This window comes from Bradyrhizobium sp. LTSP857, assembly GCF_000938285.1.
Classification (GTDB): Bacteria; Pseudomonadota; Alphaproteobacteria; order Rhizobiales; family Xanthobacteraceae; genus Bradyrhizobium.
In genome coordinates, this window is record NZ_JYMS01000027.1 from 146,952 (window position 1) to 203,145 (window position 56,194).

Genomic DNA, 56,194 nt, shown 5'->3' on the forward strand with positions numbered 1-56,194 from the left:
CCGCGGCGTACTGGATTCCCCGCCGGAGCCTGTCATCGGGCTCGCCGAAGGCGAGACCCGGTGGCGGGGAATGACAGCGGAATATGAGGCCCCGCTATTGCTCCGCCCCATCCACCCCGCGCTTCAGCACGGTGCGGGCGGCTTCGCGATGCTCTGTCGTGATGTGGCTGGCGACCATGCGAAGGGCGGTGGCGAGCACGGCGGCGTCATCGGTGAAGCCGAGGATCGGCATCATGTCGGGGATGAAGTCGAACGGCAGGATGAAATAGGCGATGGCGCCGAGCAGCGACGCCTGGACATGGCGCGGCGTCTGCCGGTCGAACGCACAGTAATAGGCGGCGAGCAGATCTTCCGCGAACGGCAGATGCGCGGCGACGCGCTTCAGCTTGCGCCAGAAGCGGCGGCGCACGCTTTCACGATCTTCCGCGAGCCGATCGGCCGGCTCGAAGCCGACGCTGTGTTCGGCAGCCATATTCGAAAACTCCCGTTCCGCCCGGCGCGGCCGATCGCCGCATCCGATGACGATCACAAGATGGGGATGCTGGTGGTCCCTGCAAGACGTCAGCCCTGCGTCAGCTTGGCAATGGCGTTCATCGTCCTGGCGAGTTCGATATCGAGCCCCGTGACTCCACCGGCGTCATGGGTTGCCAGCACCACCTCCACCGTCTTGTAGACGTTGCGCCATTCGGGGTGGTGATCCATCTTTTCGGCGACCAGCGCCGCGCGGGTCATGAAGCCGAAAGCCTCGTTGAAATCCTTGAAGACGAAGGTCTTCCCGATGGCCTCCCTGCCCGGCACCTCGGTCCAGCCCAGGATACCGCCCAGCGCCTGCTTGCGCGCGTCCGCCGATAACCGCTCTGCCATGATCGTCTCCGTCCTTCAGGGGAACTTTACCCTAACACCGTGCTGACGCCCGGGTTCATACGGGATTTCGTCGATCCGCTAACCATGACGGAGATGTAACCCCGCGCGACAAGAAATTTGCTACACTTGCGGGCGTAAATCGCCGGCCAAGATGAAACTGAGCCTGAAGCGCCTGTTTGGGAGATCGATGACCGGGGGATTGGACCTGGCCGAAACGCCCTCTCCGCCTTCGCCGCGATCCGCGGCGCGGAAGACCGCGCTCGTGTCTCTGGCGCTCGTCCTTGCAATCATCGGTGCGCTTGTCGGCGGCTATTATTTCGCAATGCGACCGGTGACACTGAAGGTCGCGGTCGGTCCGGCCAACAGCGATGACATCAAAGTGGTGCAGGCGCTGACGCAAGCCTTTGCGCAGAGCAAAGGCTATGTGCGGCTGCGTCCGATCCAGACCGACGGCGCCACCGCCAGCGCCGATCTGCTCGCCGAGGGCAAGGCCGATCTCGCCATCGTGCGCGGCGACCTCGACGTGCCCAAGAACGCGCAAGCGGTTGCGACGCTGCGCAAGAACGTCGTGGTGCTGTGGAGCGTGCCCGGCAAGGGCAAGAAGAAGGGCGCCAAGATCACCAAGATCGCGCAGCTCGCCGGCCATCGCGTCGGCGTGGTCGGCCGCACGCCGGCCAACGTCAATTTGCTCAAGGTGATCCTCCAGCAATACGGCGTCGATCCCGCGAAGGTCGAGATCGTGCAATTCCCGGCAAGCGAGGTGGCCGAGGCGATCCGCACCCAGAAGGTCGACGCCTATCTCGCGGCAGGCCCCGTCAACAGCAAGATCACTTCGGATGCGATCGCCGCCTCCGCCAAGGACGGCGGCACGCCGTCCTTCCTCGCCATCGATTCCGCGGATGCGATCGCACAGAACCATCCGGTCTATGAAGCGTCCGAGATTCCCGCGGGCACCTACGGCGGCTCGCCCGATCGTCCCGAGGACGAGGTCAAGACGATCAGCTTCTCGCACCACATCGTGGCCCGCAAAGGCCTGTCGGATACCACCGTCGCGGCGTTCACGCGGCAGCTCTTCGCCGTACGCCAGCAATTGGTGGCGGAATTCCCGATGGCCGCGAAGATCGAAACGCCCGACACCGACAAGGATGCCGTGATCCCCGTGCATCCCGGTGCCGCCGCCTTCGTCGACGGCGAGGAAAAGACCTTCCTCGACAAATACAGCGATTACATCTGGTGGACCCTGATGGCGCTCTCGGCCACGGGCTCGATCGGCGCGTGGTTTGCGGGCTATCTCAAGAAGGACGAGCGCGACAACAACAGCCATCTGCGCGAACGCCTGCTCGACATGATCGCGACGGCACGCAAGAGCGAGACGACCGAGGAGCTCGACCAGATGCAGGCCGAGGCCGACGAGATCCTGCGCGACACGCTGCGCTGCTATGATCACGGTGCCATCGAGGAAGGCGCGCTGACCGCCTTCAACATCGTGCTCGACCAGTTCCATACTGCGGTTGCCGATCGCAAGGCCGTGCTGTTCAGCATGCCGCAGAATTTGCAACGCGCCGGCGCGCAATTCCGGGCCGCCAGCAACGCGTAAACGCTTGCGCGCGTTATCGCTGCGTCACATTGTCTCAATATAGCTTCGGACTCCATCGTGGCGGCCTCCCGGGCGGGCCGTTTCACGCGAGATCGAGGCTGTCTCCATGAAGATCAAATTCTCCCGCCGCCGTTTTCTCACCACCAGCGCCGGCGCGCTGGGCGCGATCGCGATGCCTCATCTGTCGCGCGCGGCCGACCGGCCGGCGGTGACCCATGGCGTACAGTCCGGCGACGTCACCGTCGATGGCGGCGTGGTCTGGGCGCGTGCGGATCGGCCCGCGCAGATGCTGGTCGAGGTGGCGACGACGGAATCCTTCAAGGACGCCCGCGCGCTGCCGCCGATCGCAGCGCTCCCCGAGAGCGACTTCACCGCGAAGATGCTGATCGAGAATCTTCCCAGCGGACAGGACATCTTCTACCGCGTCCGCTTCCGCGATCTCTCCCACACTGCGGTCGAAGGCGAGCCGGTGGTCGGCCGCTTCCGCACCGCGCCGGCCGACCGCCGCGACGTCAGCTTCGTCTGGGGCGGCGATGTCGCCGGCCAAGGCTGGGGCATCAATCCCGACGACGGCGGCATGGTCGCCTTCTCGGCGATGCGCAAGCACCGTCCGGATTTCCTGCTGCATTCCGGCGACACCATCTATGCCGACGGCACGATTGCGTCCGAGGTGAAGCTCCCCGACGGCAAGGTCTGGAAGAACGTCACCATTCCCGAGAAGGCCAAGGTCGCCGAGACGCTCGACGAATATCGCGCCGCGCACAAATACAATTTCACCGACGACAATGTCCGCGCCTTCAATGCCGAGGTGCCGATCTTCGTGCAGTGGGACGATCACGAGGTAACCAACAACTGGTCGCTGTCGAAGGACCTGCCGGCGACCTACAAGGTGCGCGACGTCTCGCTGCTCGCGGCCCGCGCGGGCCGGGCCTTCCACGAGATGTATCCGATGCGCGAGAGCATCGTCGAACCGGGCCGGGTCTATCGCCAGATCTCCTACGGCCCGCATCTCGACGTATTCGTGCTCGACGAGCGCAGCTATCGCGGCCCGAACGGCGCCAATCTCGAGACGGAATACGGCCCGGCCAGCTACTTCCTCGGGCCGGATCAAATGGCGTGGCTCAAGCGTGGCCTGCTCAACTCGCGCGCGACCTGGAAGGTGATCGCCTCCGACATGCCGCTCAGCCTCGTTGTGCCGGATACGCCGCAGGGCGGCTCAGAGGCTTTCGCACAAGGAGACGGGCCGGTGCGCGGCCGCGAATTCGAGATCGCCGACATCCTGCGCTTCATCAAGATGGCGCCGATCCGCAACACGGTGTGGCTGACGGCTGACGTGCACTACACCGCCGCGCATTATTACGATCCGAACAAGGCGCAGTTCCAGGATTTTGATCCGTTCTGGGAGTTCGTCTCAGGCCCGCTGCACGCCGGCACGTTCGGTCCGAACGATCTCGACAACACTTTTGGGCCGGACGTGCGCTTCATCAAGGCGCCGGGCAAAGACAACCAGAACCTGCCGCCATCGGCCGGCATGCAATTCTTCGGTCACGTCAAGATCGACGGAGCCTCCGGCCAGATGATTGTGACGCTACGCGACCGCGCCGATGTTGCGCTGTGGTCGACCACGCTCGATCCGAAATTCGCCTGAGGACGACGGCGACGGCGCGCCGTCAGCTGCCGCGCGCCCGCAACGCCGCCTCCAGCGCATCGCTGGAGCAAGGCTTTTGCAGGCGCGGTCGCGCTGCGAATTGCGGCGGAATGCTCGTCTCCGCGCCGTAACCGGTCACGAACACAAACGGAATCTTCAGAACGACGAGACGGTCGGCGATCGCAAAGCTCTTCTCGCGGATCAGCTCGACGTCGAGCAGCGCGAAATCGGGCGCACGCTTCGTGATCGCCTCCAGCGCCTGCGCGACCGACCCCACGGTGCGCACACTCGTCACGCCAAACCCGAGCAGGCGGTCCTCGAAATCGATCGCGATGATCGGATCGTCCTCGACGATCAGGACATCGGCAGGACAGTCTGAGCCGTCGGAAAGAGCGGGTGCCATCATCGCATCTTGGAACATGAGGTTTCTCGGATCAGGACTGCCGCGACACGATGCCTGTGCCCAGCGCATCGGAGGGTTCCCGGAACGAAACCCACCACATCGCCGTTCTCTGGTCTGTCCACTTGTGCACACAGGGATCGGACGGAACTCGCTAATGTGAGAGGAGGATGGGAGCTCACCATGGACGCGCGCACCGCCAAGGCAACCGAGGTCAACACCCGGCCGACGAACAACCTGCTGCGGCGCCTGAACCAGGCGGACTACGCGCTGCTCGCGCCGCACATCACCGTCGATGACGCTGACGCGAACGAGCTGCTTTATAATCCCGGAGACGATGTCCAGGTCGTCCACTTCCCCTGTGGACCGGCGCTTGCGACGTTTCTCGTTCCCAACGAGGACGGACGCGACGTCGAGACCATCCTGGTCGGTCGCGAAGGTGCCGTGGGCGGCATCGTCAGCGAAGGATACTTGCCGGCCTACACCCGCATCGTCGTCAAATTCGGCGGCCCATTTGCGCGCATCCACGTCGGCAAGCTGGAAGCCGCCAAGCTGCGCTCGACGTCGTTGCGCCATGTCTTCGCCCGCTACGCGGACTGTATGCTGGCGCAAATCTTCCAATCGACCGCCTGCAACGCCATCCACTCGATCGAGCAGCGCACGGCCAAATGGATCTTGGCGGCGATGGAGCGGACGGGCGACGAGAACAGCGTGCCGCTGACGCATGAGCAGCTTGCGACATTGCTCGGCGTCGGCCGCAGCTATGCGAGCCGCGTGCTCCAGTCGTTCAAGGCGGAAGGCGTGCTCGACACGCGACGAGGGTCGATCCTGGTCCGCAACCGCGACGGCCTGCGCCTGCGCGCCTGCCTCTGCAACGACGCCGTGAAGATGCATTTCGAGGAGGTGCTGCGCGGGGTCTACCCGACCGAGGAGGCGGGTCGCAGCTCGGCCCAGGGCTGACCGGCGGGCTGATTGGGCGGCCATTTGTGGGCCATGGGCCAGAAAAGGCCCGGGACCCTCCGTAAGCCCCGGGGATTCCCGGACAAAATTCAGTCAACCAATCCCGAAAGAACGCATTGTTTTTTGGCGTTTTTTGCCTATATTGCGCTGCAAACGCGCAGGATGCCCGGTCGAGCTGGCCGGGCTTCCTTTTTGGGCGTAATAGGCCCCCGTTTTCCACGTTTCCAGCGTTGTCCGAGAAGAGGTCCCGGCTTGACCGGCGAGATCGCGCTTAACCCATTGTCTGACCGCAAAGAAGCTCACTCATGAACCTTCGCAACATCGCCATCATCGCCCACGTCGACCACGGCAAGACCACGCTCGTCGACCGCCTCCTCCAGCAATCCGGCACCTATCGCGAGAACCAGAAGGTGACCGAGCGCGCCATGGACTCCAACGATCTGGAGCGCGAGCGCGGCATCACCATCCTGGCCAAGGCGGCCTCGGTGCAGTGGAAGGACACGCGCATCAACATCGTCGACACCCCCGGCCACGCCGATTTCGGCGGTGAGGTCGAGCGCATCCTCAACATGGTGGACGGTGCGCTGGTGCTGGTGGACGCCGCCGAAGGCCCGCTGCCGCAGACCAAATTCGTGGTCTCCAAGGCGCTCAAGGTCGGTCTGAAGCCGATCGTCGTCATCAACAAGGTTGACCGTCCCGACGCGCGAGCGACCGAAGTCATCAACGAGGTGTTCGACCTGTTCGCGGCGCTCGACGCCAGCGAGGAACAGCTCGACTTCCCGATCCTCTACGGGTCGGCCAAGCAAGGCTGGATGGCCGAGAGCCCGGATGGGTCGCACGAAGCTGGCATGCAGCCGCTGTTCGACTTGATCGTGCGCCATGTCGCGCCGCCGACCGTCGAGGAAGGCCCGTTCCGCATGATCGGCACCATTCTCGAAGCCAACCCCTATCTCGGCCGCATCATCACCGGCCGCATCACCTCAGGCTCCATCAAGCCGAACCAGGCCGTGAAGGTCTTGGGCGCCGACGGCAAGATGATCGAGCAGGGCCGCATTACCAAGATCCTCGCCTTCCGCGGTATCGAGCGCACCCCGCTCGAAGAAGCCGACGCAGGCGATATCGTCGCGATCGCGGGCCTGACCAAGGGCACCGTCGCCGACACCTTCTGCGATCCGTCGGTCGAGATCCCGCTCGTGGCGCAGCCGATCGACCCGCCGACCGTGTCGATGTCCTTCATCGTCAACAACTCGCCGCTCGCCGGCACCGAAGGCGACAAGGTGACCAGCCGCATGATCCGCGACCGCCTGCTGCGCGAGTCCGAAGGCAACGTCGCGCTGCGCGTCGTCGAAGCCTCCGACAAGGACGCGATGGAAGTCTCGGGCCGCGGCGAATTGCAGCTCGCGATCCTGATCGAGACCATGCGCCGCGAGGGCTTCGAGCTTTCGGTGTCGCGTCCGCGCGTCGTGCTGCAGAAGGACGAGGCCACCGGCGCCACCCTGGAGCCGATTGAAGAAGTCGTGATCGACGTCGACGAGGAGCATTCCGGCGTCGTCGTGCAGAAGATGAGCGAGCGCAAGTCCGAGCTGGTCGAGATGAAGCCGTCCGGCGGCAACCGCCTGCGCCTGGTGTTCTACGCGCCGACCCGCGGCCTGATCGGCTATCAGGGCGAACTGCTCACCGACACCCGCGGCACCGCGATCATGAACCGTCTGTTCCACGGCTACGCGCCCTACAAGGGCGAGATCCAGGGCCGCCGCAACGGCGTGCTTATCTCCAATGACCAGGGCGAAGCGGTGGCTTACGCCATGTTCAAGCTGGAAGATCGCGGTCCGATGATGATCGAGCCGGGCTGGAAGGTCTACAAGGGCATGATCGTTGGCGAGCATACCCGCGAGAACGACCTCGAGATCAACATTCTCAAGGGCAAGCAGCTCACCAACATCCGAACCACCTCGAAGGACGAAGCGGTGCGCCTGACGCCGCCGATCCGGATGACCCTGGAAAAGGCGCTGGCCTATATCGAGGACGACGAGTTGGTCGAGATCACGCCGAAGTCGATCCGTCTGCGCAAGCGGCACCTCGACGCCAACGAGCGCAAGCGCGCCGAAAAATCCAAGGAAGCGGTGGCGTAACTCGGTCCACGCCGTAGTGCCGTAGGGTGGGCAAAGCGCAGCGTGCCCACCACTTGAGATCCCGGTCAGCAACGGTGGGCACGGCGCAAGAGCGCCTTTGCCCACCCTACGAAGTCGGATCACCCGCTCCGGTGCGCAGTTGCGCATAAGGCGGGTGATGACGGCTATGCTTGCGGCCGCTTCAGCACGCTCAGCGAACGTGCTAGATCCCGCAGATGAGTTCCCTTCCCTCCTCCGTCGATGTTGCGATCATCGGCGCCGGTGCAGCCGGCCTCGGCGCAGCCCACACGCTGTCCGGCTCCGGCCTCTCCGTGATCGTGCTGGAGGCACGCAATCGCCTCGGCGGCCGCGCCTGGACCGTGCAGGCCTCGCCTGAGGTCACCTTCGACGTCGGCTGCGGCTGGCTGCACTCGGCCGACAAGAACTCCTTCGTCACGATCGCCAGACAGCTCGATTTCGAGGTCAACAAGGATTTGCCGCCCTGGCGCGAGCGCGCCTTCGGCACCGCGTTTCCGCAAAGCGAGCGCGACGATTTCATGCGCGCGATGGACGCGTTCTACGAGCGTCTTTGGGAGGCCGCGCAGAAGGGCAAGGACGAACCCGCGAGCCGCAGCCTCGAGCCCGGCAATCGCTGGAATCCCATGATCGACGCCGTCTCGACCTACATCAACGGCTGCGAACTCAAGGACATGTCGACGCTCGACTGGGACGCTTACGAGGACACCAACGCCAACTGGCGCATCCGCCGCGGCTATGGCGCGCTGGTCGCTGCCTATGGCGAAGACTGTCCAGTGGCCTTGAACTGCAACGTGACGCTGGTCGACCATTCCGGCCAACGCATCCGTCTCGAGACATCGCAGGGCACGCTGACCGCCGACAAGGTGATCGTCACCGTGCCGACCAATCTGATCGCCGATGAAGCGATCCGCTTCTCACCAGCGTTGCCGGCGAAGGTCGATGCGGCAGCCGGCCTGCCGCTCGGCGTCGACGACAAGGTGACGCTGGCGCTCGACGGTGCCGAAGCCTTCCCGAAGGAAGGCAATCTGCGCGGCGCCACCATGCGCACCGAGATGGGCACCTACCACATCCGCCCGTTCGGCCAGCCCTGCATCGAAGGCTTTTTTGGCGGCACCTTCGCGCGCGAGCTGGAAGACGCGGGCGAGGGCGCGATCGCCGCGCAAAGCATCGACGAAATTGCGGGCTTTCTCGGCAACGACATCAGACGCAAGCTGAAGCCGCTGTGCGAGTCGCGGTGGGGCCACGATCCCTTCGCGAGAGGCTCCTATTCGCACGCGCTGCCGGGACACGCCGGCGACCGCGCGGTGCTGGCCGCGCCGGTGGAGGGGCGGCTGTTCTTTGCGGGTGAAGCAACGTCACCGAATTTCTTCACGACGGCGCACGGAGCGCGGGATAGCGGCGAGCGGGCCGCGCAGGAAGTGCTGGCCACTCTCGGGAAGCCATAGCCGCAACCTCCGTCTTTGCGAGCGCTGCGAAGCAATCCAGACCGTCACCGCGAAAAGATTCTGGATTGCTTCGCTACGCTCGCAATCGAGTTACTCGATCACGCGTGCTCGCAAATCCGCATCCGGCACGAAGCACGCGTCATACTTGCCAAAGATGCGATAACGGTTGTGTGCGATGAGACTGTACACCGCATTCCGCAGCGGCTTCGGCACAGCAAACAGCACGCGTGTCCAACTCCATCCCGGCAGGTTCGACAACACGGTCAGCGCAGCGTCTGACTTCATAAACGCCTCGCCGCCGTGAACCACCGCATTGGTGTCGGGATCATCGGGGTCGATGCCGAACGTTTGCGCGAGCTTCGTTCCATAGTCCGATTGAATCGGCGTGAACCGAAACCGCTTCGCCGTGTCACGCTGCGCGACGAACCGCACCCAGCGCGAGCAGAAGATGCAGACGCCGTCGAACAGGATCACGTCGTCATCGGGCCATTTGGGCATCAGCGATTATCCAGCATCAGAAGCGCGACCAGCATCAGCACGATCGCTGGCCCGGTCTTCACCAGCGCGCCGAGCGGTTCGATCCATAGATCGGGCGTCAGGATCGCCGCACCCGCCATATAGCCGAGCGAGGCAATTATGCCAGCGACGAGCCCGATCGCAGCGGTGCGGCGGAAGGCGATCAGGACGCCGATGCTCATGTCCACCAGGCTGGTGCCGATGGTGATGGGATCGACCAATGCAGCCGGAAAGCCGTGCGCGCTCAAGATGCCGGCGGCGGCGCGGTAGGAGACGAACAGCGCGATGAAGCCGGAGACGACCCAGAACGCGACCAGGCTCGCGAAGATCAGCGCCTTGATCAGGAACAACCGTGCGAACCATTTGTCCTGGATGGTCGCGGGATGACGCCCGATCGTCTCCGCCAGCGTCTTCGGCGCAATGCCGGTGGCGGCGATCCACATCGAGGGATCGCCGGTGACGCCACGGCGCAGCTCGGCGATCGCGGTGGTGCGCATCGGCGGCATCCAGCCGAGATAGTTGGCGAAATCGCCGATTCGCGCGCCGAGATCGAGCATGAAGGTCGGCATCGCGATGCGCGGCCAACCTGCGGTGCCGAACGCGAAGCGAAACTGCTTGATGACACCGGCCATGGTAACCGGCTCGGACTGCATCAAGTCCCAGCTCACGGCTTTCACGGAGCCGTCGTCGGTATCACGCGCAGCGAGCCAGGCGATGGTGGCGGCGATGTCCTCGACCGCGACGGGCTGAAACGGCGTCGCCATTTCCTTGTCCGGCAGGTCGAGCGGAAAAGCAGCAAGCGCGCGCAACATGGCGCTGCCGCCGTAGGCTGAGGGCGCGACCACGAAGCCGGGCCGCAGGATGGCGTGGGGAATGCTGGATGCCGCGATAAGACGCTCGGCCTCGCGCTTGGTCATGGCGAACGCGGTGCGATCGGCCTCAGCGGCCCTGGGGATCGAGATGTGCACCAGCCGGATCGCACGGCCGCTGCCGGCGATGGCCTGAAGCAAGCGGGCGACAAAATCGCGATGAACCGCATTGGTATCGCTGCCGGGGCCGTCCTGGAGCACGCCGAGGCAATTCACGACGACGTCCACCGCATGTTCGCTCAGAAGGCGCGTCATCGCGGCCGCATCGAGGGAGAGGATCGGCAGCTCGATATCGAGCGCGCTCATCCTCTGCGCCGGCGACAATTTTCGCGCGACGCCGACGACACGAAAGCCTCGCGTGCGCAAATCGTCGGTGACGAAGCGGCCGATCAGGCCGGAGGCGCCGAGCACCAAAATGGTTCGCGGGTCCATCGCTTCCCTCACAACGGTTTTGCGATCATCAGCCAGAGGATCAGCATGGTCGCGCCGAAGCCAGGGAAGCCGAACGCGAACCAGCGGCGATACAGCACGAAATAGCGCTCCGGCAGAGCCACGCGCTGCTCGGCGGCCTTGCGCGCGAGATCGCGCATCTCGATCTGCATGAAGACGACAGGGATCCAGAACAGGCCGGCGATGGCGTAGAGCACGAGCGAGGCGAGCAGCCAGCGCTCGGTGATATCAGTGGCCGAAAGCATCATCAGCAGGCCGCCCGTAACCGGTTGGAGGATCACGGCCGAGAGCGTGAAGATCGCATCCGCGATCACCACCACCGAGGCGGTGCGCGCGATGAACGCCGCATCCTGCGTACGATGCGCCATCAGCATGAAGAAGGCGATACCGGTTCCGGTGCCGAGGATGACGATGGCGCCGAGCACATGGAGATACTTGATCAGGAAATACAGCGTCATGGTTTCTTCGCCGTGACCGGCGTCAGCGCGCGATCAAGCTCGTTGCTGGCGGCTCTGACGCCGGCCTCGGTCTCGACCATCCAATGGCCCTCGCTGCCTACGGCCGGCAATGTGCGAAAATCGACCTTTCCACGGCCGCCACGAAACCCATCGGCCAAACTTCGCGAGAACGGCGGCGCAAAATAGCTGTCATTGCTGGCAACAAGCCATGTGACGGGAATGCGCGCCGCCTTGCCGAATTCGGCTGCGGCCGCAGTGAGCGTATGCGGCGCACAGATCCGGTTCGCTTCGTCGTTGGCGTGGCCACCGCGCCCTGGTGCGAGTGCGATGATCGCGGCGATCACCTTCGGATCGGCATTCGCAAGTGCCAGTGCGCCCCAGCCGCCGGCGGAATGGCCGAGCACGATCGCCGCATCCTTGCGAATGAAATCCTGCTTCAGCAAATAGTCGAGCGCGAGCGAAATCTCCTCTGCGGTTGCGCGGCCGGAATGCGCGTAGTCCGCCTCGTCGCAGCCGCCCTGGTCCTCGACATAGCGGCCGCCGGTCGCGCCATGGCCGAGCCGTTCCGGCACCAGCACAGCAAAACCGCGCGCAACGAGAAACGCTGCGAGCGCGCGGTATTCCGGTTGCGGCATTTGCGCACGACGTAAGCCGTTCTGCGTCGAGGCATGTGCGATCACCGCGAGCCGAAACGGACCTGTGCCAACGGGACGAAACAGCAATGCACGCGCGGCAATATCGGTATCCGGTGACGGCACACGCCATTGCTGCCGGCGGAACGGCTCGCCTTCCTCACCCGATGACCCAAACGTGACCTGAGCGCACAGAGGCGGCGCCGTCAGCAGGAACAGCAGAGGCAGGAGGGCGAGGATGTTGAGGAGCCGCATGAATTGCCGGAGGCGAACACGAATAGCGTAGGCCAGACTAGTCGGAACGAATCATCCTGGGCGGACTTTCTGCGCTGTCATCGCCGTTCATTCGTTCCGGCACAGCAGTTTTGCACCGACACACGGCACACCAATGCCGTTCAAGGCGGCGGCTTGTCTTCTTTCGGTACAACATGGTTAAAATACTGATGCAGAAAGTCCACAGGTTAACCGATAATTAACGATAGGTCTTGCCGCCGGCGCGGCGACTTGGTTTGATCGCGTCCATGAGCACAACCCTGATCGAGGTCCGGCCGGCCAAAGCTGCAGACGCAACTGCGGTGGCGTCCACCCATGACGAAGCATGGCGCTCGGCCTATCAGGGCATCATTCCCGGCGCCGAGTTGGAGAAGCTGATCAACCGCCGCGGTCCGCAGTGGTGGGACAGCGCGATCCGCAAGGGCAGCCGCGTCAGCGTGCTGGTGTTCGGCGACAAGATCGCGGGCTATGCGAACTATGGCCGCAACCGTGCCCGCAGCCTGCACTTCGATGGCGAGATCTACGAGCTTTATTTGCGTCCGGAGTTCCAGGGCCTCGGCTTCGGTCGCCGCCTGTTCACCGCCGCCCGCCGCGACCTCATGCAGAGCAATCTGAAGAGCATGGTGGTGTGGGCGCTCTCGGACAACGATCCAGCGACCGAGTTCTACCGGGCGCTCGGTGGCCGCATGGTGGCGCGCTCCTCGGAGCGGTTCGGGCCGAAGTCGCTCGACAAGGTTGCCTTCGCCTGGACCAATTGAGCTGCTGAAACGTTAACGGGCAGCGTTCCCCTTCCGTCGATCCCGTTGCCGTCTGAGCCGGTGATCGCGGGATTCATTATTTCACAAAAACGCGATGGATAGGCGGGCCAAGCCCGCGTATGACAGTGCGAAAATCGCTGCCGGGCGCGATTTAGCCTCGGCAATAACGGAGCCTTTTCAATGCGTATCGATGCGGTCTCGATCGGGAAAAACGTACCCCACGACGTCAACGTCATCATCGAAGTCCCCGTGGGCGGCGAACCGATCAAATACGAGATGGACAAGGAGGCCGGCACCCTGGTGGTCGACCGCTTCCTCTACACGCCGATGCGTTACCCCGGTAACTACGGCTTCATCCCGCACACGCTGTCGGATGACGGCGACCCCTGCGACGTCCTGATCGTCAACACCCGCGCCATCATCCCCGGCGCCGTCATGAGCGTGCGCCCCGTCGGCGTGCTGTTCATGGAAGACGAGGCCGGTGGCGACGAGAAGATTCTGGCAGTGCCGTCGTCCAAGCTGACGCAGCGCTACGACAAGGTGAAGTCGTATTCCGACCTGCCGGACATCACGCTCCAGCAGATCCAGCACTTCTTCGAGCACTACAAGGATCTCGAACCCGGCAAGTGGGTGAAGATCCTGCGCTGGGGCGGCCCGGAAGACGCACAGAAGCTGATCCTCGAAGGCATCGAGCGCGAGAAAAAGAAGAAGGCGTAAGTTCTGCTCCCTCGCCCCGCTTGCGGGGCGAGGTGAAGCAAACTTACACCGCCGGCTTCGGCAGGCCCGCGATCGCGCAGGCGGCGCGCAGTGTATTCACGAGCAGGCAGGCGACCGTCATCTGGCCGACACCGCCCGGCACCGGCGTCACCGCACCGGCAACCGCGAGCGCTTCCTGATAGGCGACATCGCCGACGAGCCGCGTCTTGCCGTCGTCCTTCGGGATACGATTGATGCCGACGTCGATCACAGTCGCGCCAGGCTTCAGCCAATCGCCGCGCACCATCTCCGGCTTGCCGACTGCGGCATAGACGAGGTCGGCCTGCTTCACGAGACCGGGCAAATCGCGCGAGCGCGAATGCGCGATCGTCACCGTGGCGTTCTCGTTCAACAGCAATTGCACCAGCGGGCGCCCGACCAGATTGGAGCGGCCGATGACAATGGCGTTCATGCCTGCGAGCGAGGCATGCACGCTCTTGGTCAAAATGATGCAGCCGAGCGGCGTGCAGGGCGACAGCGCCTCGAATCCGCCGGCGAGCCGGCCGGCATTATTCGGATGCAGGCCGTCGACATCCTTGGCGGGATCGATGGCATTGATCACGGCCTCGGTGTTCAGCCCCTTCGGCAGCGGCAGTTGCACCAGAATGCCGTGCACGGCGGGATCGCGGTTGAGCTTTGCGACGACCGCCAGGAGATCCGCTTGCGAGACATCGGCAGGCAGCTTGTGCTCGAACGAGGCCATGCCGGCAGCCTGGGTCTGGGTATGTTTTGAGCGGACATAGACTTCGCTCGCGGGATCGCTGCCGACCAGAACAACCGCAAGCCCCGGCACCAGATTGTGCTCGCGCTTGACGCGGGCGACCTCATCGCCGACGCGGGCGCGAAGCTCCGCCGCGATGACTTTTCCGTCGATGATCTTGGCCGTCATGTCAGTTCCTTATGCCTATCGATTTGACTGATGCGAGCTGCCGCAACGCTTCGGCGAGGTCTGCCGGATCGCCCTCGACCGCAATCTGCTTCAGCCGCGACGTCGCCCCGGACAGGAGACTGACGCTGGCCTTGGGGACGCCAAGCGATTTCGCCAACAGCACCAGCACCGCGCGATTGGCCTCGCCGCCATCGGCGATGGCACGCACGCGCACCTTCAACACGCTGCGGCCGTCGGAGAGCTGCTCGATCCCGTCTATGTCGTCACGGCCGCCGCGTGGCGTCACCCGCAACGCGATGCTGACGCCCGTGATGGAGGTGCGCCAAGGAACCATGAAGGCTCCAAGGCTTATGGCACGTTCGGATAAACGTACTCGGCGAGATAGAGCTGGATCAACCAGAGCACGAAGAATGCGACGATCGGAGACATATCGAGCCCGCCCATGCTGGGCAGCCTGCGCCGAATAGGACCGAGGACCGGTTCGGTGATCCGATAAAGAAACTCCGCGACCGCTCCGACGAACTGGTTGCGGGTATTCACGACGTTGAAGGCGATCAACCAGGACAGAATTGCCGATGCGATCAGCAGGTAGATGTACAGATTGATGATCTGGATCAGAATGAAGACTATCGGGCGCATCAGCGAAACACTCTCTGAGCCTGTGTCGTGGAATGGTCATGGCTAGATATCGGTTCCCCCCGGCCCAAACAAGGGAAGTCGGTGCCCGGATGGCTAAAACCGGGTTACACCCGTCCTTGACTTGACCTTGGCGGGGACTTAAATGGCGCCCGGTTGTCGGCCGCATTGACCAGAGCGGCGGACTACGGGGCCATAGCTCAGCTGGGAGAGCGCGTCGTTCGCAATGACGAGGTCGGCGGTTCGATCCCGCCTGGCTCCACCAGCCTTCGCTCGCTTCGCGAGCTACGGCTAGGCAAGCCAGCCGGGCTCTTTCCTAGCGAAGGAAGCGACGGCTGTCCCGCCATAGCCCGGAGGGCGACGGCGGACCTCCTCTACAAGCCCTACCTCCCCGTAAACCTCGGTGGCCGCTTCTCCATAAAGCTCGCCACGCCCTCCCGGAAATCGCTGCCGTTGAGCGCGACCAGCATCTCGCGATTGGCCTCGATGGTGGCCTCGCCAAGCGTCTGGAACGGCACCTCGTAGAGCTGCCGCTTGATCACGGCCATCGCACTCGGCGAGACGAAATCGGCGAGGTCGCGCGCATAGGCATAGGTCTCCTCGCGCAATTTTTCGGGCGGGCAGAGCCGGTTCACCAGCCCGATCCGCAACGCCTCCTCGCTTCCGACGCGCCGCGCCGAGAGCAGCAAATCCATCGCGTTGGCATGGCCGACGATGTGCGGCAGCATCCAGCTGATGCCGTGCTCGGCAATCAGGCCGCGCCGCGCGAACGCTGTCGTAAACACCGTGTTGTCGGCGGCAAAGCGCAGGTCGCAATAGAGCGCGTGCACGAGGCCGATGCCGGCGGTCGCACCGTTGAGCATCGCGATGACCGGCTTTCCGATCGACGGATAGAAGCCGTAGCGCGTCTGCCAGTCCGGACGCCTGTTCATGTCGAAGGGCGGCAGGTTCGAGGCGCGCCTGATGTCGTTGGGATCGAGCCCCTTCAGCGCATCCATGTCGGCGCCGGCGCAGAAGGCGCGGCCCGCGCCGGTGAGCACGATGACACGGACATTGTCATCGGCGCTTGACGCTTCCATCGCGTGGCGTACGTCGCGCTCCATAACCGGCGTCCACGCATTCATGCGATCAGGACGATTGAGCGTGATGGTCGCGATCTTGTCGCTCACCTCGTAGAGAATGTGTTCATAGGCCACGGCGCTCTCCCTGTTTTTCGGCACGCCTTCGCGCGTGCGCGTTGAGAGCAAGCCTAGCATATCCAGGGATGAGGCAAGGGCCGGAGCCGCGCGATCACTCCGCGGCTTGCGCCAGCACCGGCCGGCGCGACAGCCAGCCATCGATGAAATGATCGAGCCAGGCGCGCTCCGCAAAATCGTAGACGGCGCGGTCCGCGAAATGATGATGCCGCTCGCGCGCCCCGGGCGCGCCCAGGCCGTCATAGCCGCGCGTGGTCCAGCAATGCATCATCGCGTAGGTCACGTCAGGATGAAACTGCACGCCGAAGGCATTGCCGGTGCGGAACGCCTGGGTCGGAAAATCGTCGCCTTCCGCAAGCAGCTCAGTGCCGACCGGCAACTCAAAACCCTCGCGATGCCAGTGATAGACCTGCGCCGGCCAGTCCGGGCAGAGCGCGTGTCCTGCCGCCGTCGGGCGGATCGGGTAATAGCCGATCTGGGTCAGCGCCGCCGCATGTGGCGCGACGCGGGCGCCAAGCTGCATCGCGAGCATCTGCGCGCCAAGGCAGATGCCGAGGAACGGCCTCTGTTCGCGGAGCGGAATTTCGATCCAGTTGATCTCGCGGCGGATGTAGTCGTCCGGATCGTTGGCGCTCATCGGACCGCCGAAGATCACGGCGCCGGCATGCTGCTCGAGCGTATGGGGCAGGGGATCGCCGAAGCGCGGACGGCGGATGTCGAGGCGATGGCCGAGCGCGCGCAGCGCATTGCCGACGCGGCCGGGCGTCGAGGATTCCTGGTGCAGGATGATGAGGACCGGCAGCCGGGCTTCAGAACGGGCAGCAGATGCGCCAACGGCCCTTCGCTTGGGGAAGGGTACCAATTCTGCGCTACCAAACCTGTCCGTCCGGAACGACATCGCCTTTCCAAGTGCTATCGGTTCAGACCGCCAGCATAACTAAGCGAGGGTTAATTTCGTGTGAGTTCGCACACACCTTCCCGATACAGAAAGCAAGCGCCGGGCCACAACGGGCGCTTCGGGCCTGCTCAGTGCCTCTGCCGCTGAAACCGACTGGTGGCGGACAGGATGAAGCCGCGCGGGAAGAAACGCAGTGCGAATGGCACAATCTTGATGCCCAGGCCGGGCAACACTGCCCGTTTGTTGGCCATCAGGCCACGATAGGCCTGCTGTGCAACATCGGCGGCAGGCACATTGAGAAGAGCCGTATTATGTCCGGAGCCAACGCCAGCGCGCGCCTGGAATTCGGTGGGCACCGGACCCGGGCAAAGTACGGTGACACGAACACCGCGCGGCGCGAGCTCGGCCCGCAGGGCCTCGGTGAGCGAAATCACATAGGCCTTGGACGCGTAGTAGACCGCCATGCCGGGGCCGGGCAGAAAGCCGGCGACCGATCCGACATTGAGAAGACCGCCCTTGTTCTTGATGAGCTGATCGGCAAATCGCAGCGACAGATCTGTCAGCGCCCGGACGTTGACATCGACGATGCCGAGCTGCGCGACACGATCGCACTCGATTGCGTCGCCAAACGCGCCAAAGCCGGCATTGTTGACGAGATGGTCGAGCTCAACGCCTTCGGCAGCGAGCGCCGCCGCGATCTTCTCGCCAGCGTCGGCTTCTTGCAGATCGCAGGCGATCACGATCGGCTTCTTGCCGCCCTTGGCCGAGAGCTCGCAGGCGAGCGCCTCGAGACGATCTGCGCGGCGCGCCGTCAGAGCCAAGCGATGCCCGTTCGCGGCGAATACGCGCGCCAGCTCCGTGCCTATGCCCGCCGAGGCACCGGTTATCAGCGTCACCCGCTCAGTCACGATGGAAGTCTCTTAATTTAAGTTTTTTTGGCCCACAACGACGGGACGAGAGCATAAGCCGTGCGCGACACGCAAGCTGGCTAGCCGCATGGCACCGTGAGCGAACGACAGGGAGTGCAGGGAAAACCCACGATTTGCAGGGCTTTTCGGCACCGGCGCGGCCGGGCCGCAATATTAAAGTTTCGTCATGTGCCCACACGGCCCGCAATTCGCCGTGCTGAGGCGGATCAGCCGTTGACGGCGCCGTCCTTGACCTGACCGCCGGCACGATCCGCAACCGCATGCTTGAGATCGATCCGGTCGCGCTGGGCGATCCCGAGCAGGTCGGACGCGCGCCACACGACATTGTCCTCGAACTCGGTCACCTGGCCGTCGGCATAGACCAGTTCCCACATCATTTGCACGATGCGCTTGCGGCCCTCTTCGTCGAGCGAGCGCATGATGACGCTGGTAAAGTGATAGAGGTCGACCGCCTCACCCTCGACCTGGGTCGCATCCGCAATCAGCCGGTCCGCGGTGCCGCGATCGAGCCCGAAATGGCTCTCGATCAGGCTGTGCAGCTTGCGTTGCTCGGCCGCCGTCGGCTGGCCGTCCAGCGAGACCACATGGACCAGCAGTGCGGTTGCCGCCAGTCGATAATCGCTGTCGCCGAAGGCGCGATCCCCGGCATGAGGGGCAACAATCTCAGCGATGAATTGGCGCAGACCGTCGAGCATGGAGTCCTACCGATATCGATGAAGCCGCTTGGAGCGCGGCCGCTACAAACCATTATATGAGTGGGAAACTCAACCAGCGCAACGTGCGTCAGTTCCGCGCGCTGATTACGTTTCGGCAATCTGGATAGCGTTAACGCGCTCGGCGCCCGCCTCATTCCCGGATGTCGTCCCGGCGAAGGCCGGATAGATTCCGCGGTATGGGTCCCGGCCTTCGCCGGGACGACAGCGATGGACTTTACGGTATCTCGTACACCACCATCTTGTCGGCGATGCCGCGCAGCGCGGCCTGCTTCTGGATCGGCCTGATCTCGCGCTGCTTGAGGACTTCTGCAACCGCCGGCGCGTCCAGCACCGGCCCGGTGATGTGGATTTCCTGCGCCGTCGACAGGCTCTGCACACGCGCGGCGATGTTGACGGTCTGGCCGAAATAATCCTGCCGCTCGTTGAGCATCACCGCGAGGCAGGGGCCTTCATGGATGCCGATCTTGACGATGAGGTCGGCGGTGCCGCGCTGCTTGTTGAGCGCGTCCATCGCCGCGCGCATCCGCAAACCCGCGACGATCGCGTGCTCGGGACGCACGAACGTCGCCATCACGGCATCGCCGATGGTCTTCACCACTGCGCCCTTCTCGGACGAGATGATCTCGAGCAGCGCGTGGAAATGCGCCCGCACGAGATCGAACGCGGCGAGATCGCCGACCCGCTCGTAGAGCGCGGTCGAGCCCTTGAGATCGGTGAACAGGAAGGTCAGCGAGGTGATCTGGAGCCGCTGGTCGAGACTGAGATTGTCCGCCTTGAACACATCGCGAAACGTCTGGTTCGACAACATGCGCTTGGCAGTGAGAAACGGCTTGCGCTTGCCTATCAGATGATGGAGCGCCTCGGCCGCGATGAACACCGACGGCAGCACGCGCACGCCGGCCTGGTTCTCCAGCGACAACCGCAGCGGCCCCGGCCGCATGGTCGTAGTCCCCGTCGGGGCCTGCACCTTGTTGTACATGATGGCAAGCTGCTGGCGGTCCTTGGTCGGCTCGCCCTGGACGTCGATGAAATGGGCAGCGTGCGTCACCGGCTCGAAGATGATGATGAAGTCGTTCGGCAGTTGCAGCGACATGGTCGCCTTCTCGCCGGCCGGCAGCTCCATCGTATCCAGCGTTACCTCGTCGGACAGCGTCGCAAACGACTCCTTGTCGAAGTCGACGCCGGAACTCCAGAACACCTGCTTGAAATACTCCCACACCGGAAGCGAGTTGGGGTCGTGCGCCGCGATGCGCCGCACGCGCGGATTCACCGTGAAGGAGACCTCGACCTGGTCGTCGACGGATGCCTTGTAGCCGCAGGCGCAGAGCGCGCAGTGATAGTCATCGGGCTTGAGCGCCTTCAGGGTCGAATGCGCGCCAAGCACGCCACCGCATCCCGGACACAGCACATTCCAGCCGAGATCGAACAGCCCGAGCCGCGCCGAATGCAGGAAAGCCGAGATCGCGCGCTCTTCGTCGAGACCATGCTGCCGGGAGAAGTCGAGGACGTTGACACGGTTGAGCTCGTGATCCTCGCCGTCCTCGATGAGGCGCACAATTGCGTCGACCGCCTTGGGATCGGCGGTCTGCTTCAGAACGGAAAACTGGGCCTGGATGTCGCTCATGGCGTAACTCTATCTAGGGTGGATCACGCCAACGGCCAGACGAGCGTCTGTCACCGGCGCGTGATGCGGAACATGGGTGAGTGGTCCGGCTGGGTGGTGACGACGCCATACGGAATGACCGGAGTGGTGTCGACAAGCTCGACGCGGAACGCGCCGATCAGCCGGGCCAGCGCCAGCACCGATTCGGCCTGCGCGAACGGCGCGCCGATGCAGACGCGCGGGCCCGCGCCGAACGGCAGATAGGCGAAGCGGTCGGGCGCCTCCGTCGACATGAAACGCTTTGGAATGAACGCGTTCGGCTGATCCCACAGCTTCTCATGCCGGTGCAGGAGCCACGGCGCGATCATGATGACGTCACCCCTGCTGATCGCAACGCCGGCCACATTGTCTTTGTCGCGTGCCGCCCGGGCGATCAGGAACGCAGGCGGATAGAGCCGCATGGTCTCGTCGATCACCGCGCGGGTGAATTTCTGGCGATCGATGTCGGCAATGGCATCGAGATGCTCGCCGCGGGTCTCGGAGGCGACCTCCTCCTGCGTGTCCGGATCGAGCGCAAGCAGATAGAGCGCCCAGAACAGCGCGGTCGCCGTGGTCTCGTGACCGGCGAGAATCATGGTCGCGACTTCGTCGACGAGCTGCGCGTCCGAAAAGCCCTTGCCCGTCTCAGGGTCGCGCGCCTCGTCCATGAGATCAAAGAGATCGCGCGGCGGCGCGCCATCCTTCTTGCCCGCTGCGCGCCGCTCGGCGATCAGCGTGGCGACAAATGCGGTCCAGCGCTTGCGGAAGCGCGCGCGGGCGCGATCCATCGGCGTCGGCCAGGACACGGGCAACACCATGTCGAGGAGATAGGCCCGCCCGAGCCGCTCGCCATATTCCACGACGAAGTTGCGCAAGGCAGGACCGTGCCGGTCCATGCCGAACGAGAACATCGTGCGTCCGGCGATCTCGAGCGTCATGCGCTGCATCACCTCGCGCAGATCGACGGCCTCGCCCGTTTGCGCGTCGAGCTTCGCGATGGTCTCGTCGAGCACCGCCGTCATGTGCGGGACGAGGTTTGCGGTGGCCCGTGGCGTGAAGGCGGGCGCGAGCGTGCGCCGCTGAAACGTCCAGTCGTGGCCTTCGGCAATCAGGAGACCCTCGCCGAGCACGGGACGCAGCATGCGGATGCCCGCCGGTGTGCGCGAGTAGTTCTCGTAATTGCTGAGCAGGACATGCCGGATCGCGTCCGGACGGTTCAGAATGAAGCTCTTGTGCAGGAAGAGGCGGCCCTGGATGATTTCTTCCTCGTAGGCGCGCTGCCCCCAGGTTGCGATCATGTTCTGCCTGATCACCGCAAGCCGACCGAGGAACGACATATCGTCCGGCGCGCGCGGCGGGGTCGGAGGGACGATGGGCCGACGCACGCTGGCGATGTTCATGGCTCTCTCCCGCGGATCTGACGTATGCAGATAGCTAATAAGTCAGCTCGGCAACCGCAATCCTGTTCTCGGAGGCAGGCCAGACGCGTGCCACAATCCGTTCTTCGTTGAACTGGGCCACGACGTTACGCCCGACCTCGCTGGCCGGAAAGCGCAGGGTCGCTGTCGAATCCGTGGGCACACCCGGCTTGACGTCGGCGGGCTCCTTGCCGTCGAACAGCACGATGTCGCGCGGCAGGCCGAAATAACCGCGCGGGCGCGACATGATCACGACCGCGCCGGCGTCCTTGTCCGCCGGCCCGAACGGACGCGCGGCGCGCAAATGCACGACGTCGGAGGAGCGCGGAAAAGGCGAGCGGTAGAAATGCGTCGTCGGCGCGTCGGGCGAGGTCATGACGATTTCGAGCGGCCAGGTGGACTCGACCTCGGCCGGCCCCCAGCGGCCGTCGGCCGCCGTCGTCGAGCGATGCACGGCATGGCCTTTGCGCTCGCCGCTTTCGCGGTCGACATGGAACACCTCCACCTTCGCTCCCGCCACCGGGCGGTTGGTCGGCACGCCGCCCGGCGTGCCCGTGACCAGCCCGCTGAGCCGGACGTTCCGCTCCGGCACGATCGCGATGCGGGCGGGCTCGCGGCCGGCGATGAATTTATAGATCTCGCGGAAGGCGCGCGGATGAAACCCCGTCTCGCGATGGTCGAGCGTGCCGAGCACGAGATTGACGGCGCCGTTCAGCGCGGGCCCGTCGGGGGTGACACCGGTCGGCACGCCGGGCTGGCCCATGAAGCGGCCGTCGGATTGCGCATATTTGTCCATGCCGTCGCTGCGCAAGGTGAGGAAAGCCGTGCCCGCCGTCACCTCGCTGTCGCCATCGTTCAAGCCACGCAGGAAGGGCCCCCGCCCGTTGAATTCGCTGCCGAGCAGAGTATCCCACGCGAACACGCCGTGATTGGGCGTGCCGCACAGAACGGCATGGCTGACATCAGCGCCGCCGCCGTTCTTGACGACGTTGCGAATCGTGTAGCCGCCGCGCGAATTGCCGACCAGCGCCACGCGCGCCGCGCCGGTGCGGCGCTTCAGCTCGGTGATGGCGGCGGCGAGCTCGCGGCGCTGATCCTCGGTCGAAGAGCAGTTGGCCTGCTCGACCGTGTCGTCCTTGCGCGCCGTGGGATCGGTGAAGTTGATCGCCATCATGCGGTCGTGCGCAATGCCGTTGGATTCCATCCGCCACAACGCCGTCATCCACAGCGCGTCGTAATCGCCATTGCCATGGACGAACAGGATCGGCGGCACCTCGGAGCTCTTTGCCACGGATGGAGATTGCGCCAGCGCATCCATCCGGAAGCTCGCAACCGCGAAAGGCAAGCTACCCGCACCCAACAGGATTGTCCGTCGTGACAGCTTCATGCGTTCCTCCCCCGGTAAAACCGCGTCTTTGCACCGCTTATAGCGGCCTAACGACTGGACAGCGAAGGACTTTCGCGGGCATCACTGAACCTGCCGGATTCGCAAAAGCTGCTTCTGACAGCCCATTTGGAAGAGGATATGACCGAGCAGACGCACCGTCAGAAACGTTCCGCCGATGGCATCACGGCACCACTGCGGTACACCGTGTTCCGGCGCATCTGGCTCGCCAGCCTGCTCTCCAATCTCGGCCTCCTGATCCAGGGCGTGGGCGCGGCCTGGGCGATGACACAGATGGCGGCCTCCGCCGACAAGGTGGCGCTGGTGCAGACCGCCTTGATGCTGCCGATCATGCTGATCTCGATGCCGGCCGGCGCCATCGCCGACATGTATGACCGGCGTATCGTGACGCTGATCGCGCTGTCGATCGCGTTGGCTGGAGCAACTGCCCTGACGCTGCTCGCCTGGTTCCAACTCAGCAGCCCGGAAACGCTGCTGGCCTTCTGCTTCATCGTCGGCAGCGGTAACGCGCTGTTTGGACCTGCCTGGCAGTCCTCGGTCAGCGAGCAGGTGCCGCCGGATTCGCTGCCGTCGGCGGTGGCGCTGAACGGCATCAGCTACAACATCGCGCGCAGTTTTGGTCCCGCGATCGGCGGCGTCATCGTCGCCTCTGCCGGCGCGGTGGCTGCGTTTGCCTGCAATGCGATCCTTTATCTGCCGCTGCTGGTGGTGCTGCTGTTGTGGCGGCGCAGCACCGAGCCCTCGCGCCTGCCGCGGGAAAGGCTCAGCCGCGCGATGGTCTCAGGCTTCCGCTACATCACCAATTCGCCGCCGATCAAGATCGTGCTGCTGCGCACGTTGGTGATGGGCCTGTGCGGCGGCGCCGTGATGGCGCTGATGCCGCTGGTCGCGCGCGATCTCCTGCATGGCGGCGCGCAGACCTACGGCATCATGCTCGGCGCCTTCGGCATGGGCGCCGTCGTGGGCGCACTCAACATTCACGAATTGCGCAAGCGCATGAGCGGCGAGTCCGCGATCCGCGCCTGCACCATCTCGATGGCGTTCGCGATGGCTGCGCTTGCGCTCTCCAGCGAACCGGTGCTGACCGCGGCCGCGCTGGTGCTGGCCGGCGCGGTCTGGATGGCGGCCGTCGCGCTGTTCAATATCGGCGTACAGCTCTCAGCTCCGCGCTGGGTCGCGGGCCGTTCGCTCGCGGCGTTTCAGGCCTCGATCTCCGGCGGTATCGCCATCGGCGCCTGGGGCTGGGGCCATCTCACCGATTATGCCGGCGTCGAGGTCGCGCTGCTGACGGCAGCCGGATTGATGCTGATCTCGCCGCTGCTGGGCATCTGGCTGGCGATGCCGCGCGTCGGCGCGCGCAACGAGGACGCCGAGGTGCTGGCCGATCCGGAAGTCAAACTATCGCTGACCGGACGCAGCGGGCCGCTGGTGGTCGAGATCGAATACCGGGTGAGCCAAGAGAACGCGCGCGCCTTCCACAATGTAATGCAGGACGTGCAGCTCTCCAGGCAGCGCAACGGCGCCTATGGCTGGTCGATCGCGCGCGACATCGCCGACTCCGAATTGTGGACCGAGCGCTATCACTGCCCGACCTGGTTCGATTACTTACGCCAGCGCAACCGTTCGACGCAGTCGGAACGCGCGCTGCATCAGAGCGCGATCGATTTCCACATCGGCCCCGATCCGGTGCGGATCCGCCGCATGCTGGAGCGTCCGTTCGGCTCGGTGCGCTGGAAGGAAGAGACGCCGGACCGCGCCGGTGCCGAGGTGCTGCCGGTGGTCGCGACCGCGGCAGGGAGCAGTACGTAGGTCTTGTCAGGCACTCCGCCGTCGTCCCGGCGAAGGCCGGGACCCATAACCACAGACAGAAGTTTGGCCAAGACTCGGAATTGCGACTGCGCCCAGTCCGGCTAGCCGCGCTCTATCGATGCATCACGCGGTATGGATCCCGGCCTTCGCCGGGACGACAAAGACAGTTACTGCCCGTGATCCGTCAGCACCTTGTCGCAGCCCTTGCTCAGGCGCGCGCGATTTTGCTTCAAGCAGGCGAGCACGGCGCCATCGCCATTGTTCATGACAGCGCGGCAGTGACGCGTGACATCGCGCGCGCAGGCGTCCTGGCCGGGCTGCTGCTGCGCAGAGGCGCCTGATGCGCACACGATCAAAGAGATGATGAAAAGAAATCTGGTCATCGCGTAATGCCTCTTACCCGGAAGATATGCGGGCGAAGCTAGTGCGGTGATGCCGTGGCCGCAACGGCTTTATGAGTAGGCTATCTTGCGCCATCGCGTGGCCCCGGCTTGACGCCGGAACACATCGCGCGGAGCTCTGGGGGATGCAACGTTCGGCGCGTTACACGCACTCTTACTGGTTGTCCCGGGCGTCAGCGACCTTGCCGGAGCCGCCCTTGGCGAGTTCCTTGTCCACCATGGAACGACAACCGGTGCTCAGCTCCGAACGATGCTTCAATATACACGCCGAGGTCTTCGGGACGTTGGGGATTTCCGACGAGCAAAGGCGGAAGGCGTCGCTGTAGCATGCCTGCTTCGCTTCCTCGGAGAAGGCGAAGCTCGAGCCGGTCGAGATGATCGAGACGATAGCGGCAAAGCCCAGAGCAAGGCTGGTGTCGCGGATCTTGGCAGAGAATGACTTGGTCATCTGAAGCTCCCGTTGGCCCGCCGGAGCGATGCCCGTTGTTGATGGAGCGATGATGCTCCAAGGAAGCTGCTTCTTCTGTGATGATCATCACAATCGCGTTGCCCTTTGTGATGTTGGTCACTTTGGCCCTACGCTGCTGAAATTCCTCCGCAACCGCTGTCGTGTTGGTGTCACGTTAACTGTTCCTTCGCATTAATGGCTCGGCGCGCGGGAAATTCCGCTGGTTTGGTTGCGTATTTGGAAAGAGTAACGATGCGTAATGCGTTGGGCCTGATGCTGGCCAGTGTCCTTGCGGCGGTCGTGATCGCCGGAGGTTGGTTCTTTTATTCCTCGCGCGCCGACCAGGGCGCTCCCAAGACAACAGCCGCCCGTGCCGCCGATCCGCTGCCGGCGAAGCTTGGCGCCAAGGATGACGTCGAGACCACCGCGGCGCTTGCGGGCAAGCCTGCCGTCCTTGCGGCAGCGCCGGCACCTGCCGCCGCACCGACCATTCCGGTGCAGCAGAAGTCGACCTGCGCCAATCCGAACGCGCTCGGCGTTTCCCGCGTGGTCGAGATCGACACCACCGGCGGACCCGGCTTCGGCTTCGAAACTTTCAAACAGTTCGACTTCCTCACCGACAAGGAGGTCGTGCTGACCTTCGACGACAGTCCCTGGCCGGTCAACACGCCCGCAGTGCTGAAGGCGCTCGCGGATGAATGCACCAAGGGCCTGTTCTTCTCGGTCGGCAAGCATGCGACCTATCATCCGGAAATCCTGCGCCAGGTGCTGGCCCAGGGCCACACCGTCGGCACGCACACCTGGTCGCACCTCAATCTCAACAGCAAGAAGTTGACGGAGCAGCAGGCCAAGGACGAGATCGAGAAGGGGTTTAGCGCCGTGAAGCTGGCGCTCGGCACCGAGCCCGCGCCGTTCTTCCGCTTCCCGCAGCTTCAGCACAATCCGGCGATGGTGACCTATCTCGGCACCCGCAACGTGGCGATGTGGTCGACCGATCTCGATTCCTTCGACTTCAGGAAGGGTGCCACGCCGGAAAAGATCGTCGAGACCGTGATGACGAAACTCGACAAGCTCGGCAAGGGCATCATCCTGATGCACGACTTCCAGAAGCACACCGGCGAAGCGCTGCCGACATTGCTCGCACGCCTCAAGGCGGGCGGCTACAAGATCGTGCAGATCAAGGCCAAGACCACCTTCCAGTCGCTGCCGGAATATGACGAGGCGCTGCTGAAGGAGCTGAAGGTGCCGACCTCGAGCGCACGTCCGATCGGAAGCGTAGTGCAGACGGTTTCGCAATAGGCTCGATCGACACGCTTTCCAATACGCACAATGGCCGGGCTTTTGCCCGGCCATTGTCGTTTTGGGAAAACGGTTACCAGTAGATGCCGTGGCGATGCAGTTCGGCGATGATGCGGCGTTCGGTCCAGTACGGCCTGTGCTTCGGTTTGCCTGCCCTTGCCATCTTGGCGGGCTTGGTCGTTGACGTCGGTGCCGCCGTGGTGGTCGCGGCAGGAGCCGTCGCCACAGCAGGTGCGGGAAGCGAGACCAATGGCGGACGATCGACATATTTCGGAGCCACGGCGACCGGAGCGACTTCGCTGATGTGCGTCGTGGGAGCGGCGGTCGTGTTGACTTGCGAAGCGGAGGTCTGCTCGGTCGCTGGGGACATCGAGAGGCTGCGGTCGCCCGCATAGGCGGATGCAGAGACCAGAACCATGGCAGCAACCAGAATGATCTTGCGCATGAGAAATCTCCCCGTGTTTGCGTGACCGGGACATTACGGGAGACGTGCGCGAGGGTATGTGATGCAGATCACGCAGATGGGCGTCTTGCCTTGAACCCGCGCGGCCGGGCTCAGCACCCGCGCCGATAGACCCGCAGCGTCACGTCCGGGAAGGTGATGGAATCGAGCGGGCAAATATCGTGATCGGTATCCAATGTGCGAATGAGCTCGTCACCCACACGCGGTCCGATCAGGGTGTGGGTGATGGAGCTCGGTACGACCAGGATATCTCCCGCAAGCAACGCCTTCTCGGTCTCCTCGCGCGTCCGATGAAACAGCTCCGCGCGAATGTCGAGATTGAGCCCCGTTTGCACGGCGTAGAGCTGAATGGTCGCGGGCGCGACCGGATAAGCGCCGGAGAAGCTGACGACAAGCGAACCAGATCGATCCGCCGTCAACTCACGCACCAGCTTCCAGACGCGATCCGTCCCGATGCGAATTTCCTCCTGCTGCTGCCCATTGAGGGACAGCGAGACAGTGACGGGACCGACAACCACCATCTTGACGAAGAGCAGGGCGGTCGCGGTCAGCGGCAGCAAGCGCACGCCGGCAAGCACAGGGCGCCGTTTGGCTACATCGATGCGGCTGGTCGCAGTCCAGGCTTCGATCCGCGATTGGACGACGCAGAAGTTCAGCACTATCGCGACGATGAAGATCGCGTAGAAACTGGCGCCGAAGAAATAGCTCTTGATCTCCGCCACCGACGGAATCGCGTAAGCGACGACGATCGCAGCCAGCAGGATGAGTGCGTCGTGGATCTCGGCTCGACCCATCGTCGCGGCCAACAGGAGACGCAGCGCCATCAGCGCGAGCCCAACCCATAGCCAGAAATTCAGCCCGGCTTTTCCACCTGGGCCCACCAGGAAGTACAGCAATCCGCGCGAGAAGCTCTCACCGCTGGTCCAGAGATCTCGCTGGGTGACGAATACATTGAAGATATAGCTGATCGTGTGAACCAGGTTTGGTCCCAGCAAAAAGCCACCAACCGCAAGGAGCGGCAGGCCAAAGCAGAGCAGTGCCAGGGCAGCTCTGCGGAAAGACGATCGTAGCCCTCCCGCATGGACGCAATCGAGGAGCAGGCGGAGCGCGAACATGCTTCCGACAACGGCGAGTGAGGCGGGGAACGCCGTCGGCTTGATACTGGCGGCGAAGCCGCAGCCTGCCCCGATCAGCACGAGATTCAATAATCCGCGCTCGAGCACCCCACGTCGAATGATAGCGCCTGTCGCAGCTCCCAGGGCCAGGCCCCAGGGCAGATCCGGACGCCCTTCGGAAACGGTGTGCCAAAGCACCGGCACACATCCCGCAGCGATCAAGCAGGTCGCAACCTGATGGAACGGCCGCTTCCAGGTCAGACAAATGAGGGCGAGCAGAAACGCGAGAACGAAGACCGCATTGACGAGATAGGGCCCCACGTAGCCGTCGGGAACGAGCCGAAAGCCGATAGCAGCAACCAGCGTCGAAAACGGAGCATGCTGGTGCAACAAGCTCACGATGTTGCCGATCAGGCCCGGGCTTTCGAACCCATGCCGCCACGTGATCGCATCAATGAAGTAAACGACATCGTCATAGATGGGAGGCGCGGCCAACCTGCCATTCAGACGCGATGCTTCCAGCGATTTGTAGGCGACGATGGCCGTGAGCACCACGGCGAGGACGATGAGACCGGAGAGCCGTGCCCATGCGTTCCGATCGGTTGTTCCGATCCCGTCCTCGATGCCCACCACCTGCCCCATCACGCGAACTCTTGGCGTTGGCGCATCGTAGTGACATCAAATTCGCGCACAATGCGCGCGCTCACGATGGCTGGATGCGCCAGCCAAGACGTCGCGGGAAGCATCGTGGTGGGATAGATCAAGGCGCTGGTGCCGCAAGAGGGACTCGAACCCCCGACCCCGTCATTACGAATGACGTGCTCTACCAGCTGAGCTATTGCGGCGAACCTGCCGAGACCGGCGAGCCGGTCTCGATACGCGCGCTCCTGATATCGGGCATGGCCCGAATTGGCAAGAACAAGCCGGGTCCGAATTGCGTCTTACGCGCCCCAGCGCGACCAGAATCCGCGCCAGCCGCCGACCTGGGCCTTTCCGTTGGCCCTGGACGAGCCGATTTGTTCCGTAAATTCATCGCTCGGACCGTCGTCATCGATCCCGGGATCGTCCGGGGCGCGGACGATCGGGATGACGGCGGGGATCGGCGCAGGAATCGGTGCAGTCGCGGGCTTGCCGAGGTCGGCGCGGGTCCGGAACACCGGCGTTGCCGCCAGCGGCGTCGATTCGGCGGGCTCTGGGGCCGGTTGGACAGGCTCAGCGGGCGCTGCTTCGGGCTGCTCCGCGACCGGAGGTAAGTTGTCCTGCGCGGCCGGAACCGGTTCGGCGACGGCTGGTTCCGCCGGGCTGTTGCTGGCGACCGTCACCCGCTTCGGCGGCGGGGCGGCGAGCATGGCTTCCTCAAAGGCCGAGGAGTCGATCGTGGTGCCCCTGTCGGAGGGCAGGCTCGCGACAGGCGTCTGCCACTGAAAGGCGTCGAGCCGGCCGGTGACCGGGGAGACCGGACGCCAGCGGTCGCTGACATAGCCATCCGCGGTCCAGGCCGGATCGTGGCGGGCGCGCACCGCGCGCAAGGTCCAGGCACGGGCACGGCCGCCATCGCCATGCTCGGTGCGCTCGATCTCGGCCATCAACAGTGCGACACGCTGGGTCGGATCGTTGACGTAGGGCGCGAGAACTTCGCGCGCACGGGCGAATTCCGAGGCATCGATCGCGGCGCGCGCGATTGCGAGCTGGCCTTCGACGTGGCCGGGCCTGTCAGCCGGCGTCTTCGCCGCGAGCGTCTCGACCCGCTGCAGGCGTTGCCGCGCGGCATCGCCAAGCTTCACATGCGCGTAGGCGTCCGCGAGATCGGGATGCGGATTGGCAAGCCAGGCGGCCTCGACCAGCTTCATGGCGCGGCGCACCTGATGCGCCTCGCTCTCGAACTTCGCGGCAAGCACCGCCGCCGGCACCAGGGTCGGCGCGAGCTTGATCGCCTCCATCACGCTCTCTCGCGCGATGTCGCGGTCCATGGTTTCCAACTCCAGCGCGCGTGCGGTGAGCAGCACGCCGCGCTGGCGGCGATAGGCCTGCTTGTCGATCAGGCCCGCGGACAGATTCGAATCGAGGATCGCGAGCGCACCGCTCCAATCACCGCGCGCGCAGCGGAAACCGAGCACCGCATGGGAGGCCCAGGTCGAGGACGGCGACAGCTTGATCGCTTCCTCCGCGATCATCACGGCGCCGACTGCATCGTCGGCGCGCTGCGCCTCGATGAACAGGCCGCGCAGGCCGAGCAGCCGCGTATCCTCGCGCTCGGCCATGGCGCGGAACGCGCGCTGCGCCTCGTCGCGATTACCATCCATCTGCGCCGACTGCGCGTGCAACAGCAGCGCAAGCGGATCGTCCGGCGCGTGGCGCCGTGCTGCTTCGGCATGACGGCGGGCAAGCCCGGTGTCGCCATGGCCGATCGCGAGCAGGCCGTGGGTGATGGCGTGGCGGCCGCGCGCGTGGCGCTTCTCGTGGCGGCGGCGGCGCATCCGTCCAGGCATGCGCCAGATCACGGTCAGGATGCTCCAGAGCAAGACGATCGTGACTGCGAATATGCCGAGGCAGAGCACGAACACCGGAACGCTTGGCGAGGCCCGAAAACCGCCCCAGGTCATCACGACGTCGCCGGGCTGGTCGGCAACCCAGGCCGCGCCGGCGCCTGCAAGCGCAATCAGAACGAGGAAGAGCACGATGCGAAGCATGACGATCCCTATACGCGCAGATTGTTGCGCGAATCTTATTGAGCAGGCTTGACGAGATCGGGCTTGGCGAGACCAGCCATGGCGTCATCGGCGAATTTGCGGGAGGCCGCGAGCGCGGCATCGCGGGCATCGGCCTTGTCGAGCCAGGCCTGCGCAGGCGCGCGATCGGCCTCTGGCAGTGTCTTCAGCTCGCGCCGCGCCTCGACGAAATCGTTGCGCAGCGCCGCCGCCGTGACCCGCGCCACGATGGCGCCGCGATCGTTGCCGACCCCATCGGTGCGCTCGATGCGAACGAGCTTTGACGCGCCTGCCTGAAGGCGCTCGACGATACCGGCGCTGCTGCTTGGGGCTTCGGCCGGCGGCGACAGCTTTGGCACGATGTTGAGAAGCTCGCGGCTCAACGCGACCGGCGTCGGGATGCCGGCGGCAGCAAATGCATCGAGCGGCTTCAGCGCATCGGGCTTGGCTGCAAGCGACCGCGCGGCGGAAAGCTGCGCCTCATAGGGATCGTTGTGGCGAACGGCAACGTCGAGCAGAGAGGCGGCAACCACGTAGCGCAACGGCTTATCGTCCATCACCTTCGCATCGGCAATCTTCTCGCCCTGCTGCGCGAGCTCGGCGCGTGCGCTCGTGCTGGCGCGCTCGAGCTGGGAGATGCGGTCGCTAAGGGCGGCGAGATCGGATGAGCCAGCTGCATCGCGCGGCGTGGCTTTCGCGTCGTTCAACGCGCTCGCAGTCTTGTCGGACTGCGCGCGCAGATTGGCGATGTCGCTGCGCAGCGTGCCGGCGGATTTCTCCAGCGCATCGAGCCGCGCGACAATCGCCGGATCGGCGGCGGGCTTGCCGGCCGTGGCTTCGACCGCGGCAACGCGACCGCTCAGTGCGTCGACCGCAGCGCTTGTCACTTGCGGCGCGGCTGGCGGCGCCTGCACCGCGGGCCAACCCAGCACCCAGCCGACCCCGATCACGATCGCAGCGGCGACGGCGCCGGAAAATGGCGCAATGACCCAGGGAGAAACGGCTGCAGGCGCACCGGCGGCCTGCGCCTCGGCGCGTTCCGGCTCAGCCTTTACTTCGTCGGACTTGGCTTCCTCAGACTTGGTGTCCGCGGACTTGGCTTCCTCGACACTGGGCTGCTCGGATTTTGCCTGCTCGGCCGTTGGCTGCGCCTCCGGCTCGCCCGCCAAATCCTGCGGCTGGGTAGAGACTTCGGTCGGCTCAAGGTCGATGGTGGGCGGCGTGCGCTTGGCACGGCCAGACTCGGGGGCCAATCCTGCGTCTTCAGGCTTGTCGTCGGCCATCGTGACGGTTCCTCACACTTGCGTACTTGCGCCGATCCCTCAGCAGATCCCTTGGGCGAACCCGATTGCGTCGGATTCGGCCCGACCTCTTACGCCAAACGGGTCCGCAAAGCACGCTCCAAGGTGTCAAATAAGGCATTTTCATCCGGCGCGGCGGCAACCGCAACCTGCGCGGCGCCGGCCTCGCGCAACACGGCGGCGACCGTCTCGGACAGGCAGCATTGCGGGATCGCCAGCGCAGAAATTTCAACGCCTTCGTCCCGCGCCGCCTCCAGAAAAGCCCGCGCGCTGCGCCGGGAGTAGTGCAGCACCGCTCTTATGCCATGGGCGGCAAAGCCCTCGCAGACCTCGCGGGGCAGGTGCTTGACCGGCGCCATGCGATAGGTCGTCTGCGTCACTACGCTAAAGCCTTCGGCGCCGAGCTCGCCGCCGAGATCGCGCGACAAATCCGCACCCGCCAGATAGAGCAACGTGCTTTTCTTCTTCACGCGCTTGTCGCGCGCGCCCTGCATCACCTTGTCGCGCAGGGCCGCGGCATCACCTCCGGCGACAATCACCTCGGCAAAGCCGGCGTCGCGCGCAGCAGTGGCGGTATGTTCCCCGACTGCGAATAGCGGCAGCTTCAACAGATCGAGGTCCGGCAATAGTGGCGCGACAGCGCGGATCGCATTCGCCGACGTGACGATGATGGCGCCGTAAGCGGCCTCGCTCTCGTCATGGAAGGCGACAGGCTCGAACTTGAGCAGCGGCGCCAGCAACACCACATGACCCCGTGCGCGCAAACTTTCTGCCGTCGCCTCGTTGTCCGGATGCGGGCGTGTGACAAGAATGGACATCGCTGTGTTCCCAGGGCCGAGTCGTGGGGACGCTGTCACGGCAATTGCGCAAGACGACCCCGGAATGCTACCGGACGTACCAGAACTCTGGTTTACATATGAGCGCAAGGGCGCAAATTGGATAACAATTCGCCAATGCTGGTACTGGGCATCGAAACCACCTGCGATGAGACCGCGGCGGCCGTGATCGAGCGCGCGCCTGACGGACGCGGCAAGATCCTGTCCAATATCGTGCGGTCGCAGGTCGAGGAGCATGCCCGTTTCGGCGGCGTCGTGCCGGAGATCGCCGCCCGCGCCCATGTCGACGTGCTCGACGGCATCATCGACCGCGCCATGCACGAGGCCGGCATCGACTATGCCGAGCTCAATGGCGTTGCGGCAGCCGCGGGCCCGGGCCTGATCGGCGGCGTCATCGTCGGGCTCACCACCGCGAAGGCGATCGCGATGGTGCATGACACGCCGCTGGTCGCGGTGAACCATCTTGAAGCCCACGCGCTGACGCCGCGGCTGACCGACGGAGTCGAATTTCCCTATTGCCTGTTTCTCGCCTCCGGCGGCCACACCCAGATCGTCGCAGTCACCGGCGTCGGCCAATATGTGCGACTGGGCACCACCGTCGACGACGCCATTGGCGAGGCCTTCGACAAGGTCGCGAAGATGCTGCGCCTGCCCTATCCCGGCGGCCCGCAGGTCGAGCGCGCGGCGGCAAACGGTGACGCCACGCGTTTTGCCTTTCCAAGACCTATGCAAGGGCGCCCCGATGCCAACTTCTCCCTGTCGGGATTGAAGACGGCGGTGCGCAATGAAGCGAGCCGGATCACGGAGATCACGCCGCAGGACATCAACGATCTCTGCGCAAGCTTCCAGGCCGCTGTGCTGGACTCGACGGCGGATCGGCTGAGCGTGGGGCTCAAGCTTTTCCGCGAGCAGTTCGGCGCACCGCGCGCGCTGGTGGCCGCCGGCGGCGTCGCCGCCAATCAGGCGATCCGCGGCGCCCTTTACGACGTTGCCACGAGAGCGCAGACGCAACTGATCATGCCGCCGCCTGCGCTCTGCACCGACAATGGCGCTATGATCGCCTGGGCCGGCGCCGAACGCCTCGCGCTCGGCATGACGGATACGATGGAAGCCCAGCCCCGCGCGCGCTGGCTGCTCGATGCCAACGCGACGGCGCCGGCGGGCTACGGCAAGACGCGGGCGGGATTTTGACGATGGCGGAATTCCACTCCGTCGCGGTGATCGGCGCAGGCGCCTGGGGCACGGCGCTCGCGACCGTGGCCGCGCGGGCAGGACGCGCGGTGACGCTCTGGGCGCGCAATGCCGAGCATGCCGCCCGGATCGCCTCGTCCCGCGACAATCCGCGATTGGCCGGCGTGCGGCTGGCGCCGGAGATCGTGGTAACGAACGAGCTGGCCACAGCGGCGCGTGCGGACATGCTGTTGATCGCAACGCCCGCGCAGCATCTACGCGGCGCCGTCAACATGCTCGCCTCGCACATCGCAAGGCCTGTGCCGATCGTCGCCTGCGCCAAGGGCATCGAGCACGGCACCCACAAATTCATGACCGATGTGATTGCGGAGGCCGCACCCCACGCACAGCCGGCAATCCTGTCGGGCCCGAGCTTCGCCGATGACGTCGCGCGCGGCCTGCCGACGGCGGTGACGCTGGCGGCGAAGGATGATGCACTCGCGAGCGCACTCGTGCAGGCGCTGGGCTCGCCGACCTTCCGGCCCTATCACTCCACCGATATCCGCGGCGTCGAGATCGGCGGCGCGGCCAAGAATGTCCTGGCGATCGCTGTCGGCATTGCGGTCGGGCGCAAGCTCGGCGCCTCCGCCGAGGCTGCCCTCACCACCCGCGGCTTTGCCGAATTGACCCGCCTGGGCCGCGCGCTCGGCGCACGCAGTGAGACGCTCGTTGGCCTGTCAGGCCTCGGCGATCTGATCCTGACCTGCTCGAGCCCGCAATCGCGCAATTTTGCGCTCGGCCTCGCACTCGGCCGCGGCGAGCAGCCACCCGCCGGCAAGCTTGCCGAAGGTGAGTTCACCGCGCCGGTGCTGATTGAGCTCGCGGCTTCGCAGAACATCGAGATGCCGGTATCGGAAGCCGTTGCGGCGATCCTGAGCGGCAGGAGCACGATCGACGCCGCGATCTCGGGGCTGCTGACGCGCCCCTTCAAGGCCGAGGAGTGACATTTTCCGTCATGCCCGCGCTTGTCGCGGGCATNCATCCACGTCTTGATATTGAACGATCGAAGAGGACGTGGATGGCCGGGTCTTCTCGTGGGAAGGCGCTTCGCGCTCTTGCCCGGCATGACAAACGGATGGGGCGCACGATGAATTACTGGCTGGTGAAATCCGAACCGTCGGTGTGGTCCTGGGACCAGCAGGTGGCAAAGGGCGCCAAGGGCGAGGCCTGGACCGGCGTACGCAATTTCACCGCGCGCCTGAATCTTGTGAACATGAAGAAGGGCGACAAGGCGTTCTTCTATCATTCCAACGAGGGCAAGGAGATCGTCGGCATCGCGGAGATTATCAAGGAGGCCTATCCCGATCCGACCGACAAGACCGCAAAATTCGTCTGCGTCGACATCAAGGCCGACAAGCCCTTGAAGACGCCGGTGACGATGGCCGCGGTCAAGGCCGAGAAGAAGCTCGCTGATATGGCGCTGGTGAAATATTCGCGCCTGTCGGTGCAGCCGGTGACGGCGGAGGAGTGGAAGCTCGTCTGCAAGATGGGCGGGATTTAGTTACAGCCGTAGCCCGGATGGAGCGAAGCGCAATCCGGGAAAGTCTTCATTTGGCGCGACCCCGGATTACGCTGCGCTCCATCCGGGCTACGAAATGAAGTCGCTCACACCGCCGCGGTCGCCACCACCTGCTGCAACAACTGCTCGCGCCTTGCCTGCGAACGCTGGCCCTTCATCGTCGCGGCGAAGCGTTCGAGGATGCCGTCCTCGAAGGCGGTGACGATGGTGTCGTGGACGTAGCTCTTGCGGCAGATCGCCGGCGTGTTGGAAAGCTGGTCGGCGGCGGCGCGGATCGCGTCGAGCACCTGCTTCTTGCGACCGCGCTGGCTGGTCGCCGGCGTGATGCGTGACAGCGATTCCACCACGACGGCGGACGCCATCAGCGTGCGAAAATCCTTCAGCGAAATCTTGATGCCGGCGATCTCACGCAGGAATGCATTCACCTGCGTAGTATTGACCGCGCGCACGATGCCGTAGGCATCGCGATACTGGAACATGCGCTTGCCGGGAACGCCACGCAGGATGCCGATGGCGCGCACCAGCTTGGCCGCGTCGCATTCCTTGCGCACCGCCTTGCCGCCCTTCGCCTTGAAGGTCAGCACGAAGCTATCGTCTTCCAGCGTGACGTTGGACTTCAGCATCGTGGTGGCGCCGCGGGTGCCGTTCAGACGCGCATAGGATTCATTGCCCGGACGGATCGCGGTGCGCGCGATCAACTCGATCACGGCCGAGAGCGCGAACTCGCGCGTCGGCTCCTCGCCCGACAGGAACGCCGAGACCTTGCGCCGGATCTTTGGCAGCGCGCCGACGAGCTTTTCCAGGCGATGCGCCTTGCGATGCTCGCGGACCTTCTCCCAATCGGCGTGATAGCGGTATTGCAGCCGGCCCGCGGCATCGCGTCCCACGGCCTGGAGATGCGAGCTCGGATCGGCCGAGTAGCGGACCTCGCGATAGGCCGGCGGCACCGCCATGGCATGCAGCCGGCGGATGGTGCGGGCGTCGCGGATATGTGCGCCGTTCGGGCGGACGAAGGAATAGCCCTTGCCGCGCTTGATGCGCCGGATTTTCAGCTCGTTCTGGTCGCCGAGCCGCAGGCCCAGTTCCCTTGCGATCGCCTCAACGGAGGTCGGAGGCGCCGTGTCGAAGGTCTTTTTCGGGCTGAGACGGTGAGATGCGGCCGGTTTCGGCCATTGTCCGAGGGCTTTGGCCAGCGCAATAGCGGCAGGATCGGCTGAAGCGGGCCGTATCGTCCCGAGATTCTGCTGATCCATCATAGTCTTACGCCTTAGCCCTGCCTGTTGTCCGTCAATGCCGCTGTTCTGATGTTTGTTCCAAGGGGTCTCTCTGGGCCCGGGTTGGCCATTTAGGGTGTTCCGAACGGCATTGCGAGTCCCGAATCAGTGAGAGGCGGTTTCTAAATACCTTCGACCGGCGCATGGGGGCCCTGCGCGGCCTGTTCTGGAGATTTGGGTAAAGAGCCGAAAACCCTCTCTCGGCCTGTTTCAGACCTGCGACAGCCGGTCCGCATAGCCTGATCCGCCGCATGGCGGGCCGATCACCGAAGGTCCAGCTTGTGCTCCTTGTCGGGCCCGGTTAGGCGGACGCATAATCGGTTCAACGATCAAGTCGCTTGCCAGTCGCTTGGGTTCGGCTTGCTGTATGTGGAGGGAAACATGTCCGAGAAGATTTACGACGTCCCCGCGGATTGGGCCAAGCGCGCCTGGGTCGACCAGGCCAAGTACAAGGAAATGTACGCCCGCTCGATCTCGGACCCGAACGGCTTCTGGGCCGAACAGGCCAAGCGCGTCGACTGGATGAAGGCGCCGACCAAAATCGAGAACGTCTCGTTCGCGCCCGGCAACATCTCCATCAAATGGTTCGAGGACGGAATCCTCAACGTCGCCCATAATTGCATCGACCGTCATCTTCACAAGCGCGCCCACCAGACCGCGATCATCTGGGAAGGCGACGATCCCTCGCAGTCAAAGCACATCACCTACCAGGAGCTGCACGACGAAGTCTGCCGGATGGCCAACATCCTGCGCACCCGCAACGTCAAGAAGGGTGACCGCGTCACCATCTATCTGCCGATGATTCCGGAAGCGGCCTACGCGATGCTGGCCTGCGCGCGGATCGGCGCCGTCCATTCCGTGGTGTTTGCGGGTTTCTCGCCGGATAGCCTCGCCCAGCGCATCAACGATTGCCAATCCAAGGTCATCATCACCGCGGACGAAGGCCTGCGCGGCGGCAAGAAGGTGCCGCTGAAGGCCAATGTCGACGCCGCACTCGCCAAGGCCGACGGCGTCGATTGGGTCGTCGTGGTCAAGCGCACCGGCGGCACGGTCGACATGAACCCGACCCGCGACCTCTGGTATCACGACGCCGCCGCGATGGTGACGACGGAGTGCCCGGCCGAGCATATGCACGCCGAGGATCCGCTGTTCATCCTCTATACGTCGGGCTCGACCGGCCAGCCCAAGGGCGTGCTGCACACGTCAGCCGGCTATCTCGTCTTCGCCGCGATGACGCATCAATACGTCTTCGACTATCACGACGGCGACATCTACTGGTGCACCGCCGACGTCGGCTGGGTCACCGGCCATAGCTATATTCTCTACGGGCCGCTGGCGAACGGCGCCACCACGCTGATGTTCGAGGGCGTGCCGAACTATCCGGACAATTCGCGTTTCTGGAACGTGATTGACAAGCACAAGGTCAACATCTTCTACACCGCGCCAACCGCGATCCGCGCACTGATGCAGTACGGCGACGAGCCGGTGAAGAAGACGTCGCGCGCTTCGCTCCGCCTGCTCGGCTCGGTCGGCGAGCCCATCAATCCGGAAGCCTGGGAATGGTATCACCGCGTCGTCGGCGACGACCGCTGCCCGATCGTCGACACCTGGTGGCAGACCGAGACCGGCGGCATCTTGATCACGCCGCTGCCGGGCGCGACCAAGCTGAAGCCGGGCTCGGCGACCCAGCCGTTCTTCGGCGTGGTGCCTGAAATCGTCGATGCCGACGGCAAGGTGCTGGACGGCGAGACATCGGGCAATCTCTGCCTGACGCGGTCGTGGCCGGGCCAGATGCGCACGGTCTATGGCGATCACGCCCGCTTCGAGCAGACTTATTTCTCGACCTACAAGGGCAAATATTTCACCGGCGACGGCTGCCGGCGCGATGCCGACGGCTATTACTGGATTACCGGCCGCGTCGACGACGTCATCAACGTCTCCGGTCACCGCATGGGCACCGCGGAAGTCGAAAGCGCGCTGGTCGCGCATGAGAAGGTGTCGGAAGCCGCTGTGGTCGGTTACCCCCACGACATCAAGGGCCAGGGCATCTACGCCTATGTCACCCTGATGGCCGGCGTCGAGCCGAGCGACGAACTGCGCAAGGAGCTCGTCACCTGGGTGCGCAAGGAGATCGGCCCGATCGCCGCGCCCGACCAGATCCAGTTCTCGCCCGGCCTGCCCAAGACCCGCTCCGGCAAGATCATGCGCCGCATTCTGCGCAAGATCGCCGAGGACGAGCCGGGCAGCCTGGGGGACACCTCTACACTGGCCGATCCCGCCGTGGTCGACGATCTCGTCAAGAACCGGCAGAACAAGAAGTCGGCGTAAGCCCACCTCCCGTCGTTCCGGGCGCGCGACAGCGTGGCCCGGAACGACGGCTGTTCACATCCTCACGCACTTGTCAGGGCGCGCCCCGCCGCGCCTGTATCTTTCCCGCCGAGTGTTGTTTTCAAGTCATTTACTTTGTTTCCAACATTTCCTTTGGTCGCCCTGCTGGCTGGCCCTTGGCGGCCGTGCGTGGAAACCATCCGGTTAACAGGTGCGGTTAAGAATCTCTGGGCGAGCCGGCGATTGCCGGGTTTTGCGTCATTTTGAACGATCCGTTTGGGGCAGGGGGAAGTATCGATGTCGATGAAGGTTGCTGTGGCGCTGGCCGCCACCATCGGGGCAGGGGTTTTGATGTCGACGGCGGCGCAGGCGCGGCCGGAGATGGTGGGGACACACGTCGCCGACTATTCGCCGGGCACCATTGTGGTCAAGACCAACGAGCGGCGGCTCTATCTCATCCTCGATAACGGCCACGCCGTGCGCTATCCGGTCGGCGTCGGCAAGTCCGGCAAGCAGTGGGCCGGCACCACCCGCATCGACGGCAAGTACCGAAACCCGGCCTGGTCGCCGCCCGCCGAGGTGAAGCGCGACAAGCCGCAGCTTCCCGACGTCATTCCGGGCGGATCGCCGCGCAATCCGATGGGCGTCGCGGCGATGACACTGGCCGGCGGCGAATACGCCATCCACGGCACCAACGTGCCAGGCTCCGTCGGCGGCTTCGTCTCCTATGGCTGCATCCGCATGCTCAACGACGACATCACCGATCTCTACAGCCGTGTCTCGGTCGGCACGACGGTGGTCGTGGCGCGCTGATCGCCGAGTTCAAAACCGAATTGAAAAAGCCGCGTCGTCGACGCGGCTTTTTTGTTACCAGAAGCGCCAGCCCCGCGCGCACCAGCCGTCGCGATGACCGCCATTGTAGCTGCGCGCGTAGCCGCCCGCGAGCAGCACGGCCGAAACGTTGGCCGTGCGCCTGGTCGCGACATCGGCCAGGACGCGCCCATATTTTTCGGAACCGAGATTGTAGATCGTGACGCCGCCCTGGCCGAGCAAATTACGCAGCGCCTCGGTGGCCGCTTCGGCCTTGTCCAATTCCTCCTGACAGGACGCCCTCATCTCGGGCGCATCGATGCCGCGCAAACGAACGCGCGCAACGAGATCGCGTCCGTCGCCCTGGTGCACACGGGCGAGAAAAGTGTCGCCGTCGATGGTGCGGATCACGTCGACCGGCTGGCGAATGTCCGAATTGCCGGACTGCTGGAGGATGACCTCGGCATCTCGCGATTCACCATCGGTCGCATGCCGGACGGGCCAATTCGTTCCGTGCCGGAAGGTGAGCACGATCGCCACCACCACGCCGACCACGAACATCCACGGCAATAGCCCTGAGAAGCGGCGGCCGAATGGCGAGCCGTTGTACGAAGGCCGATAGGGATGGCTGGGGTCAAAGCGCGACATCCGCGCACGCTAGGGCTGAGTCGGGCGAGCGGGCAAGGGAGCTTCAAACTGGAGCTTCAAAAGTCCGAAGCGATGCCTTTGCGTTCCCAGTCGCCATACCGCGTGGGTTCAGGTCCCTTCGGGCCCTGCAATTCCTTCGGCGACGCTTCGGCATGAGCCGCGGCGGCCTGCCGGCGCGCTTCGGCTTCGGCCAGCGCGCGCTGGGCGGCCGGCGGCAATGGCTTGCGATCGGTAGGCTGGTCACTCATCGCCCGGTGTCCTAGCGCAGGATCAAAGGCTGCGCGACGTGCAATAACGCATTGCTGAAATGGTCGTGACAGGCTGAAAATGCCAGAGACGATTCTTACATTTGGCATATTCGCATGCCACAGCTGCCGTTCTTAAGGCATGCGCCCATATCGGCGGAACTGCCGCTCGCTCAGAACCTTGCTTCCGCATGCCATCTCAACGTTTCGCCCCTCCCTCCGAAGTGCCTGGCCTCGCGGCACGGCGGATCGCTGCCGACATTGTCGACGGCGTGCTGCACAAGCATCGCACGCTTGATGAGCAACTCGACGGCGTCGGCGCCCATCCCGGGCTGAAGACGCTGGCCGACCGCGACCGCGCGCTGATGCGGCGGCTGGTTGCGACCATCCTGCGTCGGCTCGGCACGCTCGGCCATGTGCTGTCGCGCCTGCTCGACAAGGGCATTCCGTCCGATGCGCCGCGCGCGCAGAGCGCGCTCCTGATCGGCGCCGCCCAGATCCTCTGGATGGACGTGCCCGATCATGCCGCCGTCGATCTTTCCGTCCGCCTGGTACAATCCGACCGCCGTGCCGCGCGCTATGCCGGCCTCGTCAACGCCGTGCTGCGCCGCTGCGCGCGCGAGGGCAAGGCGCTGGTGGAGGAAGTCACCGCGCAATCGCTGGACCTGCCGCCCTGGCTACTCGCGCGCTGGAGCGCGCATTACGGCGAGGCGACCGCAAGGGACATGGCGCTCGCACTCGGCCACGAGCCGTCGCTCGATCTCACCGTCAAGTCCGACGCCGCGCAATGGGCGAGCCGGCTGCACGGTGAAGTGCTGCCGACCGGATCGGTGCGCGCGGTGCTGCACGGCGCAGTGACCATGCTGCCCGGCTTCACCGATGGACAATGGTGGGTACAGGATGCCGCCGCCGCACTGCCGGCCCGGCTGTTCGGCGACATCAAGGGTAAGTCCATCGCCGACCTCTGCGCCGCGCCCGGCGGCAAGACCGCGCAACTGGCCCAGGCCGGCGCGCATGTCACGGCGATCGATCGATCGCCCGCCCGGGTGGCGCGCCTGCGCGAAAACCTGTCGCGGCTGTCGCTCCAGGCCGAGACTGTCGTCGCCGACGCCGTGGAATGGGCGGGTCCAGCCAATGGCTTCGACGGCATCCTGATCGATGCGCCCTGCACCTCGACCGGGACAATCCGCCGCCATCCCGATGTATCCTGGCTCCGGCAGGAATCCGACATCGCGGCAATGACCACGCTTCAGCAGCGGCTGCTGCGTAAATCCGTCACGCTGCTCAAGCCCGGCGGGACGCTGGTCTACTGCACCTGCTCGCTGGAACCCGAAGAGGGCGAGCACGCCGTCGCCGCGCTGCTGGCCGCGGAGCCTGCACTTCGGCGTGCGCCGATCGAGGCATCCGAGGTCTCCGGGCTCAGCGAGATCATCACCGCCGACGGTGACCTGCGCACCCTGCCGAGCCATCTGCCGCACGCCGACCCGAAGCTCGGCGGGCTTGACGGATTTTTTGCAGCCCGGCTCGTTAAATCCTGATTTTGCACCGGTTTTTGCTGCCGCGGCGCAGATTCGGAGCCTTTCAAGGTGGTGTCAGCGGACCGATTTTGGGATTAATAAGGATTCGTCGGAATCCTCTCCCCCACAAGGCAAGGCGTGTCGGTCGCTCAACGCAGACGTATCTCGACGCTCGTCATGAACCGCTTCGCGCGGAACATGCTCGCGCGCGCGAGCGGCGGCTCCGTTGCGCTGTCACGGGTGTGGCCGGGTCGCACTGACCGGTTGATCATCGCGCCGCACGATCTACGCACGGCGGATGCGACGCGCGCCGCCGAGATCTATGCCGGGCGCTTCGTGTTCGCCGGCAAGATCGTCAACTGCCACGGCCGCTCGATCTTCGATCTCGATCCGCCGTCGGAGGATTGGGAGGTCGCGCTGCTCGGCTTCGGCTGGCTGCGGCATCTGCGCGCCGCCGACACCGCGCTGACGCGGGCGAATGCGCGCGCGCTGGTCGAGGACTGGATTTCCAACCCCGCCAACAAGCGCCGCCCGGTTGCCCGCCGCGCCGACGTGCTGGCGCGGCGCGTGATCTCGCTGTTGTCGCAGGCGCCGCTGGTGCTCAACGACACCGACAACAAATTCTACCGCCGCTATCTGCGTGCGCTGGCGCGCGAGATCCGCTTCCTGCGCTTCGCCATGGTCAACATTGCCGACGGGGTGCCGAAGCTCCAGGTGCTGATCGCGCTGTGCTACACGACGCTCTGCCTCGCCAACCAGGGGCGCCATATCCGCAGCGCGTCGAAAAAGCTGTCGGACGAGTTGCAGCGGCAGATCCTGCCCGACGGCGGGCATATCTCGCGCAATCCCGGCGCACTGATCGAGCTCCTGATCGACCTGTTGCCGCTGCGGCAGACCTTTGCCGCCCGCAACATCGCGCCGCCGCCGGCGCTACTTAATGCGATCGATCGCATGATGCCGATGCTGCGCTTCTTCCGGCACGGCGACGGCAATTTCGCGTTGTTCAACGGCATGAGCGCGACGCCTTCGGACCTGCTCGCCACGCTGCTCGCCTACGACGATACCCACGGCACCCCGATGGCGAACATGCCGCATACCGGCTTCCAGCGCCTCGATGCCGGCCAGACCACGCTGATCATCGACACCGGCCCGCCGCCGCCGGCCGGCGTCAGCCACGATGCCCATGCCGGCTGCCTGTCGTTCGTATTGTCCTCGGGCATCAGCCGCATCGTCACCAATTGCGGCATGCCGACGACAGGCCGCGACAATTGGCGGCCGTTCGCGCGCGGCACTCCGGCACATTCGACGCTGACCTATCACGAAACCTCGTCCTGCCAGTTCGTCGAGATGTCGGCGATGAAGCGGCTGCTGCACGGCGCGCCCGTCACCAGCGGGCCCGTCGAGGTCGAGAGTTATCGCGAGGTCGTGCAGGACGGCACGCTGCTGACGACGTCGCATGACGGCTATCTCGCCAAATTCGGCGTTGTCCATCGCCGTGTGCTGATGATCGCCAATGACGGCGGCCGGATCGATGGCGAGGACACGCTGTCGCCGCCGCAAGGCGCGCGTCTCAAGGGCGCCGATGCCGATTTCGCGCTGCGCTTCCATCTGCATCCGGCCGTGAAAGCGAGCCGGCTGTCGGATGCCCGCGGCGTCATGCTGGTGCTGCCCAACCGCGACGTCTGGACCTTTGAGGCGCTCGACGACAAGGTCGACCTAGAGGACAGCGTGTTCCTGGCCGGCAATGACGGCCCCCGCCGCACCGCGCAGATCGTGATCCGCCAGGATGCGCGTCAGGCGCCCTCGATCCGCTGGAGCTTTGTCCGCTCGACCGCTTCGCCCACGGTCACCAATGCCCGCCGCAACGCCCGGCGCGAGCCGGAACTTCCGCTGTAGAAGCGCGCGTTTCGGCCCCATCTGGTCGTTGTGAAAATGGCTGAAAGCTGCTATCGAGCACGCGTTCGCGCGACTGGCGACCTTGGATGGAGCACCATCGGGAAGCGCGAGACATATCTGCCGCGCGCCTGGGCATAGACACTCCTTAAGACAGAGGATCTTGCTCATGAGTGACCATCCCCGCCGCGTCACCCGCGCCCTGCTTTCCGTTTCCGACAAGACCGGCCTGATCGAATTCGCCCAGGCGCTGGCCGCCCATGATGTCGAGCTGGTCTCGACCGGCGGCACCGCCAAGGCGATCGCCGCCGCCGGCCTCAAGGTCAAAGACGTTTCCGAGCTCACCGGCTTCCCCGAAATGATGGACGGCCGCGTCAAGACGCTGCATCCGAAAGTGCATGGCGGCCTGCTCGCGATCCGCGACAACAAGGACCATGCGGATGCGATGAAGGCGCATGGCATCGCGCCGATCGATCTTCTCGTCGTCAACCTCTATCCGTTCGAAGCGACCGTCGAGAAAGGCGCCGGCTTCGAGGATTGCATCGAAAACATCGATATCGGCGGCCCCGCGATGATCCGCGCTGCCGCGAAGAACCATGACGACGTCGCCGTCGTGGTCGAGGCGCAGGATTATCAGGCCGTGCTCGACGAGCTCGCCGCCAACAAGGGCGCCACCACGCTGAAGCTGCGCCGGCGCCTTGCCGCAAAGGCCTATGCGCGGACGGGCGCGTATGATGCCGCGATCTCGAACTGGTTCAGCCGGCAGCTCGAGATCGACGCGCCCGACTTCCGCGCCTTCGGCGGCAAGCTGATTCAGTCGCTGCGCTATGGCGAGAACCCGCACCAGACCGCGGCGTTCTATGCGACGCCCGACAAGCGTCCGGGTGTCTCGACCGCGCGGCAGTTACAGGGCAAGGAGCTGTCCTACAACAACATCAACGACACCGACGCGGCCTATGAATGCATCGGCGAGTTCGATGCCAAGCGCACCGCAGCCTGCGTCATCGTCAAGCACGCCAATCCCTGCGGCGTCGCGGAAGGGTCCGACCTCGTCAGCGCCTATCGCAAGGCGCTCGCCTGCGACTCCACCTCCGCCTTCGGCGGCATCATCGCGATGAACCGCGCGCTCGACGCCGACACCGCGCGCGAAATCACAAAGATCTTCACCGAGGTGATCATCGCGCCCGATGCCAGCGAAGAGGCGATCGCCATCATCGGCGCGCGCAAGAATCTGCGCTTGCTGCTGGCCGGCAGCCTGCCCGATCCGCGCGCCCCGGGCCTCACCGCCAAGACGGTGGCCGGGGGCCTTCTCGTGCAGAGCCGCGACAACGCCGTGGTCGACGATATGACATTCAAGGTCATGACCAAGCGCGCGCCGACGGACGCCGAAATGCGTGACCTGAAGTTTGCATTCCGGGTCGCAAAACACGTCAAGTCCAACACCATCATCTATGCCAAGGATCTCGCCACCGTCGGCATCGGCGCGGGCCAGATGAGCCGGGTGGATTCAGCCCGGATCGCAGCGCGCAAGGCGCAGGATGCGGCCGTTGAGCTGAAGCTTGCCGAGCCGCTGACCAAGGGCTCGGTCGTGGCCTCGGATGCGTTCTTCCCGTTCGCCGACGGCATGCTCGCCTGCATCGAGGCCGGCGCCACCGCGGTGGTGCAGCCCGGCGGCTCGATGCGCGACGACGAGGTGATCAAGGCCGCCGACGGGCACGGCATCGCGATGGTGTTCACAGGGACGCGGCATTTCAGGCACTAAACTTTCGCGAGAGAGCGTAGCCCGGATGGAGCGTAGCGAAATCCGGGTTCTCGCAGACTAGCGCCAGTGGTCCCGGATTGCGCTGCGCTCCATCCGGGCTACGAACTACTCTCGCACCCGCATCAGCAGCGCGAACCCAGCGACGAAAAACACGACCAACACAGCCATGCCGGCCTTCTGGCTCGCGGTCACCGCAGTGATCACGCCGATCAGCAACGGGCCGATGAAGGACGTCACCTTTCCGGTCAGCGCGAACAAGCCGAAATACTGCGCGATGCGATCCTTCGGCGCGAGGCGGATCAGCAGCGTGCGCGAGGCGGCCTGGAGCGGGCCGCCGGCGGCGCCGATCAGGCAGCCCAGGATCACGTAGGCACGCTCGGCGACGCTCGAGAAAAGGGGAGCGCCCGGCTCGGGCGGCGCGACTTTGACAAACAGGACGCTGTCCTTGCCGACCAGAAGAATCGCCGTCACCGAGAGCAGCAGGATCAGCATGCTGCCGGCGATGACGCGCTTCGGCCCCAGGAAATCGTCGAGCTTGCCGCCAAGCCACGCGCCAAACGTGCCTGCGATGGCGAGGATGATTCCAAACATGCCGATCTGGATCGTGTGCCAACCGAAGGTGCCGGCCGCATAGATGCCGCCGAAGGCAAACAGCGACACCAGCCCGTCGGTATAGATCATGTTGGCGAGCAGGAACGCCGCAAGCGACTTCTGCTCCGGCAAACTCTTAAGCGATTTCTTGAGATCGGAGAGGCCCTCGCGGAGCGCCGCGCGCACCGGACGCTTCGCCGGATAATCCGGCGTGAACAAAAACATCGGCGTGACGAAGATGATGAACCACAGTCCGGTCAACGGCCCGGCGGCGCGGTCGCCCTCGTGGCTGGCGGGATCGAGCCCGAACAGCGGCGTGAAGCCGAGCAACGTGCGCCCGGTGTCAGGATTGGCAGCGAGGAAGCCGAGCACGATGACCAGGCTGACGATGCCGCCGATGTAACCCGTGGCCCAGCCGGTGCCAGAGAGCCGGCCGATGCGCTCCGGCGGCACCAATGTCGGCATCATCGCATTGTTGAAGACGGTGGCGAACTCCGCGCCGACGCTGGCGAGCGCGACTGCGGCGAGCAGCGGCGGAATGATGGCGGGATCGCCGGGCTTGCCGATCCACAGCATGCATGAGGCCACCACAAGAAGTCCACCGAACGCGGCGATCCAGGGCTTTCGGCGGCCCGAGGCATCCGCGATGGCCCCTAACACCGGCGACATCAGTGCGATCGCCAAGCCCGCAGCGGCCATCGCAAAACCCCACAGCGATTGTCCGGTGGCGGGATCTGGCGCGATGCTGGTCGCGAAATAGGGCGCGAACACGAAGGTCGTGATCAGCGTGAAATAGGGCTGCGCGGCCCAATCGAAGAAGATCCAGCTGATGACGGCGGCGCGCGGCGGATAGGTCCGCTGCGCGCCGGCCATGCGCGCATCCGGGGCGATCGTCGTCATCACGCAGTCCTCATCACGAACAGTTTTGCTACACTTAGCGTAAACCGTATAGCATTACTGCGACGCGTGTGAATTGGCTCGAAGCCAGGGCGGAAATTTGATGATGGCGTCATTTTCGACACGGCGCACATTTTTCGCGCTCATCGCCACTCTGGCGATTGGTCTTGCATCTGCGACCGCGCAGGATGCGCGTCGACTCTATATGCCGCCCGCGCTCGACACGGTTCATGCCATCCCTGCCGAGCACGGCATGGTGGTGGCGCAGGAGAAGATATCCGCACAAGTCGGCGCCGATATCCTGCGACGCGGCGGCAATGCGGTCGATGCCGCGGTCGCAACCGGCTTTGCGATGGCGGTGACCTATCCACGCGCCGGCAATATCGGCGGTGGCGGCTTCATGCTGATCCATTCCGCCGAACGCAACGAGGACATCGCGATCGACTATCGCGAGACCGCACCGGCGGCGACCACACCGCAGATATTCCTCGGCCCCGACGGCAAGCCGGATGCCGCGAGGTCCCGCGATTCCGCGCTCGGCATCGGCGTGCCCGGCACCGTCGCGGGACTCGCGCTGGCGCTGGAGAAATACGGCTCGGGCCAATTCACGCTGGCACAGTTGCTGGAGCCCGCGATCGCGCTTGCCCGCGACGGCTTTGTGATCAGCGACGACATGGCCGACACGCTGCCGGGCTTGTACCCGCGGCTGGCGCACTGGCCATCCTCGGCCAAGATCTTCTCGCGGCCTGATGGCAAGGCGCTCGGTGAAGGCGACAGACTGGTGCAGAGCGATCTCGCCGACACGCTGGCGAGCGTCGCCGCGCAAGGCCCGCGCGGCTTCTATGAGGGACCGGTGGCGGACAGGCTCGCCAAAGCGGTGTCGGACGCCGGCGGCATCATGACGCCGGCCGATCTGAAAGCCTATCAAGCCGTGACCCGTTCGCCGGTGCGCGGCAGCTATCGCGGCTACGACGTCGTCTCCATGCCGCTGCCTTCCTCTGGCGGCGTGGTGCTGGTGGAGACGCTCAACATCCTCGAAGGTTTTCAACTCGCCGATCTCAAGCAGGGCTCGCCGGCATCGCTGCATCTCCTCATCGAGGCCATGAAGCGCGCCTACGCCGATCGCGCGCGCTATCTCGGCGATCCCGCCTTCGTCAACGCGCCGATCGAGACTCTCATCGCGAAGGACTACGCCGCGAAGCTGCGGGCGGGCATCTCCACCGATCGCGCCACGCCGGCAAAGGATATCGTTGCCACTGCGGCTTCGCCGCGCGAGGGCAGCAACACCACGCATTTCTCCGTCGTCGATGCCCGCGGCAATGCCGTCAGCAACACCTACACGCTGAACTTCAGCTACGGCGTCGGCCTCGTTGCCGATGGCACCGGCGTGCTGCTCAACAACGAACTCGACGATTTCACCGCCGCGGTCGGTGCCTCCAACGCCTATGGTCTCGTCGGCTACGAGGCCAATCTGCCCGGGCCCAGCAAGCGGCCGCTGTCCTCGATGTCACCGACCATCGTGCTGAAGGACGGCAAGCCGGTGCTGGTGACAGGCTCGCCCGGCGGCAGCCGCATCATCTCGACCGTGCTCCAGGTGATCGTCAACGTGCTCGACTACAAGATGGATGTCGCCGCCGCCGTTGCGGCGCCGCGGCTGCATCATCAATGGCTGCCGGACGAGGTACGCGTCGAACGCGGCTTTCCCGACGATGTGCTGTTCGAGCTGAAGACGATGGACCATCTGATCGTCGAGCCGATGGGACAGACCTCCGCCAACTCGATCGCGGTGACGCCGAATGGCCCGCTCGGCGCGCCCGATCCGCGCACGCGCGGCGCGGAAGCGGCGGGACAGTAACTCTGTCTTTGCATGGCGTGACAGCGCGCGCCGGCTTGCGCTGGCCGCCGCCCATGCTACCACCGCCGGACACAAGAAACTGCCGGGGAAACGCACATGACCGCAGCCGATCCGACTGAGCGTATCGAACGCGCCGAGATCGAAGACACCAGCCTTCTCGCTTTCTATCGCGACATGAATGCGCCGGAGCGGCGGACGTTCTGGGCCTGCGCGGCAGGCTGGGCGCTCGACGGCATGGACTTCATGATCTACCCGCTGGTGATCGGCACCATCATCGCACTGTGGAAGGTCGATGCCGCCTCGGCCGGTCTCGCCGGAACGGTCACGCTGCTGGCCTCCGCCATCGGCGGGTGGCTTGGCGGCTATCTCTCCGACCATATCGGCCGGGTCAGGACGCTCCAGATCACCATCATCTGGTTCTCGGTGTTCTCGCTGGTCTGCGCGGTCGTGCAGAATTTCGAACAGCTTTTGATCGCGCGCGCCGTGCTCGGCCTCGGCTTCGGCGGCGAATGGGCGGCAGGCGCGGTGCTGATGGGCGAAGCGATCCGGCCGCAATATCGCGGGCGTGCGGTCGGCTCTGTGCAATCAGGATGGGCTGTCGGCTGGGGTCTTGCGGTGCTGTCGCAGGCGATCCTGTTCTCCGCTTTGCCCGCCGAGACGGCGTGGCGCTGGATGTTCGTCATCGGCGCGCTGCCGGCGCTCTTGGTGTTCTACATCCGCCGCTCCGTCACCGAGCCGGAGATCGCGGTTGCGGCCCGCGCCAAGCAGGCTGCGAGCGGCGATCGCCCGGCGCTCTGGGAAATCTTCTCCGGGCCGATCCTCAAGACCACGATTTTGGCGTCGCTGATGGCGACGGGCTGCCAGGGCGGCTACTACGCCGTCACCTTCTGGGTACCGCAATTCCTGACCAAGGAACGGCATCTGTCGGTCGTCGGCTCGACCGGCTATCTGTCGACACTGATCATCGGGTCCTTCATCGGCTATCTCACCGGCGCGTGGCTGGCCGACCGGATCGGACGGCGTAATCTGTTCCTGATCTTCTCGATCGGCGCGATGGCGATCGTGCTGCTCTATACGCAGCTGCCGCTCACCAACGAGGTCTTGTGGGTGCTCGGTTTCCCGCTCGGCTTCTTCGCCTCGGGCTATTTCTCGGGGATCGGCGCGTTCCTCACCGAGCTCTATCCGACAAGGCTGCGCGGCTCAGGCCAGGGCTTTTGCTACAATTTCGGCCGCGGCATCGGCGCGCTGTTTCCGTTCCTCGTCGGTGCGCTGTCGGCGACGACGTCGCTCGCCAATGCAATCGCAATGTTTGCGGTGGTGGCTTACGTGGTGTTCTTCATCGCCGCGTTCGCGCTGCCGGAGACGCGCGGCCGCGTGCTGCACGCGGACTAGTGGAACGCCGGGGCGGTGAGTAAACTTACCGCCCCACCTGATACGGCCCGCCCTTTTCCAGCGCGCGGCTGTACGCCGGCCGCGCGTGGATGCGTTCGAGGAACGCCATCGCCTTGGGATGGCCCTGCTCGAGCCCGCCGCGCGCTTGGGCCGCTTCGAGCGGAAAGCTCATCTGGATATCGGCGGCCGTGAACTCATTGCCGGCGAACCACTCGGTCTTTGCGAGCTCGCCTTCCCAATAATCCATGTGCTGCTTGAGCTGCGGATTGACCAGCGCCGTCAGCGCCTGGTTGGAGACCTTGCGCACCAGCGGGCGCAGCAAAGCCGGCGCGCGCTTCGGCATCAGCGTGAACAGCAGCTTCAGCAGCAGCGGCGACATCGCGGACCCTTCGGCATAGTGCATCCAATAGGTGAAGCGCAGCCGCTCCGGCGTGTTCGGCGGCGGGATCAGCCTGCCGTTGCCGTAAGTGGCGATGAGATATTCGATGATCGCACCCGATTCGGCGATGGTGTTGCCGTTGTCGGTGATGACGGGCGACTTGCCGAGCGGGTGAATGGCGCGCAGCTCCTTCGGCGCGCGCATATCGGGCTGGCGCTGATAGCGCACGATCTCGTAGGGCACGCCCAACTCCTCGAGCAGCCATAGCACGCGCTGCGAGCGTGAATTGTTGAGGTGATGAACGGTCAGCATCGCGAGGTCCCCGGCTTGGCGTGGTCGATCGGCCGCGCGTTCGTGCCAGCCCGGGACAGCAATGTCGAGCCATCCGGACAGATATTTTCACCCGGGTATATTGACGTCAGCAATTTACCCGGATATTAAGCTGCCGACGCGATCAATATGGCAATGATTCCAATGCAGAGAACATTCACCGCCTTCCAGGGCCAGCGCCGCCTGGCATCCGGGCCGGCAGGAGAGGTCGCGCTGGTCGTCAAGCGGATGGCGCCACGGCCGGACGAGCCCATCATCATCTTCGAGGACGCCACCGGCCGATCAATCGACTTCGATCTGCGCGGCGGGGATCGCGAGGTGCTGGCGCGGTTGGTGAAGCTTATCCCGCCCCCGGTGGAGGAGACCGCACCATCGAGTGAGCCACGCGGCCGCGGCCGACCGAAGCTCGGTGTGGTCGCGCGCGAGGTGACGCTGCTGCCGCGGCACTGGGAGTGGCTCAGCGCTCAGCCCGGCGGCGCGTCGGTCGCGTTGCGAAAGCTCGTCGAGGAGGCGCGGCGTGCGAGCGGCGACAAGGACCGCGAGCGGCAGGCGCGCGATGCGGCCTATCACTTCATGTCGACCATGGCGGGCAATCTGCCGCAATTCGAGGAAGCTTCGCGCGCGTTGTTTGCGGATGACCGGCGGCGCTTCGCCGGACTGATCGCCGACTGGCCCGCCGACATCCGCGATCACATCGTCAAGCTCGCCTATAGCGATCGCGCTTAGACGCGCCGGGCCATGTGCACTTCATCAAGATATTATGATCATCATTAAACGGTGGACCTGTGGCACGCCCTGCGCCACAATGTGAGAAAAGCCACGTCAGGGAGCACGATTTTGACCCGCACAGCCCCGCAGTTCCTGTTCGATTTCGGCAGCCCGAACGCTTATCTCAGCCATCTGGCGATTCCGGCGATCGAGAAGCGGATCGGCGTGAAATTCGAATATGTGCCGATCCTGCTCGGCGGCATCTTCAAATCGACCAACAACAGATCGCCGGCCGAGACGCTCGCCGGCGTCAAGAACAAGCGCGAATTCCAGGCGGTCGAGACCGAACGCTTCGTCAAGCGTTTCCAGGTCCCGCCCTATGTCATGAATCCCTTCTTCCCCGTCAACACGCTGAACCTGATGCGCACGGCGATCGCAGCGCAAGCCGAAGGCGTGTTCGAAAAATATGTCGAGGCCGCCTTCCACCACATGTGGCGCGAGCCGAAGAAGATGGACGATCCTGAAATCGCGGCGAAGGCGCTCGCCTCGTCCGGCCTTGATGCCCAAAAGCTGTTCGCCCGCGCGCAGGAGCCCGAGGTGAAGGGCAAGTTGATCAAGAACACCGAGGAGGCCGTCGCACGCGGCGCGTTCGGCTCGCCGACCTTCTTCGTCGGCGATGAGATGTTCTTCGGCAAGGAGCAGTTGCGCGAGGTCGAGGAGATGGTGTCGGGGAAGTGATTTTCGTACCGTGGGGAAAGCGAGCTATTTCCCCAACGTCGTCCTGGCGAAAGCCAGGACCCATAGCCACCGAACGTTATTGATGTGACGAGCTGGAGCTCCAACTTGTCCGACAACGAACAGTTGGGGTAATGGGTCCTGGCTTTCGCCAGGACGACGGTAATAAGCAACAATAAGGAATTTCCCATGCGTATTCTCGTGGTCGGCGCCGGCGCCATCGGCGGCTATTTTGGTGGCAGGCTGTTGCAGGCCGGCCGCGACGTCACGTTCCTGGTCCGGCCACGGCGCGCCACCGAGCTTGCCAGCGCCGGCCTCGTGATCAAGAGCCCGAATGGCGACGTCACGCTGAAGGATCCGCCGCGGGTTGAGGCCGACAAGCTCAAGGACAAGTTCGACGTCGTGCTGTTGAGCTGCAAGGCCTTCGACCTCGACGACGCCATCAAGTCGTTCGCCGCTGCGGTTGGTCCCAACACGGCGATCATTCCAATGCTCAACGGCATGAAGCATCTCGACACGTTGGACGCCAAGTTCGGCAAGGAGCGCGTGCTCGGCGGTCTCTGCGCCATCGCCGCGACCTTGAACGAGAAACGCGAGGTGGTGCAGCTCCAGCCGATGCAGGCGATCACTTACGGCGAGCGCGACGGCAAACTGTCGGATCGCGTCAAGGCGATCGACGAGGCCTTCAAGAGCGGCATTAGCGGCGCCACCGCCAGCCAGAACATCATGCAGGACATGTGGGAGAAGTGGGTGTTCCTGTCCTCGCTCGCCGCAAGCACCAGCCTGATGCGCACGTCCGTCGGCAACATCCTGGCCGCACCCGGCGGTCGAGATTTCCTGCTCGGCATGTTGGATGAGACCAGCGCGATTGCCACCGCATCAGGCTATACGCCGGGCGGCCCGTTCTTCGAGCGCGTCAAGGGCAATCTGACGACCGCGGGTTCGCCGATGACGGCGTCGATGTTTCGCGACATCAAGGCAGGCTTTCCGGTCGAGGCTGATCACGTGATCGGTGATCTGATTGCGCGCGGCGACGCCGCCAAGGTGCCGGTGCCGAAGCTGCGCATCGCCTACACGCATTTGAAGGCGTATGAGAAGCAGAGGGCGGGGTAGGTAGTAACCCCGACTCCGCGCTATTTGAAATACGCGAGATAATGCGAGACGGCGGTGATTTCCTCATCGCTCATATGATAGGCGACATCGGCCATCGCGGCGCCGCCGCCACCGACGCGCTGGCTGGTCTTGTAGTCACGCAGCGCCTTGACCAGATATTCCTCGCGCTGACCCGCAAGCCGCGCGACGGCCTTGGTGCCGGCAAAGCTATCCGTGTGGCATGAGGCGCAGCGGCGGCCGACGGCAACTTGCGAGCCCTTTTTCGACAGATCGGGATCCTTGTCCTCGGCTGGCTGCGGCGGCGTCATCGCCGCGAAATAGGCGCCGAGACTGCGGACGTCCTCGTTGGTGATCTCCGCGGCAATCGGCTGCATCTGCTCGTTCTTGCGTGAGCCGGCGCGGAAGAAGACGAGCTGCCATTGCAGGAATTGATCGGGCTGACCGGCCAGCGAGGGAATGTTTTCGGTCTGCGAGATACCGTTCTCGCCGTGACAGCCGGAGCAAACGGCAGCCTTCTCCTGGACGGCGGAATTATCGGCGGCGCTTGCGGAGAGAGCTCCGAGTGCGAGGAGCAACGCAGCCGCGCTGATTGCGTGCGAGATGAACTGCCGGCGCATGATGGGAATTCCACTCTGACAATCTGGTCATTCCGGGGCGCCCGAAGGGCGGGCCCGAAATCCATAACCCCGTTTCGTGATGATGGGTTCCGGACTTGCGTGCAAGTCCGGAACGACAGCGTGGGAACTTGAAATAAAAGAGGCTGCGGCCGCATCATGGCCACCGCAGCCTCGTGTCGTCGTGCGCTACTTCTTGCTGTAGCTGATGCGATAGATCGCGCCGGCCCAATCGTCGGCAACGAGGATCGAGCCGTCCTTGGCGAGGATGATGTCATCGGGGCGGCCGAGATAGCCCTGGTCACCCTCGATCCAGCCGGAGGCGAACACCTCCTTCTTGGCGTTCTTGCCGTCGGGCCCGACGATCACGCGCGTGATATTGCCGCCCTGATACTTGTGGCGATTCCAGGAGCCGTGCTCGGCGATGAAGATGTTGTTCTTGTACTCGGCGGGAAATTGATCGCCGGTA

The 56,194-nt window shown here is 64.7% G+C and carries 53 protein-coding genes, 2 tRNA genes and 1 riboswitch (1 of these 56 running past the window's edge); of the genes, 23 read left to right on the forward strand and 32 right to left on the reverse strand.

Translation table 11 applies throughout. The features are described 5' to 3' along the window. Positions 1–94 precede the first annotated feature (94 nt). Positions 95–472 carry a YkvA family protein gene (locus UP06_RS18135; protein ID WP_045004995.1) on the reverse strand — a complete coding sequence of 126 codons (378 nt, stop codon included), beginning with the start codon at positions 470–472 and terminating at the stop codon, positions 95–97. An 89-nt stretch (positions 473–561) separates the two neighbouring features. After that, entirely contained in the window at positions 562–864 is a 303-nt protein-coding gene (locus UP06_RS18140) for a 4a-hydroxytetrahydrobiopterin dehydratase (protein ID WP_045004490.1), read from the reverse strand. A gap of 151 nt (positions 865–1,015) precedes the next feature. On the opposite strand from UP06_RS18140, the gene UP06_RS18145 reads away from it, so the two are divergent. Both UP06_RS18145 and UP06_RS18150 read left to right on the forward strand, forming a co-directional pair. Continuing rightward, positions 1,016–2,461 carry a TAXI family TRAP transporter solute-binding subunit gene (locus tag UP06_RS18145; protein ID WP_045004492.1) on the forward strand — a complete coding sequence of 482 codons (1,446 nt, stop codon included), beginning with the start codon at positions 1,016–1,018 and terminating at the stop codon, positions 2,459–2,461. Between the two features lie 106 nt (positions 2,462–2,567). After that, positions 2,568–4,109 carry an alkaline phosphatase D family protein gene (locus UP06_RS18150; RefSeq protein ID WP_045004494.1) on the forward strand — a complete coding sequence of 514 codons (1,542 nt, stop codon included), beginning with the start codon at positions 2,568–2,570 and terminating at the stop codon, positions 4,107–4,109. Positions 4,110–4,131: 22 nt separating this feature from the next. Here UP06_RS18150 and UP06_RS18155 read toward each other — a convergent pair whose 3' ends face one another. After that, positions 4,132–4,530: a response regulator gene (locus tag UP06_RS18155; RefSeq protein ID WP_045004495.1), complete on the reverse strand. Its 399-nt coding sequence runs from the start codon at positions 4,528–4,530 to the stop codon at positions 4,132–4,134. 162 nt (positions 4,531–4,692) lie between these two features. Between UP06_RS18155 and UP06_RS18160 the strand changes: the two genes are divergently transcribed. The 3 genes from UP06_RS18160 to UP06_RS18170 all read left to right on the forward strand — a co-directional run bounded on the left by UP06_RS18160 (position 4,693) and on the right by UP06_RS18170 (position 9,064). Then, positions 4,693–5,469: a Crp/Fnr family transcriptional regulator gene (locus UP06_RS18160; protein WP_045004497.1), complete on the forward strand. Its 777-nt coding sequence runs from the start codon at positions 4,693–4,695 to the stop codon at positions 5,467–5,469. 305 nt (positions 5,470–5,774) lie between these two features. After that, positions 5,775–7,601: a translational GTPase TypA gene (gene typA, locus UP06_RS18165; protein ID WP_045004499.1), complete on the forward strand. Its 1,827-nt coding sequence runs from the start codon at positions 5,775–5,777 to the stop codon at positions 7,599–7,601. Between the two features lie 215 nt (positions 7,602–7,816). Beyond that, entirely contained in the window at positions 7,817–9,064 is a 1,248-nt protein-coding gene (locus tag UP06_RS18170) for a flavin monoamine oxidase family protein (protein WP_045004500.1), read from the forward strand. Between the two features lie 90 nt (positions 9,065–9,154). Here the strand turns inward: UP06_RS18170 and UP06_RS18175 are convergent, their stop codons facing one another. The 4 genes from UP06_RS18175 to UP06_RS18190 are packed head-to-tail and all read right to left on the reverse strand — an operon-like array spanning position 9,155 to position 12,244. Then, entirely contained in the window at positions 9,155–9,562 is a 408-nt protein-coding gene (locus UP06_RS18175; RefSeq protein WP_045004501.1) for a thiol-disulfide oxidoreductase DCC family protein, read from the reverse strand. Continuing rightward, positions 9,562–10,881 carry an SDR family oxidoreductase gene (locus UP06_RS18180; protein WP_045004502.1) on the reverse strand — a complete coding sequence of 440 codons (1,320 nt, stop codon included), beginning with the start codon at positions 10,879–10,881 and terminating at the stop codon, positions 9,562–9,564. The genes UP06_RS18175 and UP06_RS18180 overlap by 1 nt, the downstream gene beginning before the upstream one ends. A gap of 8 nt (positions 10,882–10,889) precedes the next feature. Further along, a complete protein-coding gene (locus UP06_RS18185) occupies positions 10,890–11,357 on the reverse strand; it encodes a DUF2269 family protein (RefSeq protein ID WP_045004504.1) in 468 nt (155 codons plus the stop codon). Continuing rightward, positions 11,354–12,244 (reverse strand): alpha/beta hydrolase family protein, encoded by an 891-nt coding sequence (locus UP06_RS18190; protein ID WP_045004505.1) that lies wholly within the window; start codon positions 12,242–12,244, stop codon positions 11,354–11,356. Before UP06_RS18190 ends, UP06_RS18185 begins: the two co-directional genes overlap by 4 nt. Positions 12,245–12,510: 266 nt before the next feature. Here UP06_RS18190 and UP06_RS18195 point away from each other — a divergent pair, with 266 nt between their 5' ends. Together UP06_RS18195 and ppa are read left to right on the forward strand one after the other, a co-directional pair. Then, positions 12,511–13,020, forward strand: coding sequence for a GNAT family N-acetyltransferase (locus UP06_RS18195; RefSeq protein WP_027533231.1), 510 nt, complete (start codon positions 12,511–12,513; stop codon positions 13,018–13,020). 180 nt (positions 13,021–13,200) lie between these two features. Further along, the gene (gene ppa / locus UP06_RS18200) at positions 13,201–13,737 is read left to right on the forward strand and encodes an inorganic diphosphatase (protein ID WP_045004506.1); all 537 of its coding nucleotides are present in this window, start codon (positions 13,201–13,203) and stop codon (positions 13,735–13,737) included. A 43-nt stretch (positions 13,738–13,780) separates the two neighbouring features. On the opposite strand, the gene folD is transcribed toward ppa, so the two are convergent. From folD to UP06_RS18215, 3 genes are read right to left on the reverse strand one after another with little or no spacing between them, the layout of a single operon-like run. After that, the gene (folD, locus tag UP06_RS18205; RefSeq protein ID WP_045004508.1) at positions 13,781–14,665 is read right to left on the reverse strand and encodes a bifunctional methylenetetrahydrofolate dehydrogenase/methenyltetrahydrofolate cyclohydrolase FolD; all 885 of its coding nucleotides are present in this window, start codon (positions 14,663–14,665) and stop codon (positions 13,781–13,783) included. A 1-nt stretch (position 14,666) separates the two neighbouring features. After that, positions 14,667–14,999, reverse strand: a complete 333-nt coding sequence (locus tag UP06_RS18210) for a DUF167 domain-containing protein (protein WP_045004509.1) — start codon at positions 14,997–14,999, stop codon at positions 14,667–14,669. A gap of 14 nt (positions 15,000–15,013) precedes the next feature. After that, on the reverse strand, positions 15,014–15,304 hold the full coding sequence (locus UP06_RS18215) for a YggT family protein (protein WP_045004511.1): 291 nt from the start codon (positions 15,302–15,304) through the stop codon (positions 15,014–15,016). A gap of 186 nt (positions 15,305–15,490) precedes the next feature. On the opposite strand from UP06_RS18215, the gene UP06_RS18220 reads away from it, so the two are divergent. After that, positions 15,491–15,566: transfer RNA gene (locus UP06_RS18220), tRNA-Ala, on the forward strand. 118 nt (positions 15,567–15,684) lie between these two features. On the opposite strand, the gene UP06_RS18225 is transcribed toward UP06_RS18220, so the two are convergent. The 7 genes from UP06_RS18225 to UP06_RS18255 all read right to left on the reverse strand — a co-directional run bounded on the left by UP06_RS18225 (position 15,685) and on the right by UP06_RS18255 (position 23,487). Next, a complete protein-coding gene (locus tag UP06_RS18225) occupies positions 15,685–16,497 on the reverse strand; it encodes an enoyl-CoA hydratase (RefSeq protein ID WP_045004996.1) in 813 nt (270 codons plus the stop codon). 94 nt (positions 16,498–16,591) lie between these two features. Beyond that, complete coding sequence (locus UP06_RS18230) at positions 16,592–17,395, reverse strand: glutamine amidotransferase (protein ID WP_045004513.1); 804 nt, start codon at positions 17,393–17,395, stop codon at positions 16,592–16,594. Between the two features lie 128 nt (positions 17,396–17,523). Further along, positions 17,524–18,303 carry an SDR family NAD(P)-dependent oxidoreductase gene (locus UP06_RS18235; protein ID WP_045004515.1) on the reverse strand — a complete coding sequence of 260 codons (780 nt, stop codon included), beginning with the start codon at positions 18,301–18,303 and terminating at the stop codon, positions 17,524–17,526. 227 nt (positions 18,304–18,530) lie between these two features. After that, positions 18,531–19,019 (reverse strand): tellurite resistance TerB family protein, encoded by a 489-nt coding sequence (locus UP06_RS18240; protein ID WP_045004516.1) that lies wholly within the window; start codon positions 19,017–19,019, stop codon positions 18,531–18,533. Between the two features lie 235 nt (positions 19,020–19,254). Then, the gene (locus UP06_RS18245; RefSeq protein WP_045004518.1) at positions 19,255–20,664 is read right to left on the reverse strand and encodes an adenylate/guanylate cyclase domain-containing protein; all 1,410 of its coding nucleotides are present in this window, start codon (positions 20,662–20,664) and stop codon (positions 19,255–19,257) included. 50 nt (positions 20,665–20,714) lie between these two features. After that, on the reverse strand, positions 20,715–22,082 hold the full coding sequence (locus UP06_RS18250) for a cytochrome P450 (protein ID WP_045004521.1): 1,368 nt from the start codon (positions 22,080–22,082) through the stop codon (positions 20,715–20,717). 34 nt (positions 22,083–22,116) lie between these two features. Continuing rightward, positions 22,117–23,487: a hydrolase gene (locus tag UP06_RS18255; protein WP_045004522.1), complete on the reverse strand. Its 1,371-nt coding sequence runs from the start codon at positions 23,485–23,487 to the stop codon at positions 22,117–22,119. 138 nt (positions 23,488–23,625) lie between these two features. On the opposite strand from UP06_RS18255, the gene UP06_RS18260 reads away from it, so the two are divergent. Then, positions 23,626–25,314 carry an MFS transporter gene (locus UP06_RS18260; protein WP_045004525.1) on the forward strand — a complete coding sequence of 563 codons (1,689 nt, stop codon included), beginning with the start codon at positions 23,626–23,628 and terminating at the stop codon, positions 25,312–25,314. Positions 25,315–25,481: 167 nt separating this feature from the next. Here UP06_RS18260 and UP06_RS18265 read toward each other — a convergent pair whose 3' ends face one another. Then, entirely contained in the window at positions 25,482–25,697 is a 216-nt protein-coding gene (locus UP06_RS18265; protein ID WP_045004527.1) for a cysteine rich repeat-containing protein, read from the reverse strand. A 172-nt stretch (positions 25,698–25,869) separates the two neighbouring features. After that, entirely contained in the window at positions 25,870–26,163 is a 294-nt protein-coding gene (locus UP06_RS18270) for a hypothetical protein (protein ID WP_045004528.1), read from the reverse strand. Positions 26,164–26,415: 252 nt separating this feature from the next. On the opposite strand from UP06_RS18270, the gene UP06_RS18275 reads away from it, so the two are divergent. Further along, complete coding sequence (locus UP06_RS18275; protein WP_045004530.1) at positions 26,416–27,462, forward strand: polysaccharide deacetylase family protein; 1,047 nt, start codon at positions 26,416–26,418, stop codon at positions 27,460–27,462. Positions 27,463–27,535: 73 nt separating this feature from the next. On the opposite strand, the gene UP06_RS18280 is transcribed toward UP06_RS18275, so the two are convergent. The 6 genes from UP06_RS18280 to UP06_RS18305 form a co-directional block, all read right to left on the reverse strand. Continuing rightward, positions 27,536–27,907, reverse strand: coding sequence for a hypothetical protein (locus UP06_RS18280; protein WP_045004533.1), 372 nt, complete (start codon positions 27,905–27,907; stop codon positions 27,536–27,538). Between the two features lie 110 nt (positions 27,908–28,017). Then, complete coding sequence (locus UP06_RS18285) at positions 28,018–29,670, reverse strand: hypothetical protein (RefSeq protein ID WP_245305501.1); 1,653 nt, start codon at positions 29,668–29,670, stop codon at positions 28,018–28,020. A 139-nt stretch (positions 29,671–29,809) separates the two neighbouring features. Next, positions 29,810–29,885 (reverse strand) — tRNA-Thr (locus tag UP06_RS18290). A gap of 96 nt (positions 29,886–29,981) precedes the next feature. After that, a complete protein-coding gene (locus tag UP06_RS18295; RefSeq protein WP_045004537.1) occupies positions 29,982–31,730 on the reverse strand; it encodes a heme biosynthesis HemY N-terminal domain-containing protein in 1,749 nt (582 codons plus the stop codon). A 35-nt stretch (positions 31,731–31,765) separates the two neighbouring features. Beyond that, a complete protein-coding gene (locus UP06_RS18300; protein ID WP_045004539.1) occupies positions 31,766–33,031 on the reverse strand; it encodes a COG4223 family protein in 1,266 nt (421 codons plus the stop codon). Between the two features lie 89 nt (positions 33,032–33,120). Then, the gene (locus UP06_RS18305; protein ID WP_045004541.1) at positions 33,121–33,867 is read right to left on the reverse strand and encodes a uroporphyrinogen-III synthase; all 747 of its coding nucleotides are present in this window, start codon (positions 33,865–33,867) and stop codon (positions 33,121–33,123) included. 135 nt (positions 33,868–34,002) lie between these two features. Between UP06_RS18305 and tsaD the strand changes: the two genes are divergently transcribed. From tsaD to UP06_RS18320, 3 genes are all read left to right on the forward strand, one after another. After that, the gene (tsaD, locus tag UP06_RS18310) at positions 34,003–35,076 is read left to right on the forward strand and encodes a tRNA (adenosine(37)-N6)-threonylcarbamoyltransferase complex transferase subunit TsaD (protein WP_045004542.1); all 1,074 of its coding nucleotides are present in this window, start codon (positions 34,003–34,005) and stop codon (positions 35,074–35,076) included. 2 nt (positions 35,077–35,078) lie between these two features. After that, positions 35,079–36,059 (forward strand): NAD(P)H-dependent glycerol-3-phosphate dehydrogenase, encoded by a 981-nt coding sequence (locus UP06_RS18315; RefSeq protein ID WP_045004543.1) that lies wholly within the window; start codon positions 35,079–35,081, stop codon positions 36,057–36,059. Positions 36,060–36,202: 143 nt separating this feature from the next. Beyond that, positions 36,203–36,616 (forward strand): EVE domain-containing protein, encoded by a 414-nt coding sequence (locus UP06_RS18320; RefSeq protein WP_045004997.1) that lies wholly within the window; start codon positions 36,203–36,205, stop codon positions 36,614–36,616. Between the two features lie 104 nt (positions 36,617–36,720). Here the strand turns inward: UP06_RS18320 and UP06_RS18325 are convergent, their stop codons facing one another. Then, complete coding sequence (locus UP06_RS18325) at positions 36,721–37,890, reverse strand: DNA topoisomerase IB (protein WP_045004544.1); 1,170 nt, start codon at positions 37,888–37,890, stop codon at positions 36,721–36,723. Between the two features lie 399 nt (positions 37,891–38,289). Between UP06_RS18325 and acs the strand changes: the two genes are divergently transcribed. Both acs and UP06_RS18335 read left to right on the forward strand, forming a co-directional pair. Further along, positions 38,290–40,236, forward strand: coding sequence for an acetate--CoA ligase (acs, locus tag UP06_RS18330; protein WP_045004999.1), 1,947 nt, complete (start codon positions 38,290–38,292; stop codon positions 40,234–40,236). Positions 40,237–40,533: 297 nt separating this feature from the next. Continuing rightward, positions 40,534–41,049, forward strand: a complete 516-nt coding sequence (locus UP06_RS18335; RefSeq protein ID WP_045004546.1) for a L,D-transpeptidase — start codon at positions 40,534–40,536, stop codon at positions 41,047–41,049. Positions 41,050–41,103: 54 nt separating this feature from the next. Here the strand turns inward: UP06_RS18335 and UP06_RS18340 are convergent, their stop codons facing one another. Both UP06_RS18340 and UP06_RS39970 read right to left on the reverse strand, forming a co-directional pair. After that, entirely contained in the window at positions 41,104–41,694 is a 591-nt protein-coding gene (locus UP06_RS18340; RefSeq protein ID WP_045004548.1) for a thermonuclease family protein, read from the reverse strand. Positions 41,695–41,750: 56 nt separating this feature from the next. Further along, the gene (locus UP06_RS39970; protein ID WP_082078613.1) at positions 41,751–41,942 is read right to left on the reverse strand and encodes a DUF1674 domain-containing protein; all 192 of its coding nucleotides are present in this window, start codon (positions 41,940–41,942) and stop codon (positions 41,751–41,753) included. A gap of 188 nt (positions 41,943–42,130) precedes the next feature. Between UP06_RS39970 and UP06_RS18345 the strand changes: the two genes are divergently transcribed. From UP06_RS18345 to purH, 3 genes are all read left to right on the forward strand, one after another. After that, the gene (locus tag UP06_RS18345) at positions 42,131–43,477 is read left to right on the forward strand and encodes an RsmB/NOP family class I SAM-dependent RNA methyltransferase (protein ID WP_045004550.1); all 1,347 of its coding nucleotides are present in this window, start codon (positions 42,131–42,133) and stop codon (positions 43,475–43,477) included. Positions 43,478–43,633: 156 nt separating this feature from the next. Next, positions 43,634–45,352, forward strand: a complete 1,719-nt coding sequence (locus tag UP06_RS18350) for a heparinase II/III family protein (RefSeq protein WP_045005001.1) — start codon at positions 43,634–43,636, stop codon at positions 45,350–45,352. Between the two features lie 59 nt (positions 45,353–45,411). Beyond that, a riboswitch (ZMP/ZTP riboswitch) is annotated at positions 45,412–45,493 on the forward strand. Positions 45,494–45,518: 25 nt separating this feature from the next. After that, positions 45,519–47,111: a bifunctional phosphoribosylaminoimidazolecarboxamide formyltransferase/IMP cyclohydrolase gene (purH, locus tag UP06_RS18355; protein WP_045004551.1), complete on the forward strand. Its 1,593-nt coding sequence runs from the start codon at positions 45,519–45,521 to the stop codon at positions 47,109–47,111. 105 nt (positions 47,112–47,216) lie between these two features. On the opposite strand, the gene UP06_RS18360 is transcribed toward purH, so the two are convergent. Next, positions 47,217–48,602 (reverse strand): MFS transporter, encoded by a 1,386-nt coding sequence (locus UP06_RS18360; protein ID WP_045004552.1) that lies wholly within the window; start codon positions 48,600–48,602, stop codon positions 47,217–47,219. 100 nt (positions 48,603–48,702) lie between these two features. On the opposite strand from UP06_RS18360, the gene ggt reads away from it, so the two are divergent. Together ggt and UP06_RS18370 are read left to right on the forward strand one after the other, a co-directional pair. Continuing rightward, complete coding sequence (gene ggt / locus UP06_RS18365; protein ID WP_082081472.1) at positions 48,703–50,454, forward strand: gamma-glutamyltransferase; 1,752 nt, start codon at positions 48,703–48,705, stop codon at positions 50,452–50,454. A gap of 96 nt (positions 50,455–50,550) precedes the next feature. Beyond that, positions 50,551–51,846, forward strand: a complete 1,296-nt coding sequence (locus tag UP06_RS18370; protein WP_045004553.1) for an MFS transporter — start codon at positions 50,551–50,553, stop codon at positions 51,844–51,846. 25 nt (positions 51,847–51,871) lie between these two features. Here UP06_RS18370 and UP06_RS18375 read toward each other — a convergent pair whose 3' ends face one another. After that, the gene (locus tag UP06_RS18375) at positions 51,872–52,537 is read right to left on the reverse strand and encodes a glutathione S-transferase family protein (protein WP_045004554.1); all 666 of its coding nucleotides are present in this window, start codon (positions 52,535–52,537) and stop codon (positions 51,872–51,874) included. A gap of 147 nt (positions 52,538–52,684) precedes the next feature. Between UP06_RS18375 and UP06_RS18380 the strand changes: the two genes are divergently transcribed. The 3 genes from UP06_RS18380 (at position 52,685) to panE (ending at position 55,111) form a co-directional block, all read left to right on the forward strand. Further along, positions 52,685–53,281 carry a DUF2239 family protein gene (locus UP06_RS18380; RefSeq protein WP_156163049.1) on the forward strand — a complete coding sequence of 199 codons (597 nt, stop codon included), beginning with the start codon at positions 52,685–52,687 and terminating at the stop codon, positions 53,279–53,281. A 111-nt stretch (positions 53,282–53,392) separates the two neighbouring features. Beyond that, positions 53,393–54,001, forward strand: a complete 609-nt coding sequence (locus UP06_RS18385; RefSeq protein WP_045004555.1) for a 2-hydroxychromene-2-carboxylate isomerase — start codon at positions 53,393–53,395, stop codon at positions 53,999–54,001. A 186-nt stretch (positions 54,002–54,187) separates the two neighbouring features. Next, positions 54,188–55,111, forward strand: a complete 924-nt coding sequence (gene panE, locus UP06_RS18390) for a 2-dehydropantoate 2-reductase (protein ID WP_045004556.1) — start codon at positions 54,188–54,190, stop codon at positions 55,109–55,111. A 20-nt stretch (positions 55,112–55,131) separates the two neighbouring features. Here the strand turns inward: panE and UP06_RS18395 are convergent, their stop codons facing one another. Beyond that, on the reverse strand, positions 55,132–55,728 hold the full coding sequence (locus UP06_RS18395) for a c-type cytochrome (protein ID WP_045004557.1): 597 nt from the start codon (positions 55,726–55,728) through the stop codon (positions 55,132–55,134). Between the two features lie 186 nt (positions 55,729–55,914). After that, positions 55,915–56,194: the 3' portion of a PQQ-dependent sugar dehydrogenase gene (locus UP06_RS18400; protein WP_045004558.1), read on the reverse strand. 989 nt of this gene lie beyond the right edge of the window; only the last 280 of its 1,269 coding nucleotides appear in the window; its start codon lies beyond the right edge, outside the window; its stop codon occupies positions 55,915–55,917.

Excerpts from the sequence above, each read along its gene's own strand:
- UP06_RS18135 (WP_045004995.1), bottom strand. The coding sequence starts at position 472 with ATGGCTGCCGAACACAGCGTCGGCTTCGAGCCGGCCGATCGGCTCGCG.
- UP06_RS18140 (WP_045004490.1), bottom strand. The coding sequence starts at position 864 with ATGGCAGAGCGGTTATCGGCGGACGCGCGCAAGCAGGCGCTGGGCGGT.
- UP06_RS18145 (WP_045004492.1), top strand. The coding sequence starts at position 1,016 with ATGAAACTGAGCCTGAAGCGCCTGTTTGGGAGATCGATGACCGGGGGA.
- UP06_RS18150 (WP_045004494.1), top strand. The coding sequence starts at position 2,568 with ATGAAGATCAAATTCTCCCGCCGCCGTTTTCTCACCACCAGCGCCGGC.
- UP06_RS18155 (WP_045004495.1), bottom strand. The coding sequence starts at position 4,530 with ATGTTCCAAGATGCGATGATGGCACCCGCTCTTTCCGACGGCTCAGAC.
- UP06_RS18160 (WP_045004497.1), top strand. The coding sequence starts at position 4,693 with ATGGACGCGCGCACCGCCAAGGCAACCGAGGTCAACACCCGGCCGACG.
- typA (WP_045004499.1), top strand. The coding sequence starts at position 5,775 with ATGAACCTTCGCAACATCGCCATCATCGCCCACGTCGACCACGGCAAG.
- UP06_RS18170 (WP_045004500.1), top strand. The coding sequence starts at position 7,817 with ATGAGTTCCCTTCCCTCCTCCGTCGATGTTGCGATCATCGGCGCCGGT.
- UP06_RS18175 (WP_045004501.1), bottom strand. The coding sequence starts at position 9,562 with ATGCCCAAATGGCCCGATGACGACGTGATCCTGTTCGACGGCGTCTGC.
- UP06_RS18180 (WP_045004502.1), bottom strand. The coding sequence starts at position 10,881 with ATGGACCCGCGAACCATTTTGGTGCTCGGCGCCTCCGGCCTGATCGGC.
- UP06_RS18185 (WP_045004504.1), bottom strand. The coding sequence starts at position 11,357 with ATGACGCTGTATTTCCTGATCAAGTATCTCCATGTGCTCGGCGCCATC.
- UP06_RS18190 (WP_045004505.1), bottom strand. The coding sequence starts at position 12,244 with ATGCGGCTCCTCAACATCCTCGCCCTCCTGCCTCTGCTGTTCCTGCTG.
- UP06_RS18195 (WP_027533231.1), top strand. The coding sequence starts at position 12,511 with ATGAGCACAACCCTGATCGAGGTCCGGCCGGCCAAAGCTGCAGACGCA.
- ppa (WP_045004506.1), top strand. The coding sequence starts at position 13,201 with ATGCGTATCGATGCGGTCTCGATCGGGAAAAACGTACCCCACGACGTC.
- folD (WP_045004508.1), bottom strand. The coding sequence starts at position 14,665 with ATGACGGCCAAGATCATCGACGGAAAAGTCATCGCGGCGGAGCTTCGC.
- UP06_RS18210 (WP_045004509.1), bottom strand. The coding sequence starts at position 14,999 with ATGGTTCCTTGGCGCACCTCCATCACGGGCGTCAGCATCGCGTTGCGG.
- UP06_RS18215 (WP_045004511.1), bottom strand. The coding sequence starts at position 15,304 with ATGCGCCCGATAGTCTTCATTCTGATCCAGATCATCAATCTGTACATC.
- UP06_RS18230 (WP_045004513.1), bottom strand. The coding sequence starts at position 17,395 with ATGTCGTTCCGGACGGACAGGTTTGGTAGCGCAGAATTGGTACCCTTC.
- UP06_RS18240 (WP_045004516.1), bottom strand. The coding sequence starts at position 19,019 with ATGCTCGACGGTCTGCGCCAATTCATCGCTGAGATTGTTGCCCCTCAT.
- UP06_RS18245 (WP_045004518.1), bottom strand. The coding sequence starts at position 20,664 with ATGAGCGACATCCAGGCCCAGTTTTCCGTTCTGAAGCAGACCGCCGAT.
- UP06_RS18250 (WP_045004521.1), bottom strand. The coding sequence starts at position 22,082 with ATGAACATCGCCAGCGTGCGTCGGCCCATCGTCCCTCCGACCCCGCCG.
- UP06_RS18255 (WP_045004522.1), bottom strand. The coding sequence starts at position 23,487 with ATGAAGCTGTCACGACGGACAATCCTGTTGGGTGCGGGTAGCTTGCCT.
- UP06_RS18260 (WP_045004525.1), top strand. The coding sequence starts at position 23,626 with ATGACCGAGCAGACGCACCGTCAGAAACGTTCCGCCGATGGCATCACG.
- UP06_RS18265 (WP_045004527.1), bottom strand. The coding sequence starts at position 25,697 with ATGACCAGATTTCTTTTCATCATCTCTTTGATCGTGTGCGCATCAGGC.
- UP06_RS18270 (WP_045004528.1), bottom strand. The coding sequence starts at position 26,163 with ATGACCAAGTCATTCTCTGCCAAGATCCGCGACACCAGCCTTGCTCTG.
- UP06_RS18275 (WP_045004530.1), top strand. The coding sequence starts at position 26,416 with ATGCGTAATGCGTTGGGCCTGATGCTGGCCAGTGTCCTTGCGGCGGTC.
- UP06_RS18280 (WP_045004533.1), bottom strand. The coding sequence starts at position 27,907 with ATGCGCAAGATCATTCTGGTTGCTGCCATGGTTCTGGTCTCTGCATCC.
- UP06_RS18295 (WP_045004537.1), bottom strand. The coding sequence starts at position 31,730 with ATGCTTCGCATCGTGCTCTTCCTCGTTCTGATTGCGCTTGCAGGCGCC.
- UP06_RS18300 (WP_045004539.1), bottom strand. The coding sequence starts at position 33,031 with ATGGCCGACGACAAGCCTGAAGACGCAGGATTGGCCCCCGAGTCTGGC.
- UP06_RS18305 (WP_045004541.1), bottom strand. The coding sequence starts at position 33,867 with ATGTCCATTCTTGTCACACGCCCGCATCCGGACAACGAGGCGACGGCA.
- tsaD (WP_045004542.1), top strand. The coding sequence starts at position 34,003 with ATGCTGGTACTGGGCATCGAAACCACCTGCGATGAGACCGCGGCGGCC.
- UP06_RS18315 (WP_045004543.1), top strand. The coding sequence starts at position 35,079 with ATGGCGGAATTCCACTCCGTCGCGGTGATCGGCGCAGGCGCCTGGGGC.
- UP06_RS18320 (WP_045004997.1), top strand. The coding sequence starts at position 36,203 with ATGAATTACTGGCTGGTGAAATCCGAACCGTCGGTGTGGTCCTGGGAC.
- UP06_RS18325 (WP_045004544.1), bottom strand. The coding sequence starts at position 37,890 with ATGATGGATCAGCAGAATCTCGGGACGATACGGCCCGCTTCAGCCGAT.
- acs (WP_045004999.1), top strand. The coding sequence starts at position 38,290 with ATGTCCGAGAAGATTTACGACGTCCCCGCGGATTGGGCCAAGCGCGCC.
- UP06_RS18335 (WP_045004546.1), top strand. The coding sequence starts at position 40,534 with ATGTCGATGAAGGTTGCTGTGGCGCTGGCCGCCACCATCGGGGCAGGG.
- UP06_RS18340 (WP_045004548.1), bottom strand. The coding sequence starts at position 41,694 with ATGTCGCGCTTTGACCCCAGCCATCCCTATCGGCCTTCGTACAACGGC.
- UP06_RS39970 (WP_082078613.1), bottom strand. The coding sequence starts at position 41,942 with ATGAGTGACCAGCCTACCGATCGCAAGCCATTGCCGCCGGCCGCCCAG.
- UP06_RS18345 (WP_045004550.1), top strand. The coding sequence starts at position 42,131 with ATGCCATCTCAACGTTTCGCCCCTCCCTCCGAAGTGCCTGGCCTCGCG.
- UP06_RS18350 (WP_045005001.1), top strand. The coding sequence starts at position 43,634 with ATGAACCGCTTCGCGCGGAACATGCTCGCGCGCGCGAGCGGCGGCTCC.
- purH (WP_045004551.1), top strand. The coding sequence starts at position 45,519 with ATGAGTGACCATCCCCGCCGCGTCACCCGCGCCCTGCTTTCCGTTTCC.
- UP06_RS18360 (WP_045004552.1), bottom strand. The coding sequence starts at position 48,602 with ATGACGACGATCGCCCCGGATGCGCGCATGGCCGGCGCGCAGCGGACC.
- ggt (WP_082081472.1), top strand. The coding sequence starts at position 48,703 with ATGATGGCGTCATTTTCGACACGGCGCACATTTTTCGCGCTCATCGCC.
- UP06_RS18370 (WP_045004553.1), top strand. The coding sequence starts at position 50,551 with ATGACCGCAGCCGATCCGACTGAGCGTATCGAACGCGCCGAGATCGAA.
- UP06_RS18375 (WP_045004554.1), bottom strand. The coding sequence starts at position 52,537 with ATGCTGACCGTTCATCACCTCAACAATTCACGCTCGCAGCGCGTGCTA.
- UP06_RS18380 (WP_156163049.1), top strand. The coding sequence starts at position 52,685 with ATGGCAATGATTCCAATGCAGAGAACATTCACCGCCTTCCAGGGCCAG.
- panE (WP_045004556.1), top strand. The coding sequence starts at position 54,188 with ATGCGTATTCTCGTGGTCGGCGCCGGCGCCATCGGCGGCTATTTTGGT.
- UP06_RS18395 (WP_045004557.1), bottom strand. The coding sequence starts at position 55,728 with ATGCGCCGGCAGTTCATCTCGCACGCAATCAGCGCGGCTGCGTTGCTC.